This window comes from Eubacterium sp. An11, assembly GCF_002161065.1.
GTDB classification, from domain to species: Bacteria; Bacillota; Clostridia; order Lachnospirales; family Lachnospiraceae; genus Anaerobutyricum; species Anaerobutyricum faecale.
On sequence record NZ_NFLV01000008.1, the window covers coordinates 1 to 57,671 of the forward strand.

Genomic DNA, 57,671 nt, shown 5'->3' on the forward strand with positions numbered 1-57,671 from the left:
AATCGCCGGGTCTCCGTCTCCGGAATGCTGAAATATTTAGGCGTTTCACGGTCTGGATATCGTTCATGGCTAAACCGTACTCCTTCTGATACAGAAAAACGCAGGGAATACATAAAAGCCAAAATACAGGATATTTATGATCAATCGAAGCAAAACTACGGAGCCCCAAAAATCACCAGAAAGCTACGTCAGAAGGGGGAGACCATCTCAGAGCGTACTGTCGGAAAATATATGAAGGAAATGGGGATTAAAGCCCAATGGGTGAAACCATGGACGATCACTACCATAGATTCCGATTTCAGTAACGAACTTCAAAATATCCTGGATGAACAGTTTACTCCTGACCGCCCAAATGCGGTATGGTGCAGTGATATCACGTATATCTGGACGACAGATGGCTTTGTCTATCTGACAAGCATTATGGATCTATTTTCCCGTAAGATCATTGCCTGGACACTCAGCCAGACTTTAGAGGTATCCTGTGTGATTAATACCATCAATAAAGCGAAAGCCAGACGGAACACGAAGTTGCCGTTAATTATCCACAGTGGCAGAGGAAGGCAGTATGTATCCCAGGCATATTGGGAAGCCACTGCAAAAATGCAGCGCAGCTACTCGAAAAAGGCTTTCCCATGGGATAATGCATGTATCGAATCGTTTCATGCACTTATCAAACGGGAATGGCTGAACCGGTTTAAAATACGTGATTATCAGCAGGCATATCGTCTGATATTCGAGTATATTGAAGCCTTTTATAATACCAAACGTATTCATAGTCATTGCGATTACATGTCACCAAATGACTTTGAAAAACTATATGAGCAGACACAGACAAACGAACTGCTCTTAGTAAGTTAAGATGAGGATAAATTTCTCATTTTAACTTGCGCTAAATCTTGACATAGGACCACCATTTTGGAGATTTGACAGAAAGGAACACAGGTTCCACAAAATTGTTAAAGGCTTCGTGGTCAATATTTTCTTTCAGTATAATGAACTGTACAGCGCTGATATCTGGCATTCGGAAAGACTTACGGAATGGTTTCCAGCTTTCACGGTCTTCTTTCAGCCCTTCCGCAGCGCCAAGGATTTCCCGGCAGCCATCCTGACTGACACCAATGGCAACGAGGACAGAAACGTTCTGAATCTCGCCACTGCTACGTTTCGGGTAGACACCATCTACGTAAACATAAGGATCGGTTCCGGAGAGCAGACGGGTATGCTAGGTCTCGATATGTTTATAAGCCTTTTTGTTCGGGTTGCTGATGGTTTCAGGGAACACTTTTATTCCCCTATGAAACTTCAGTGATATCCTCCACACGTCGTACAGAAACATCGGCCAGATACATCTCAATAAAAACTCATTCCATGGAAGATTCCCTGCGGCGGTATCTTTCAATAATGGCAGTCTCAAAGTACACGCTCAATAGCGAGTACCTTGAAAAATTAAGAGCCGCCTCACGGCAGCCCTGGTTATCAGTTCTTTCGGATTCCGTCCGATAGATTTGGTGACCATGGTAACAGATCATCCAGAAAGGACCGGTCGGTATCATCCATATGTTTCGGTATCTCTTCTAAGAGATATACGAAGTAATCATACGGTTTTAGGTTGTTTGCCTTTGCTGTTTCCGCAATGCTGTAGATGATTGCGGATGAATGCGCACCATTGATGGTGTCGATCATCTGCCAGTTCTTTTTGCCAATGCAGAAACCTCGGATGGCACGTTCTGATGCGTTGTTGTCGATCGGAACTTCGCCATCTTCCAGAAATACCCGGAGGTATTTTTCCTGATTCAAGATATATGTGTATGCCTTTCGTAGCTGTCCGTTGGAGGGAACAGTTGGTTCCATTTTTTTGAGGTACACAAATAAGGCATCAACCAATGGTTTTATAACCAGTTGTCGCTGCATAAGTCTCTCATCAGGTGAGAGTTCTTGTAGTTTCCCCTCCTCGCGGTAGATTGCCTGGATCTGTTTCATTACCAGATAGGCGTTGGACTTCTTGCGCTGTTCTTTTGGAACAATGTTCATCGCCTCGTCAAACTTTCTTCTGGCATGAACCCAGCAGCCTGCGATCCGCAGATCCTCGCGTTCCTTTTCCACTTTGTGGTAGACCTGATATCCATCCGTTACACAAATTCCGGAATAGTCCTTCAGGAATTCCCTTGGATGGGAGCTGTTGCGAGTTTTATGATAATCGTACAGGACGATCTGTTTGTCTTTGTACAGATGTCCGGAGCGATATACCCACATATAGCTCTTGGATCCGGCAGGACGACCATCTCGATGTACCAAAACAGGCGTTTCATCTGCCTGAATCACATGGTAATCATACAGCTTTTGATGGAGATAATCGTACAGGATTGCCAGGTAGCTTTCACCCAGTCGGATCATCCAGTTGGCCATGTTTTGGCGTGTGATGTTAAGACCATAGCGGGAAAACTCCTGTTCCAGACGATAGAGCGGAACAGCATTCACATACTTGCCATTCATAATCGCTGCAGCAAGTGTTGGAGATACCAGACTTCCGTGAAGTAATGCCTGTGGATGGTCTGCTTTTATAATTCGTCCGTCTTTCTTGCTGGCATACACACCGACATGATGCTCATCTACTTCAACCTTTGCAGGAATAAAACGGTAGCGTTTGGAAATCGCATCTGGAAGCTGCTTCCAGCCATTTTTTCCAAATTCAGCCACCAATTCTTCCTCGGTCATGTAATGAGTGATAATGTTTACCGGAAGACCTGACAGATCAGCATTCTTCTTACCAACAGACTTTGGCTTACGAGCTGGTTTTGGTTCCAAAGTTTCAGGCTCTTTGGCATCCAGATCAGATACTGCTTCTGCTTCGTTGAAGAAAACAATGGTTCCATCTATTTCCATGAAACAGATCTGATTGGCATCAGTCATGTTCTCAGAAGATCTGCCGAATCTGTTCTTATTGGAAAGAGTGATCTGCTCAATGAGGAGTTCCATTTTTCTGTTTAGATCCTGGACTTCACCAGCAAGCTTATCGTTTTGTTCCTGAAGCTGGAGAAATAACCCTACGATAAAAGACTTATCCAATGTATTCAGTTGTTCTTCAGTGAATTTAAATGCCATCGTTCCGTCTCCCTTTTATTTCTGAAGTCATTATAGCAGAAAACAGGAGTTTGGGCGAATTCACCACGTATTGTTATTCGTCATTTTGACGGTGGATAACAATCATAAATATCTCAGAATTCATGAGATACCTATGACTGTTATCCACAGACTCTGCAAAGGATTTTTCTTTCGTGCAAGAATTACTTTAGCAGAAAATATTTTTGTGGATAACTATTCAAAAAATATTTTGTATCGTTTTCAAGTGTAAAAAACAGAAATTTTATTTTCTACGAATTGCACAATTACATTGTTTTGGGAGGATCTGTCAGTTCCTCAATTGGACGTTTGGCAACGATTTCCAGTCCCTGCATCAGCCTGTGATATTGTTCGGGAGTAACTTCCATGGCTTCTTCTTTGGTGCGTGGCCAACTGAATCCACCGATATTTAATCGCTTGTAAAGGAGCAGGAAGCCATCTCCTTCCCAGAGGAGTCCTTTAATTCTATCGGTGCGTTTACCACAGAAAAGAAACAGGATGTTTTTCTGGAAAGGATCCAGTTCGAATTGATATTTAATAGTGGATGCCAGGCCGTCAATTCCACGCCTTAAATCGGTGTAGCCTGTTGCGATAAAAATCTTGTCAAAACCGGTTGCATCATTCAGCATGAAAAAGGCCTCCGATCCTGCTTAGAAGTTCCGCAGAAGCAGTGTTTGAAATCTCTATCGAAAAGGAGTCCTTTCGAATGATCACATCTGGTCTGAATACAGCTGATGATCCAGCGGATTGTTCAGGTAACCTTAATTCAACAAAATCAACCGACGGCTCTGCAGGAATACTTACGGATTTGACTGCTGGCGGCGAAGAAGATTCTATTGTAGAGATATAAGCCTCTTCACGTAGCCGACGTTGCCAATAAAAGAATGACTTGTCAGAAATACCATGTTCTCTACACCAGGCGGTTTTATTCATTCCGCTAGCCAGGCATTCTTTTATGATCTTAGTCCATTGTTCGCAGCGGACTTTATGAGTAATTTTATCCATGAGTGCGATAACCCTCCCTGAAAAATCTTAGATTTTATAAAGGGATTATCTCATAAAAACTAGCATTTGACACGGTACTTGCTATTATGCGTTTACTTTTTATGAACATGTTAGTAAAGAAACAAATTTTAGGAGTGATAATATGCTAAAGAATACGCCAGATATACTCACTGTCAAAGATCTGATGCATGTGTTACACATTGGAAAAAATACTGCATTATCTCTTTTGAACGAAGGTCGAATCCAGGGGCATCGGATTTAAGGGAATTGCTGGAGGATTCTGAAAGAAGATGTTCTGGAATACCTTCTACGAGGCTGAAAATGGATTTTAGATTTTGGATATATAAAATGAAAAACATTATTTTTCCGCATAAATACTTATTTATTTATATATACCATACTAGCCAGCGCAAACAACATTTGTGAAAAAAAATTTGAAGAAATCATCATGAGTTATGGAGATGTAGCAGGTAAAATTAAATTTAATTTTAATGATAACGATATGTAAAGAAGGTTGTATGCAGTGACAAACAAAAAAGTGCTGCCGCCTATATGATTTACAAATCATTGCTGCGGCAGCACCAAAGTGCGATTACATGGAGATAATGATTTTAGCTGGGAGAATTACTTACATATTTATCATACAATTTCCGTGGAACAACGAGAACATTCGTTTTTGTGCCATTGATTATCCTGCTGTATGTAAATCCTCTGTATTCTCCTGTATTCGGACGTACTGGTGCATTTACCAGAGAGGCAGAACGACATTTGTTGAGGAAGGCCTTATAGTCTGTTCGAGCATAGTATTTTTGAAAAACCTTATAATCTATGTAAACGTCAGTCTCATTATAGACAATAGCATTGGGTTGGCTTTGGTATATTTTTGAAATTATGTTAAAAAAATCTTTTTTGATATTCTGTGATGGCTTACTAGTTTTTTTAGACGCAGTTTTTTGGGGACGGTTTTCACAATCTCTGGCGAGATCCTGGAGAAAAGCAATTTGATTTTCCAGGATATTATCAATTTTTGTTTTTAGTGCGGGATAATATATATCAATATATATCGTGAAACCATGTAATGCTGTCAGAATATCTCTGCAACATTTTGCCAATCCCTCATTAAAATCATCACTACAAAATATATTGCTGTATCTTTCAAAAGGCTTATGCTTCATATCAGAGTAAATATCATTTATACCATAATATTTTATATATTTACGAGGGTCATCAGGATAGTCTTTATTGAGAACTCTTTCAATAAATAGTATATAATCAGAAATCAGTATTTCGATACTAACCATTTCATCTGGTGAAGGAATAACTGGAATGGTAGAAATATCAATATTTAATACTTTATCTCTTCTGACAGCCGATTTTGATAAGAGGACCGGGAACCCTTTTATATAGTTTCTTTTTTGAAACAATTCCAATGTTTTTAATTGTCGTGCGGTTGATACAATATTTTCTACATTTCCTGAAGGTGAAATGATAATAGGACAGTCTGCAAATTTACAAATTTCTGCTATTTTATCAATAAACTGTTTTAATGTTGCGTGTGGTAAATGATTACACACTCTATTTGGATATTTATAGGTTGTTTTTGTGAAATCTAAAAACATAGAAGCAATTGCTTTGCGCGTTATGTTTCTATCTGGATTTTCTCCATAAATGCATAAGCTGAATGGCTCAATTATTTTAAATAATTCTGCTTCTTTATCCTCCGCGTAATTTAATTCTTGATTGACCATATTATTTTGGCAGGTATAATGTAGTCCAGCATTTAAACTAACGGATAGAAGGCTATATGAAAAAATGGTAGTAAGAGCATCGGAATCTTCTAACATGTTTAGAAAAAACTCCATTCCATCAGGTAAGAGAGCCGATTTACCAAGTTTGATAAGAGGAAAATATTTTTGTTTGCCGGTATATTTTTCCTGAAATCCATACATATATTTTTTTTGACTGCTGTCAGATTGAAATAATTCTTCATTATTGTATATGGAATTATTAATCCAGCCAAATGATTTATTTAATGATATATTTCTATTTCGGTTGTCACATAAGCTCTGAAAATAGTCGGCAAATAATGTGATAAGATGCGGATGAAGATTCTTGTGTGATTGATATAGTTGTTTTTTCCAATTTATTCTGGAAGATATATGATAGTCATCATCCTCAAAAATATAATCAATATCATATTGAAAATGCTGATTAACGAAAGTAGATTCAATACTTCGGATGGAAAAATCCGGGAAACATATGTATATTTGAGTTGATTTTGCCAAAGATTTGCGTTTTAATCCGGGTTCCGAATAAAAAATGTTGTGTCTTTTTATGCTAATTGAATTGTCCTGTTCATCAAATTTAAAAATATAAGCCTTTTCATATTCTTCAAAAAATTCTTCCAGTGTTAGATCTTTCATATTATTATCTCCATTTTCATTTCTAAATAATTCAGGTCTATAAAAAAATATTTTATCCATAACCATTCGGTAAATGAATATTTTATTCATGATATCACAATTTAAAGTTCAGAAAAAGAGAGGAGACCGTGAAAATGCTGAACAACTATCCAGATGTGCTCACAGTGAAACAGGTGTGCACAATTTTACAAGTATCTAAAAAAACGGTTTATAAATTGATACGAGATAAAGAACTGGGCGCAAAAAAGATTGCGTCACAATATAGAATTTCCAAAAAAACGTTAATGAATTTCATTGAACAACAGAATCAGTAAGTTTTTACAAAAGCCACAAAGGTATGCTATTATACAAATATATAGTAGTGTGCCTGAAAAGAAAGGAGACATGTTATATGACAGGCACGGTACAGAAAAAGAAAGGTGCATCAGGCAAGGAATATTTATATGTCATTTTATCATATAAAGACCCGATGGATTCCAAACGAAGACAAAAATCCATCTCAACAGGATTGAAAGCAAAAGGAAATAAACGTAAAGCGGAAGCTCTTATTCCAGAGTTGATTAAAAAGTTTGAATATCTGGAACATCCGATATCACCGGAAATTTCCCGTGACATCTCGCTGTGTGACTATATGGATGACTGGCTGAAGGGGAAAAAGAGAGATTTGAGAAAATCAACCTATGAAACTTATAAATTACGCATAAAATCCATGAAAAAATATTTTAAAATAGAAAATCCTTTACTTCGTGAAGTGACCCCGGCCATGTTAAACAAATTTTTCAAATATGCTCTTAATTATGGCAAAGAGAATCAAAAGACACATGAAAGGGAACCTTTGACAGTACGTTCCGTGAGAAGTTATCGCTCTATTCTTCATGCAGTATTTGATGAAGCTGTAATAGATGAGATAATTTCTGTAAACCCGGTGAACAGCGTCACGGTGAAAGGAAAGAAGAACAAGGAATATAGTGAAGAGTATTTATTTTTAACAGAAGAGGAAATCCTTGAATTATTGGAGTTTCTGTCGCGGAAATATCCCCGGATGCTGGGAATTGCTTTTATGGGAGCATATTACGGGCTGAGACGCTCAGAAATACTGGGACTAAAATGGTCTGCCGTAGACTGGAAGAAAGAGATTATAAACATTGAGCATACGGTAGTTCGTGTGAATCGCATTTTTGCAGAAGATGCCACAAAAACCTGTGCTGGTTCCAGAAGCCTGAATTTGTTTGATTCTGCAAAAGCCTGTTTGAAGAGCATACAGAGAGAGCAGAAAAAAGATGCGGAATTTTATGGAGATGCTTACCAAAATGATGAAGGATACGTCTTTACATGGGAAGATGGGAGACCGTATAGCCCTGATTATGTTACAAGAACATTTAAAAAGGCGATGAGTGCATTTGGAAGACCTGAGATCACTTTACATAAGCTGAGACATTCCTGCTGTTCCATGCTGATTGAGAAGGGATGGAATATCAAACAGTTACAATACTGGATGGGACATGCCGATGCAGAAACCACATTGAATATCTACTCCCATTATAACCGCCAGAAACTGAATCAAAACCGTAACGATCTGAATCAGATTTCTTCCAGAGCGGCACATTTTTTCAACGAGTGATTTTTGTTAGAACATTTGTTAGAACACGCCGATTTTTGATGATATTGAGAAAAGGAATCATTATTCTGAAAAATAAAAAAACACCGGATAACCACTGTTTAAGCGGTTATCCGGCTTCTGTTATCGTAGTCGAGGCGACGGGACTCGAACCCACGGCCTCTGTGTCCCGAATGCTGATGGAATCCCACAGGTAATCATGGAGCATATTCTGAATCATATCAACTTCTCCTGCAGGAAATGCTTTGCAGAATCGATGAATCTTTGCAGAATCTGAGAGAGTTTTTTCCTGAAACCATTCCTTCACCAGATCAGTGAATAATTCATGAACTTCTTTATTAGGAATTATGAGTTTCAGCTGTTTTCCGGGAAGGCGGCCACACTGCGTCAGATATCCGGTAGAATAAAGAACACTCCAGATATTATCGATGGAACTGTTGATATCTCTGTATGTCAGCTCCTGGCGGACAGATTTTACAATATATTTATTGTTTAACAGCTGCTCTACCTCATTTTTTGTGGTCTGATCTGCCTTTTTCAGCAAACGTCGCACGATATCATTTCCACTGGTATTTGCCCAGTAATTTTCCGGTTCCGCATCTTCATCCGATAACAGGGTATCACAATAATTGATTACGTCCCACGGGCAATATACATTGATTTTTCCAAAAAGATACCCATCGTACCAGTCTTTCATTATATCTTTATAAGACGACAGGCCATAGAAGTCCAGCAAATCTGACACATCCTCATCGGTAAATCCGAAATACTCATCATATCTGCTGTCTGAAACTGTGTGCACTTTCAGATTATTTAATCCTGTGAAGATACTTTCCTTCGAAATCCGCAGACACCCTGTAAGGACAGCGAAAAAAAGAGCGTCGTTTGTTTTGAGTACATTTCCAAGCATGTTTCGGATCAGGCTGACCATTCTGTCATAATATCCGGCCTGGAATGCTTTATCCAGAGGAACGTCATATTCATCAATCAAAAGAATTACTTTTTGGTCATAATGTTTTGAAAGGAGCTGAGAAAGTGTCAGCAGGCTGTCTACCAGTAATTCATCGTTCATGGCAAATACTCCCTGATCCACGCGGATCAATGCTTCATATCTTTCCCGTTCATTTTCAGACAATCTCGCACTTTCCCGTAAAAACTGAAATCTTGAGGCTTCTTTGCCGACGATATTCCGCAGAGCCGCGGATGCCGCCTCAAAACTCAACCCGTCCACGCTTTTCAGACTGACAGATATCACCGGAAACTGTCCCATATATTCCTCAATCAATTCTTTTTCCTGAGAAATTTTCAGTCCATTGAACAATTCTTTTCTGCCGCCAATTTCAAAAAAACATTTCAGCATGCTCAGGTTGAGAGTCTTTCCAAAGCGCCTTGGCCTGGTGAACAGATTCACTTCACCCCAATTCTGCAGCAACTCCGCAATGAACATTGACTTATCCACATAATAAAAATTATTTGTCCTTATCTTTTCAAATCCATCAATCCCGATGGGAAGTTTTTTTCGCATCTCCCCACGCCCCTTTCTCCGGCAAAAGCTTTATTTTACCAAACCGCCGCATCAACTTACAAGTAAGCCAAATATCACATTTTTCACTTTATCATGTAGCTTTCAGCTAGTCAATCCCCGTCCCGGGAAAAAGGACAACACAAAAGGCAGCTACTTTCTCAACATATTTCTTGCACTTTTCCCTCTTCTGTGCTATATTGAAAACAGAAAGAGGGAAGCCAGAAAAACGGCCTACCCTCACATACTTTATAACTTACATCAACATGATGTCAGCCGTCAGCTAGTGCTAGTAGTTGGCGGCTATTTCTCTTTATCCCTGAAAATCTTGTAAATAAGATCAATCCTTTTAATAAAATATATCCCATAAAGTAGTGCTTTCCTTTCTACTCTACTTTTCGTTTTTGATATTTATTATCTATTTTATCATAGGCTTCCAGGTTTATGTTATGTTGTTCAGGTGTTATTAATTGTCGTTCAGGTAGTTTTATGGCGTTTTCTCTGTTTCCGGGAAAACGAGAGGACATACAGGAAGCGGTTTCTTCCCTTTGTTGTGGATCATTTTTATCAGACCGAGAGCTGTCATGTCAATGACCTGGCAGTTGACCCGGTCTTTTTTACATTCTGTTGAGACTGAGCACGGACATTTTCTGTCCTCCAAACACAGAGGAAGAGGAACAGATACAAAACCCTTCTTTATTCTGCAGCTTTTTCTGCACAGATTTTTTTCGCGTCCCGCACCTGCTCATGAAGCGGTTTCTTCCCTTTGCTGCGGATCATTTCCACCAGACCGAGGGCTGTCATGTCAATGACCTGGCAGTTGACCCGGTCTTTTTTACATTCTTCTGCCAGAAAGGCGAGTAGTTTTTGCCGCTGTTCCTTTGTCTCCATATTGATGAAATCAATGAGGATGATGCCGGACAGATTCCGGAGGCGCAGCTGTCTGGCAATTTCCGCGGCTGCTTCCCGGTTCATCTCATAAAAGATTTTGTCCGCGTGTTTTTTCTTTTTGGTGACGCTGCCGCTGTTGACATCGATGACCACCATGGCTTCCGTGGGTTCGATGACCAGACTGCCGCCGGAAGGCAGCCAGACGGTTTTCTGAAGGGCGGTTTCATAAAAATGGTCGAGACGATACAGCTTTTCCAGGGGATATACGTCGGTATACAGCGTGATCCGGCAGATACTGTTTGACGATTTCTGCTGACTTGCCGCCGGATTTTTATTATGGGATGGCAGTGGCGTACTGCCGCTGGAATATTCAGCGCCATAATATTGCCGCAGCTCCTCGTAGATTTCCGGACTGTCCGTGACAATCTCATCAAGCTTTGCCGCCGGCAGTTCTTTTCCCAAAGTGATATAGTAAGGAGGTTCCCTGTATAAAAGACTCCTTGCCTCCGAGAACGCAGCTTTTTTCATCAGCGACTGGTATCGGGCTGTCAGCGCTGCCAGTTCTTTGTTAAGTTCTTCCTCCGGGGCACCTTCGGCGTTGGTGCGGACCACAATGCCGTATTCTTCTCTTTTGTAACCGGCAGCGATGGCGGAAAGCCGTTCTCTCTCTGCTGTACCGCGAATTTTTTTGGACACGCCGGAACGTTTGTCGCCCAGAGTCAGGACGAAATATTTTCCGGTGAGACTCACGTTGCCGTCCGCCACCGGAAGTTTGGTCTTCACGGCATCTTTGGTGATCTGCACCAGGATGATATCGCCGCCGTACAGTTTATCCTCGTGACCCGGAGACAGTTTCACCGGCTGCTGTCCGTTTTTCGGAAGCCGATAGTAACATTTGCCTTTCTGACCGATTTCCAGAAAAGCCCCGTCGATGCCATCGGCCACCCGCTCCACCCGGGCGGCATATATGTTTCCCACGAGACTCTCCTGCTTTTTTGTTTCACAGTAAAGTTCCACGGGAAGACCATCCCTGAAATATCCGTAGCGGATGACGCCGGAATTTTCGGCGATAATCAATTTATGGTTCATTTGGATTCTCCACTGGCGCCGGCACATCTCTTCCCACAGCCCCCAGCGGCAGCAGTTCTCCATCCTTTTTCAGATAAGTTTCCAGACGGTGATACTGGAAAGCAAATGGCTCGTAATCGTATCCCAGATAATTGCAGAAAGCCTCCATGACCAGCTGGGGCTTTAAATTCTCCGCGCTTCCTGTCACAAGGCGCATGAAAAGCTTCCCATCCTGCTCCCGGATGGCAAGGATCATCGGAGAGATATCCACCTCTTTCTCGCTGCGCTTGGTCTTTTTGAGAATCGGGATCTGCTCCTGGAAATAGAAAGGCTCCGTCCGTTTCAGGAAAGCGTCCGTGTAATAATAGCCTTTCCGGAAGTCTACGAGATAGTCCGCCGCGGCCGTGACCGCCATACAGTTTTTCTCTTTCTCATCAATCTGTTTAAATTCCAGCACGGAAATGCCCTCATTCATCACGGCGTTCATCCGGTCCATCATTTCCTGACCGGAATAACACCAGTCAAAGGAAATGTCCACATACTCTCCTTCGCTGGTCATGCCGATGCCCAGAGGAGCGGCAAAACTCATGATCTGGTGCGGGCTCATGCCTCTGGAAAAGGAAACCGGAAGCTCTGCCCGCATCATAGCTTTATGAAAGTATCGCTGTACATCCAGATGTCCGATAAATTTCAGGACTCCTGTTTTGCTCCATTTAATTCTTGCTTTCACGGCAGACACCTCCTCCAAAACGACTTGCGCCGCAGCCGGAGCATTTCTCCCGGCAGTTCGGCGTTACTTTTTCTTCCATGGCGTTATTCCACTCTCTCTTTAAGAATTCTTTGGTCACGCTGATATCAATGAAATCCCACGGAAAGATTTCGTCGAGATTCCGCTCTCTTGTTGTATAAAAATGGTAATCCAGTCCGTTTTCCTCCATGGCCTCCATCCAGCGGTCATAATGGAAGAACTCTGTCCAGGCGTCATACAGGCAGCCTTTCTGATAAGCCGAGTAAATCACGTCGGCAATGCGGCGGTCACCCCGGGCGAGAATACCTTCCAGCACCGTAGTCTTGGCGTCATGATATTTGAAAGAAAGGCTGCGGCGGTTATGCTGTGCCTTGAACTCGTCATTGACCAGATGAGCCCGGCGGTTATATTCCTCCACCTCGCACATGGACGCCCACTGGAACGGCGTAAATGGCTTCGGTACAAAGAAGGAACAGCTGGCCCCCACAGATACCCGGCCGTTTCTGTACTGGGAATCCAGTTTATAATAATGCATGGCGACTTTTTCGCACAGATGGGCGATGCCCTTCATATCTTCTTCTGTCTCCGTCGGCAGTCCCATCATGAAGTAAAGCTTCACTTTGTTCCAGCCGCCCTTGAAGGCTTCCTCGGCTCCGTGAAGGATATCTTCCTCTGTCAGTCCCTTGTTGATCACATCCCGCATCCGCTGAGTACCGGCCTCCGGGGCGAAGGTCAGGCTGCTTTTGCGCACATCCTGCACCTTGCTCATCACGTCCAGAGAGAAGGCGTCGATACGCAGAGACGGCAGGGCAATGTTGATATTTTTGCTGCGGAAATTGTCGATGAGATAATTGCACAGTTCCGGCAGCTCCCGGTAATCGCTGGAACTTAAGGAACTCAAAGAAATCTCATCATTGCCGGTGGCTTTTAAGGAATTCTCCGCCACCCGCTCCAGCATGGAGAGGCTTCTTTCCCGGAGAGGACGATATACCATGCCTGCCTGACAGAACCGGCATCCTCTCGTACATCCCCTCTGAATCTCCAGCACACAGCGGTCCTGCGTGACCTTGATGTACGGTACCAGCGGTTTTTCCGGATAGAAGGTGTTGTCCAGGTCCATCTGTACCTGGCGGAGTATCTTCACTGGCGCTTCCGGACAGTTTGGCTCCATGGAGGCGATGGTTCCGTCCTCATGATACTCTACATCATAAAGGGAAGGGACATAGATACCCGGCACCCGGGCCGCTTTTTTCAGGAACTCTTTCCGGCTGCCGCCCTGAGCCTTGTGTTCTTTATATAAATCCATGAGCTCGTAGTAGACGGTCTCGCTCTCTCCGATGTAAAACATATCAAAGAACGGCGCCAGCGGCTCCGGATTATAGGTACAAGGACCTCCGCCGATGACAAACGGCGCGTCCTCCCGGCGGTCTTTGGCAAAGATGCCGATCTGCGCCAGATCAAGAAGCTGTAAAATATTTGTATAACACATTTCATACTGAATGGTGATCAGAAGAAAATCAAACATAAACACCGGGTCCTGACTCTCCAGGGCAAACAGCGGGATCTTTTCTTCCCGCATTACTTTGTCAAGATCCACCCACGGAGAAAATACACGTTCGCACCAGATATCTTCCCGGCGATTCAGCTGCTCGTAGATGATCTTCATTCCAAGGTGGGACATGCCTATTTCATAAACGTCCGGGAATGCCATACCGACCCGGATATCCACTGCATCCGGGTCCTTTATAACACTGTTGATCTCGTGACCGATATAGCGAACCGGCTTTTCGATGCTCAATAAAATCTCATCTTTCAGAGCCAGATTATCGGTGGTATTCATCATTTCCATCATTATTATTCCTTATCTAAAATATATGCTGTATTAATAAAATTTCGTAAATATGTTCCGGCTGTATGATAATACATAATTATAAAAACTTTGTCAAATAAAAAACCGGACAGAAGAAAAACCCTCTGTCCGGATGTGGATTCAAGAAATCAATTAAATCTCTAATAAATCACTGTATGCTTTCAATGCGCCGTCCGTATCGTGAGCCAGCACCCGTTTTGCCAGTACTTTGCCTAACTGCACGCCTTCCTGGTCAAAGCTGTTTAAGTTCCATACAAATCCCTGGAACATAACTTTATTCTCATAATGTGCCAGCAGCGCGCCAAGGGACTGAGGAGTTACCTGCTCGCCGATGATGATGCTGGAAGGACGTCCGCCCTTGAAAGACTTGTTATTGTTCTCATCATCTTTACCGCAGGCGAAAGCAACAATCTGAGCGGCAACGTTTGCGCATAACTTCTGCTGACTGGTGGAGCCTTCAATGACGGCGTCCATGCCCATCTGGTTCTTCTTGTATCCGACAAACTGCAGTGGAATGATATCAGAACCCTGATGAAGCAGCTGATAGAAGGAATGCTGTCCGTTGGTTCCAGGTTCGCCAAAGATGACCGGACCGGTTACGTAGTTGACATATTCGCCAAAACGATTGACGGTCTTACCGTTGGACTCCATATCCATCTGCTGTAAATGTGCAGGGAAACGGCTCAATGCCTGGGAATACGGAAGAACAGCAGTAGCAGGATAACCCTGTACGTTACGTTCGTAAATACCAATCAGTGCGTCAAGCATATCCGGATTCTGTAATAAATCTTTGTTGGCAGCAAGCTTGTCTTCTTCTGCTGCGCCCTCTAAAACAGCCTCAAATACTTCCGGACCGAATGCCAGGGACAAAACAGCGCCGCCCACAGCAGAGCTGGAGGAGAAACGGCCGCCGATGTAATCATCCATAAAGAATGCAGCCAGATAATCATCGCCCTGTGCCAGAGGAGAAGTTTCGCTTGTTACGGCAAGCATATGGTCGGAAGGATTCAGTCCTGCCTTAACCAGAGCGTCTTTTACGAAAGCTTCGTTGGTCAGTGTCTCCAGTGTTGTTCCGGATTTGGAAACAACAATGAATAAGGAACGGGATACGTCGATGGAATTCAGTACAGCCGCCGCGTCATCCGGATCCACGTTGCTGATGAACTTCGCTTCCATCTTTAATGTATTGTTGGCCTTGGCCCAGTTCTCAAGAGCTAAGTATAAAGCACGAGGACCCAGGTCGCTTCCGCCGATACCGATCTGAACAACTGTTGTAAAGGTTTCGCCTGCTGCGTTGGTAATCTCACCTGCATGCACCTTATTTGCAAACTCGGCAACCTTAGCCTGTACGCCAGTGTAGAACTCGCGCTTATTCACACCGTTTTCCACTACATCGTTACCCAGCTGTCTGCGTGCCAGGTGATGAAGAACCATACGGTTCTCACCGGTGTTGATTCTTTCACCATTATAAAGAGCTTCAAACTTCTCAGAAAGCTGTGCCTCCTCTGCCAGTGCGGCAAGCTGTTCTAAAATTGTGTCATCGACTTCTTTGGCTGCATAATTATAGGAAAGTCCGGCAGCCATTGGAGTGGAATAACGGGCTACTCTCTCGGCACCGCTTTCTCCCTCCATCGCTTCGATGATGTTCACACGATTTTTCATTGTGGTCAGTTTCTGATAGGATTCCAGGGTATCCATATTCTTCCATGCAATCATAAAAAACGCTCCTTTTTGTTTTAATATTGTTAAGATGTCTTTTGAAATGGGGTCATACATCAAAACTTATAAACTATTATACTAAAAAACACACCTGATTTCAATGTATGATATTATATTGAACGAAAAAAAGCACAAAAAATGGAACATTTATCCCGAAAAAACACACGTCCTGTGGCTTGAGAATGCCCTTTCTTGACGAAGTGGAAAATGTCCTGTAACATAAGAAAAACAGAATTCATCTGAAAGAAAGGATCCACTATGACCAGACAGCAAGCCTGCCGGATTCTCGGCATACGCCCTGACGCATCCGGATCAGAGATCAAAAAAAGATACCGGAATCTTATGATGCAGGTGCACCCGGATGTCCATCATACTGTGCGAAAATCATATCCCTACAGCGCTAAGGACATCAACAGGGCCTACAGTTTCTTAAAAGACACTATGGGGGAAGCGCAAACTTTATCAAAGGGAGATTCCCGGCAAAAAACAGCGCAAACGTCCGGAACCCATGCATCCGGAAGTTCCTTTTCCGGCAGGGACAGTTCCAAAAGCGCGAAAAGATCAGCCGTCTGGGATGCCCCTGTGAATCCGCAGGCTTACACAGAGCGGGAGATATATCATTACGCAGAGGACTTTGACGGAACCATCATCGGCCATTTTACCATCGCCAGGGGAAAGTTTCTCTGGCAGCTGGAAGAAGACTTTCCTCTATTTTTGAGGAGTATTTACCAATGTGGCAAAAAGCTGCTGGACGACATCGACGATGCCCTGGGGCGCAGGGCCCCTTCAGCTTCCCGCATGGATATCCAGACAGAACTTACCTATCTGCTGGCCCAGCAGTTTATTCACAGCACAGCGCTTCTAAGAGAACTGGCAAAGAAACAGTGGACGGAGGAAGACGGCGCCGTCATCTTTCTGATTTCTTCTATGCTGGAAAGCCCTGCGCCCTCCCCTTTATCCGCGAAAGAAGTATTGTATCCTGCCGGCATCCGACAGCACCGGCTTTATCTGAAAGATCATGCAGGAAAGGAACTTGGCTATCTTTCTTTTCATGACGACCGCATGTATTATGTGGTGGTCCCTCTTCTTGAACAAAGAGGTGTGATGGTTCGGATCGAAGCGGCCGGCACGGCCCGAAAACTTCATCTGTGGCTGAAAGTACCGCCGGTGACGGCGGGACATATGCCGGAGAATCTGAATCTGAAAATTGAACATCTGTTGAATGAATATCGAAGATGGAAATAGATGATGATCTGGTTTGAGAAAAAATCTGCCATGATTAAGAAAGAATCCTGCAAAGCAGGATTCTCCCGGTATTTTACAATTCGTACTCTTCGATCTGACAGTTTTCCTTATAATAATGGAAAAATTCATCGTTGGTCATATCGGTAAAGTAACTGCGGATCACCCGGCAGACACCCCCGTGACAAACGACCAGCACATTTTTACCGGGATAATTTTTCTTCACATCCTCAATAAAACCATAGACCCGGTACGCCATCTGCATCATAGATTCTCCACCTTCCGGATACCGATAGGCAAACTGGCGCTTGTTTGCAAGGAACCCTTCGTCTTGCCGGTCTTTTCCTTCGTAGATGCCGTAATTCTGCTCGATCAGCCGCTCGTCAATCTGAAGAGGGATGCGGTATCTGTTTGCAACCGTCCGGGCTGTCTCAAAAGCCCTCTGCAGGGGAGAACTTATAATCAGGTCAATGTGATAGTCTTTCACACGCTCCGCCAGTTCTTCCGCCTGCGCGTACCCTTTCTCTGTCAGTTCCACATCCGTTCTTCCACAGATTTTATTATCTACATTCCAGACCGCCTCACCGTGGCGTGTTACATAAAATTTCATAATCCATTTTCGGCACAGAACTTCGTGCCGTTCCTCCTTCTCACATCTTAGGTATATTTATAAAAAATGTATCCACAAAAGCACCGTATCGCATTTATCAGTCTGCACTGCATTCCCGTTTATTTATTGGCACAGTTGGCCGCGTCAATAGAGATGACCAGCAAAAGTCCCATAAGTTCATCTTCCGGATTGGAAAAATCGATAACGTAAGTATCGCCCCAGTGCAGAATTTCCTTTCTGATATGTATGACGGAACTGCATCCGCAATACACATCATAATTCCATCCAAGAAAATCTCCTTCCACACGCCAGCCATTATAATCCACGTCATATTTTGGACGGAACAGCGTAAATCTTTTCTCAATTCTTCCCCGGGGAACTCCGCCAGTCTCGATTTCAAAGACCGGCAGCAGGTTCAATATTTTTTCTTTGATCAGTCCCACTTCATTGCCAGCCGCATCATAGACATGGAGCCTGTGCCCCAAAGACAGAATCTCGCCTTTTACAAAATATTTGGGATTCTCATTTTCATCATAAATATCGTAAGTATCGCTCCAGGAGAATACCCGCTGTTTGATCAATAGTTTCATCTTCCACCTCCTGAGAAAAAGTATTATCCCACTGTACGGGTCCCTGCCCCCTTTTCCTGTCTTTTATCATAACATTTTTTATCAGAAGATACAAGAAAGCCACCAAAGCGTTCTATTTATAAATATTTGCCAAAATAGGTATCCAGGCGTTCTTTGTTCAGGTTTTCTCCGATAACAATGAGAACTTCCTGTCCCTTTTTGATGGGCTCCAGGCGGATGTTCCGACGGGTGGCGTTGATTTCCAGCCATCCCAGTGCCGCATTTTCAGCCGCCGCAGAACTTTCCGCCGGTGAAGACGGCTCTGCACTGGAGCTGCGTTTTAAGAAACCCTTGATGCGGAAAATGTTGCCGCAGGAAGGATCATTCATAACCTGCCCGATGAGCTGTTTGGCAGCCTGCTCCGGCAGGTGGATATCCAGATAATACTGCGTGGAATACGCGCTGTCCTCTTCTGTCAGTTTTTTTACATATGACGCATGGACGTAGCCACTGTTGGCGATGTTCTTCCAGTCCTCGTCTGTCAGACTGTCCCAGTCTTTGCGAATCACATCGTCCTGAAACCGGCGTTCACACTGTACTTCTTCCATGGCCCGGTTCATATGACGGACGGTCTTTTCTATCTCCGCTTCTGCGCATTCCGATGTCTTGCTCAAAAGCACCTTTCCCGCCCCGGCAATCTGGGAGGCCAGCAGGAATTCCGACTGTTCAGACAGCTGCTCCTCCAGGCCGCCGTCGACAATGGCAATGACATTGCCGGTCTCATACCAGCGGCACAGAGGTTCTTCATAAAGCACATCATAAAATTCATCCACATCAAAAATGCCGGAAGGTTCAATGAGAACCCGGTCGTAACCGGACATTCCCATGGCGATGAGCTTTGTCTTAAAACGCCGGCGGTGACAGTCAGCGTCGCAGCCGCCGGCCACCATGGATAGATCGCAGCGCTCGCCCTGCAATTCCTGCAGAAGCATCATATCCACGTTGACAGCGCCGTAATCGTTCTCAAGGATTCCGATATTACAGCCCTGATCCATGAGATACTTTGCGTATTTTTTTATAAATGTGGTTTTCCCGGCTCCGAGGAAACCGGTAATCAAATCTACTTTAATCATGATATCTATTATCCTGTTTTGTCAAAGAAAATCCTTTGTTCTTCCAAGTATTTACGGACACGATCCTAAACTTCTGACACACGGGCCACGCCGCTCTTGATGGCTGCTTTTCTGGTGGCCTCTGCCACGGCGTCTTTCACCCGGGAATCAAAGGCAGCCGGAAGAATATAATCCGGATTCAGTTCCTCGTCGCTGACAAGTCCGGCAATGGCGTAAGCAGCGGCAATCTTCATCTCATCATTGATATCGGTGGCACGGACATCCAGAGCCCCCCGGAAAATGCCAGGGAAGCAGAGTACATTGTTGACCTGATTCGGGAAATCAGAACGTCCGGTGGAAACCACAGCGGCTCCGGCCTCTTTTGCCTCGTCCGGATAGATTTCCGGCACCGGATTTGCGCAGGCAAAGATTACCGGATCTTTTGCCATGGAACGAACCATATCTTTGGACAGGGTTCCCGGTGCGGACACGCCGATAAATACGTCAGCGCCCTTGATCACATCCGCCAGGCTGCCTTTTTCATGATTCTGATTGGTGATCCTGGCCATCTCTTCTTTTACGGCGTTGAGATTATCTCTTCCTTCATAGATAGCGCCATGCCGGTCTGTCATGATGACATTCTTAAGTCCCATGGAAATGAGCAGCTTGATGATGGCAATTCCTGCGGCACCTGCGCCGGAAGTAACGATCTTTACATCAGAAAGCTGTTTGCCCACGATTTTTAATGCATTGATGAGTCCTGCCAGAGTGATGACAGCTGTACCATGCTGGTCATCGTGGAAGATCGGAATATCGCAGCACTCTTTTAATTTCTTCTCTATCTCAAAACAGCGCGGCGCAGCAATATCTTCCAGATTGACACCGCCAAAACTGCCGGCCAGCAGGCGGACAGTGTTGACAATCTCATCCACATCGTGACTTCTCACACAGAGCGGGATGGCGTCCACATCGCCAAACTCTTTAAACAGCACGCATTTTCCTTCCATGACCGGCATGCCGGCCTCCGGTCCGATGTCTCCAAGGCCCAGAACAGCGGAACCGTCTGTGACTACAGCGACCGTATTCCAGCGCCGGGTCAGTTCGAAACTCTTATTGACATCTTTTTGAATCTCCAGGCATGGAGCGGCAACACCCGGTGTATAAGCAAGACTTAAAGCCTCGCTGGAATCCACCTTTGCCCGGGATACCACTTCAATTTTACCCTTTAAGTCATAATGCATTTTTAATGATTCTTTTGCATAATCCATGGATATCAATCCTCCTTCATTCAAATCCGTCGTGGGCGGTTTTTCTGCCCACTATCCTCATATACAATACAGCAAAATGCAGAGAAAATCCAGAAGACTTTTTATCATTTGCGTTTTTTTATAGTAATTGATTGGCATTCCTAATATTCCTATATATTTAATATAATTTCAAAAAACGTTTTGAAATTCTGACCATTTTTTGTTATTATATTTTAATATGAATCCTTAAATGAAGACCCAGCGTGCCGGATCAAAGGATCTTTCGGCACTCCATTGCACTGAATAGATAGACCTGAGGAGGGGATTTTTTGTCAGATTCCAATATCACCAAACGTGCGCTGGCCCAGTCTTTAAAGCAGCTGATGGAGACACAGCCCATCGAAAAAATCAGCGTAGGGAGTATCTGCAGTCAATGCGGACTGAGCCGTAAAAGCTTTTATTATCATTTTAAAGACAAGTATGAACTGATCAACTGGATTTATTATACGGAATTTGTAGAGAAAGTAATGGAAAAGCAGTTTGACTCTTCCTGGAGCCTTTTTGAAGAAATGTGCAATTATTTTTATGAAAATCGCGATTTTTACAACAAGACATTCCGGGTAGAAGGCCAGAATTCTTTTTCGGAATATTTCTTTTCTCTGATCTTTTCAATCATGAAAGCTCATCTGGCAGATCTTTTTGATGATGAGCCTTCTGTGGATCCCTATGCAGAATTTTTTACAGATGCACTGGTGTGCGCCATCAAAAAATGGCTTTCCCGGAAGGACTCCATGCTTCCTGATGACTTTTGCCGCTTCGTAAGAAAAGCCATTCAGCGCGCTTCCCGTGAGGCCAATGAAAATTCTGCATTTATGTTATGACATATTTTTATTGTCTCCGCGGGACAGCGGATCTTAAAATATCTTCCACACTGCAGTCAAAAATATTTTTGTCAGTGATTTCTTTCTTTTCCACTGTTGATGATTCTCCGTCCGCCGTATTTTTATCTTTTCCTGTATCATCATGACTGTTTTCTACACAATTGGCTTCTGCCCTGCCGCAGTCCTTATGATATATCCGGGTACTTCCGTCCATGTTGAAACCGATATCGCAGCTGTCTTCCGATATCATCTCGTTGATTTTCCAGGAATCCTGAAGCAGATCCATGGCGATCACTGCCTCTTTCTGCTCGTTTCGCACAGAGAGAATATAATCGTACACTTTATGGCAGGTCTCCTTTTTACAGGACGGAGAAGGAATCAAAAGTGCAAAATACGGACGAAGAGGCAGCTGTTCTGCCAGCCACTGTCCATTGAGGATATCGTCTTCATTCTCCTCAGAATAGTAGGAATATACCGCATACAAAAGATTTTCCTCCCGGAGTTTCGGACAAAGGGTCACTGCCTTATCGTCAGCACATACGGAAATCATCACATTTTTACTTCGATGCACGCCGGCAAGAAATGCCGGTGAAAGATCCGTGTCTTTAACAAAAAGGACAAAGGCACAGTCCCGGTTTTTTTTGAGCAGAGGCAGCAGAGCTTCCGGCTGTCCCTTCTCCAGTTTGAGCAAATATACATAGATTCCCAGTGCTTTTCCCTGCCGGATGATTTTCTGATAAATGGAATCTTCTTCCGTCAGTTTTTCTCCATCCAGTCTCATCGAGAGGGACAGAGGAACACTGAAGTTCTCGAGATTCTCCACCTCACGGATACGTTTTACACCTTTGGTGCAGCCATTATATCCCAGATTCATTCCAAACGTAGAAATGATCCCCTTATCCACATGATCTGTCACATCCTTTATCAGATCATAGTAAGCACTGTTCTGATTTTGTAAAAGCTCCTGAACGTAGGACAAAAAAACCTTCTGTAAATGTCCTTTCGAGAAATTAACCCCCATATCAATCAGGTTTCTGGCCGTTCTGCGGGGAGATTTATTAATTTCTTTCAATGCTTTATTTAGTACAGACTCAATAAATATTCCGCTGATATCTTTTTGCATAGTAATCTCCATTCCGCCTCCATTTTCTGTCGGCACAAATTGCTGTAAAAATCATAAAGACTTTTACACCCTGTCTCTTTTATGTTTTTTAAATTTATTTTTGATCTTCCTGTATAAATACTGGACACCCTCAATGATTTTTGTCAGATACCGGAATATCGGTTCCGCCGAAATCACAAACAACACCAGGATCAGGATACAGTTTTCCGATACCGGCTGCAGAGCAAACAGATGCGGACAAAGCACCGCCGCTCCCAGTATACCGACGATGCATCCCATCCAGACACAGACCCGAAAAACATTAAAGGGTGAACAGACTTTAAACAGTATCATAAATCCCACCACGGCCAGCAGTACTGTCGCCGCCGTGGATATAGAATCTGTTCCTCTGAGAAATACTCCTCCATAAAGAGTCAGCGCTGCCACCAGCAGGGCGTCAGTAATTCCACCCGGAAGAGCCTTGACAAAGACGTTGGAAAGAAAATTACCTTCAATCCGCTTTCGGTTTGGCTGCTGGGAAAGAAAGAAGCCCGGAATTCCTATGGTGAACATGCTGATCAATGACATCTGTGACGGTTCCAGAGGATAGGTGAACACAAAACAGATGGAAATCAGAGATAAAAGCAGGGAAAAAATATTTTTCACCAGAAACAGACTGGCCGACTGCTGAATATTGTTGACGACCCGCCGTCCTTCTCCCACCACATCCGGCATCTTTGAGAAGTCCGATTCCAGCAATACCACCTGGGCCGCCTGCATGGCGGCTTCGCTGCCGGAAGCCATGGCAATACTGCAGTCCGCCTCTTTTAATGCAAGCACATCATTGACGCCGTCTCCGGTCATGGCTACAGTCCGCCCCTGCTTTTTCAGTGCTTTCACAAACTGACTTTTCTGTTCCGGCAGTACTCTGCCAAAAACAGTATAGGTTTTCACCGCATTCTCAATGTCATTTTCTGTTTTCAACGTGCGGGCGTCCACATACCGCTGCGCATGGGGGATACCCGCTGCCTCTGCCGTCTTGGAGACGGTCAGAGGATTGTCCCCGGAAATCACCTTGACTTCCACACCCTGCTCTTTAAAATAAGCAAAAGTCTGCGGTGCTTCCTCTCTGATTCTGTTCATGAGAAGGATTGCCGCCAGAGGCGTAATCCCCTCTTTTAAAGGTTTGCCATCGGGAACGTCCCTGCTGGTGCCAAAAACAAGAACCCGGTATCCCTCTTCTGTATACCGGGACAATCGTTCCTGATAGCTGTCATATTTATCTAAAAGGACAAATTCCGGTGCACCCAGCACCCAGGCGTCGTCCTCAAACACAATTCCACTGTATTTACTGGCAGAAGAAAAAGGAATCTTCTTTACGACCTTCCGTTTTTTCCCGCCGGTCAGTGACGATTTCAACGCCTTCATGGTATCGTTGTCATCATCCATGGCCAGCACAAAATCCGCCAGTGTATCTTTTGTCTCATGTAATGGCCGTGTCTCATCCATGGAGACCACATCATGAAGAGACATTTCATTTTCTGTGATGGTGCCTGTTTTATCCACACAGAGCACATCGACCCGGGCCAGGGTCTCCACGCTCTTCATATCGTGGAGGAGAACCTTTTTGCCGGCAAGACGGACACAGCTTACCGTCAAAGCCACCGTGGCAAGAAGATATAAACCTTCCGGTATCATACCGATAACGGCGGCGACCATGGCGGTCACACTCTCCCGGAAGGTCTCCTGATTCAGATAGTATCCCTGCGCAAACAGGGCAATACCGATGGGGATAATGGCGATACCTGCAAACTTCACCAGTTTATTCAGAGAACGGATCATCTCCGACTGTTCCCCTTCCCGCATGGTTTTCGCCTTCAGGGTCAGTTTGGAAATGTAGGAATCCTCACCCACCTGCTCCAGTCTGGCATAGCATCTGCCCGCCGTGACAAAACTTCCGGAGAGAAGATCATCTCCCTCTCCTTTGTTGATTTCCTCCGATTCTCCGGTCAAAAGGGATTCATTGACCTGCACTTCCCCTGCACAAACCCGGGCGTCCGCAATGATCTGGCTGCCGCTTTGAAAAACGACAATATCATCCACCACCACTTCTTCCGCAGGAACAGACTGCTGCTGCCCGTCCCGGATCACTTCCGCCCGGGGTGCGTGCAGCATTGTCATCTTATCCAGTACATTTTTTGCGCGGACTTCCTGCACGATTCCCACGACGGTGTTGAGAATGACCACAGGAAGAAAGGTAAGATCTCTGAAAGAACCGACCAGGCAGAGAAGCACTGCCAGCACCGCAAAAATCAGATTGAAATAGGTACAGACATTTTTCTTTATGATATCAGGGACACTTAAAAGAGAAGCGTCCACCTCCCGGTTATTCCACCCGGCTTCCTGACGCTCCCTCACCTGAGAACTGGTCAGACCGGTCCGGTAGTCAGGGTTTACCCGGTTAATCTCTTTTCTCTCCGATATATTTATTGGTACTACTTTTTTCTTTTTTGACAATCAAGTCCACTCCTGTCGGTATTTTCACATTGATCTGCTGTCCACGCCTGCGCATTTTCACAAATCGCTTCTTCGTGGACAGCTTTTCTGTCTGGTTTTATGTATTATTATTTGCCGCTGGCTGCCCACATTTCTTCAGCCTGTGGTTTCCAATTCTCCGCATATGGTTTGCAGCGGTCACAAAGCTGATCGACTTCTTCCGGTGATTCATAGTCTGTGGATTTCGCACCGGATTCTTTGACCATCTTAGGCAGAAGTTCCGAATTCTCCAGCATCGGACATGGACGGAGCATATTTTTATTGAATGGCTGTCCGTCATGATAAGCCATAAAGATCGGGCTCTTTAATGCCTCAAGCAATGTGCACTCCCGGATATTCGCGTTGGAATAATGAATAAATACGCAAGGCTCTACATCGCCCTTTGCGTTGATATGCAGATATCTTCTTCCGCCGGCGATACATCCTCCTACGTACTCGGCATCGTTCTGGAAATCCATGGAGAAAATAGCCTTTGTACTTCTGTATGCCCGGATTCTGTCATAAATCATCTTTCTCTGCTCCGGTGTAGGCAGAAGTTCCGGCGCTGCGCCGTTTCCAACCGGCATATAGTGGAAGAACCAGATGAACAGAGCACCGGCTTCCATGATCATATCGAAGAACTTCTCGCTGCTGATATCTTCACAGTTCTTGCTGGTGTAGCAGGCGGAGATACCAAATGGCAGTTTATTCTCTTTTAAGAGCTTCATAGCGTGCATCACTTTTTCATAGGAGCCCTCTCCTCTTCTGCCATCGTTGGCCATCTCAAAACCTTCCAGGCTGATAGCCGGAACAAAGTTCTTTACACGAAGCATTTCCTGGCAGAACTCTTCATCAATCAGTGTTCCATTTGTGAAGCTCAAAAATTCACAATCCGGATGTGTTTCACAAAGTTTAATGATATCTTTCTTTCTTACCAGTGGCTCACCGCCGGTGAAGATGTACATATATGTACCCATTTCTTTTCCCTGAGATACGATGGAATCCAGCTCCTCGAAGGAAAGGTTCAGACGGTTGCCGTATTCTGCAGCCCAGCATCCGGTACAATGCATATTGCAGGCGGAAGTCGGGTCAAGAAGAATGGCCCACGGCACGTTGCAGTTCTCTTTCTCTGCAACTTCTTCCTGTTTTGCACTGCCGATCAGGCTGGCGTTGACGATAAAGTTTTTAAAAAATGTATTCCGGACGCCCTCATCCAGATTCCATACTTTCATGATCAGCTCATACCAGTTGCTCTTTTCCGCGATTGCTTTTCTGAAAGCGCTTCTCTGGGACTCATACCATCCGGCCGGCGCAACTTTGTCAACCAGATTCATGATCTTTGGTATATTTTCCTCCGGATTCTTTCCAAGATATTCCCATGCTTTTGTCAGTGATTTGGACATGGCCGCAATCTTTGCTTTCTCTACCAGTTTACTCATTCTATATCTTCTCCTTTTGTTCAAATTTTTGCATTCCGTGAAAATATTGTTATTATTTTCACATTGCATTTTTATGATAAATCGCAAATAAAAAAAAGTCATTGGGCAAAACTTTTTTTCTGTCTCAAAATGGGACACTCCCGCAAAAAGTGTTACTTTTTCGGACATGAATACGAAAAATGTTACTTTTTGGGACAAAATGAAGAAATTGTCCAAATGACTTTTTTATTATTTATTTTATTTCTCCTGCGTCAGGATTCCTGTCTGTTTCAACACATCCGATACCCAGTGTACCGGAACGATATGCAGGGATTGTCTGGTTTCCTCCGGCACATCCATCAGATCATCCTGATTTTCTTCTTTTACTGCCGAGGAACGGCACAGCGAATCCAGACGATTTTTCAATTTTCAAAATATTCTGATAAAAAATATATATTTCATCTTTTAACTTTAAAATTATCAGAAATATTTGACCTCCAGTCAGAGTCTCTATACTACAATTTCCACCCGGCCGCCGTCTCTCTGGCGTTCACAAAGCGCCGGTAAATGCCGTCTTCCTGCAGCAATTCCTCATGACGTCCCTGCTGGACGATCCGCCCCTGATCCACGACAAGGATCTGATCAGCATTTCTGACGGTTTTCAGCCGATGGGCGATCATGAGAATGGTCTTTTCACTGGTGAGTGCTTCGATGGCGGTCACCAGATCCTTTTCATTCTCGGGGTCAACGTTTGCGGTCGCCTCGTCCAAGATGATGATTGGAGAATCTTTCATGATGGCTCTGGCGATGGAGAGACGCTGCTTTTCTCCGCCGGAGAGGGATGCGCCGCCCTCACCGATGACGGTATCGTACCCGTCGGGCAAGCGCATGATAAAATCATGGCAGCAGGCTTTTTTTGCCGCCTCGATGACCTTTTCCATGGGAGCGTCCTCCTGGCCGAAACGGATATTGTTGGCGACGGTATCCTGAAAGAGATACACATCCTGAAAGACAAAGCTGAAGTTTCGCATGAGGCTGTCCATGCTGTACTCCCGCACATCGGTGCCGCCCAGACGCACCTGACCGCTGTCCACGTCCCAGAATCTGGATATCAGATGGCAAAGTGTGGTCTTTCCGCCTCCGCTGGGACCCACAATGGCTGTGGTGGTCCGTTTCGGGATATGCAGGGTGATGCCGTCGATGATTTTTCTTTTATCGTAGGAAAAATCTATATTTTCCACATCGATGGAATCATCGGCGGGAACAATGTCCTTTCCACTGATATCCATCGGTTCCAGGTCAAGGATCTCCTGAGCCTTATCCACGCTGACATCCACGGTGCGGAGCAGCGCCGAATAATTTCCGGCGGAATCCAGACTGGAATAAACGATAAAGGAACAGATCATCATGGCGATGCACACCATCAGCTCCATGGTCCCCTGCAGATAAAACCAGAGGGACAGCAGGCACATGACAACGCCGGTCATTTTGGTCACAAAGTTCTGCAGTCCCATGTACGGGATAAATGTTTTCTCCAGGAGGAAATTCGTATCCACATTTTCATTGATGGCTGCGTTTAATTTCCTGCTCTGGGTGCCGGACAGATTGTAAGCGCGCACTTCCATGATGCCCTGGATGTATTCCAGAAGCTGTTCCACCAGAGTGCTGTCAGCGGCAATCTTTTTCGGGGATATCTTTTCTGACCTTTTCTGCATCCGGCTGTTGACCAGGAAAAAAAGCAGGAGGCCCACCAGCACCACGATACCGATCCGGTAATCATAGAACAAAAGCATGACGGCAATGATCAGCGTGGTGAGCACCCCCTGGGTCGTCAGCATGACCACCCGGGTGGCCACATCCCCGAGAGACTCCATGGTGTTGGTGGTCACGGAGGTGATATACCCCATGCTGTTCTTATTAAAATAGCCCATGGGCAGGTAGCGCAGATGCTCCGCGATCTCAATGCGTTTGCCCGCCGTGGTATCATAGCCGGCCTCGCACTGGATGATCGTGTTAAAATACCGGACCACAGAACCTCCGATGACGCTCACAAGACAGATGCCCAGGCACTGCCAGATGACCATTGGCGTAACCCGTCCGCCGATGACCGCGTCGAGCATCCACACGATGGCGGGAATCTTTAAGGCGTCAAAGAGAGCCATAAAGATACCGAATACGATGGACTGATAGAATTTCCGCTTGTTTTTCCCGCCGCAGAAATCAAAGAATTTCGACAGAATTTTAAGCATTTGCGGCACCTCCTTTTTCCGGATCTTTTTTGTTCTTTCCACAGTTTTCTGTGTTCACCGTGTCTTTCACAGAAATGTGCGCCTCCCACATATTTTTATATAATCCATTTTTTTGCAGCAGTTCCCTGTGGGTGCCGGAAGAATCCACACGGCCGTCGTTTATGACATAAATCCGGTCCGCATCGGCGATGGTGGAAAGCCGGTGGGCAATGACGATCAAAGTCTTTCCCTGCACCAGTTTTGCCACGGACGCCTGGATCACCGCCTCATTTTCCGGGTCCATATAGGCACTGGCCTCATCCAGGATCACGACAGGCGCGTCCTTCAACATGGCCCGGGCGATGGCAATCCGCTGCCGCTCGCCGCCGGAGAGATGTCCGCCAGAACCGCCGGCAATGGTGTCATAGCCATCTTCCAGCTGCATGATAAAATCGTGGCATCCACTCTTCTTTGCCACGGCGATCACTTCCTCATCCGTGGCTCCGGCCCGCCCCATGCGGATATTTTCCATGATGGTATCATTAAAAAGATAATTATCCTGGGACACATAGGCCACTCTCCGGTTGTACTCCTCCAGAGAAAGTCTCCGGATATCCACGCCGCCGATACAGATGCTGCCCTCCTGCACATCCCAGAGAGACGCGATCAGTTTGGCAATGGTGGACTTGCCGCTGCCGGAAGGCCCCACCAGGGCGGTGACCGTGCCGGACAGCATCTCCATATCGATACCGTGAAGCACTTCTTTGTCTCCATAACCAAAATGTACATTTTTAAGGCTCACGGAATAATCGGCCGGTTTTTGTTCATCCTGACCCGGCCGGGACAGCTCTTCTGCCATCAGTATTCCGGTGATCTCGCCAAAAACCGTTTTCATCTTTCCGATATCATCGGAATAAGACATACAGGTGATCAGCGGCTGAATCAGCCCCACCGACAGCAGGATGATCATAATAAAATCCGCCGGAACGAGACTTCCATTCATGGCAAACAGTCCGCCGAAAGGCAGCACCGTGAGTGCTGTGCAGGGCGTCAGCACCATGGCAAGAGAAAACGGAATGTCACATTTGCGCATCCACTCCACATAACAGGAAGCGCCTTCTTTTGCCGCTGTGACAAAACGCTCATAAGAACTTTTTGCTTTTCCAAATGCTTTTATCACTTCAATGCCATTGATGTATTCCACTGCCGTATCGTTTAACGTCTTGGTTTAACCAGAACATTTCTATAATTCTCTTCATAGCCGATCATCATGAGCATATAGCAGAGAAGGCCCAGCGGCAGAGTGATCAGGGAAAGGAGCGCCATGCGCCAGTCAATGGTCAGCATATAAACGAACACAAGGAGCGGTGCCAGCAGATTGGCGGTAAATTCCGGCAGAATATGCGCCAGAGTGGTCTCGATACTGTCTGTCCTCTCCATCATGATATTTTTCAGAGAACCGGACGGCATATCTTTTACGTACCCCAGGGGCACCCGGGACAGCTTATCGCACATCTGACGCCGGAGCCCGCCCAGCACATGGAAGGTGGCCTTATGGGAGCAGGTGGTAGAGATGCTGTGGCAAAAAACCCTTCCGGCCCAGAAGACCGCCATCCAAAGTCCTTCCATGAGATATCCCTGCCAGTTCCTGTCTCCCTCCACCAGCCGGTGTATCATATCTCCCATGATAAAATAAGGGATCACTCCAAAGACCACGCCCAGCACCGCCACCGATACACTGGTGACATACAGATTCCTGTGGCTGCCGGCAAAAGTCAGTACCCAGGAAATGGTTGATTTTTTCTTTTCGTTCAAAATGAAATCCTCCCTTCTGAACATTCAATGTTATGCTTTGTTATACTTTTATCCAGGTTAGGTAATTTTATCTTTGATAAGTTTTATCTAACTTCAATCAGAAAGAAAAAGGAATTCCTCAAATGCCCCAGCCTCATAAACTCAGCTCAACCTTTCTGTTTCTTTCATCTGGCTGCATCAAAATTCCTGTTTCTTTATTCTGTAGTTTCTTTATCACTGTGTAATCCGTCGATATTTTATAGTCAGTCAAACTTCACTCCGAGAATCCGTTCCCATCCCCCGATGTGAAACTCTTTCAGATACTGAATTCTCTTTACAGCCTCCTCCTTATTCATGTCCTGGACGACCATCTCGAAAACACCAGAAAACATGCCGCTGGAAATCATCTGACAGAGTCTCCGGTCCAGCTCAGGCACCGGATGTCCCAGAGAACGCAGGACATCCAGATATCTTTCGGTGGCATCCACTTCCTGTTCCACGATTTCCTGCACAAAATTCTCATAGGATGTGCCGGCTGCACAGCATAAAAGCAGCTTCGCAGCGTCATAGTGCCCGGCATAAATGTAATCAAGAATCTGATCCAGGGAATCCGACGACACATGGAGCATTTCTTCCGTCTGCTTTTCCGGCGGCGTCTCCCGGATTTCCCGGAGTCCTCTGGCAAAACACCCCCTAATCGCATCGGCCGCCGGTTTTACCAGCGCATCAAAGAGAGCTTCTTTTGTGGGATAATACCGGTAAAAGGCCCCTGTCGTCACTCCCGCCTTCTTCACAATGCTGCGAAGAGAGGCTCCCTGAAATCCTTTTGCCAGAAATTCTTCCCGGGCTGTCTGTAAGATCAACGTTAACGTTGTGTTTTCCTCTTCCATTCTGCCTCCTTTATAAATGTCCCGTTATCGAAAAGATAACAGTGTTAGCTAACACTGTTATCAGGATAACATAAGACAAAATCCCGTACAAGAGTCTTAGTGAGAAAGAGTTTCATTTGCAAATGTGCTGATAATTTTTTTCAGTTATTCTGTTTTTTGTGCAAAAATACCTTTGAAAATATAGAAAAGCTGGGGAAACCGCATCGGCGCAGCCTTCGCGGCCAGACACAGCGATCCTGAAAAAGATAATCCTTACATATGCCAGCTTCTGCGGCAGGCCGGAACCGTCGCCATCATGTGCCCGACCATGAGCCTTGTGGCTTCCATCCTGTTTAACGTGATCCTGGCGGGAGATCCCGTCACACAGCTCCCGGCTATCTGGGTCGGAACTTTCCTCAAAAACTTCCCGATGGCATTTTTCTGGAATATGTTCGCCGCCGCGCCGTTTACCCACTGGGTGTTCGGGAAGATATTCCGGGAGGAATGAGAAAAAACAGATCAACCACACAAAAAGAGGGTACCCCCAAAATCATTTAATGACTTTTGGAATACCCTACAGACAGTTTATTTACCTGAAAACCGCTTTCCGGCTTATGATTCATTTTTATATAGCAGAATATTTTTATTCATGTACTTTCATGCCGTGCAGCATTTTTGTGAAAGCAGGATCATCGTGATCGACGATCTCGCTGTGCCCCAGATCAAGTTTGGCGATCTCTGCCATATCTTCCTCGCTTAACTTGAAGTTCCAGATATTCATATTCTGTTCTATACGTTCTTTATGCACAGATTTCGGGATAACTACCACGCCGCGCTGTACATTCCAGCGAAGGGCAACCTGCGCGGCTGTCTTTCCGTATTTCTCTCCGATTTTTGTGAGAACCGGATGGGTAAAGATGCCATGATTGCCTTCTGCAAATGGTCCCCATGCTTCCGGACGCACGCCGTATTCTTTCATGACTGCCAGAGCGTTTTCCTGCTGAAAGAACGGATGCAGTTCCACCTGATTGACTGCCGGGATCACTTCCACTGTCTCGCAGAGGTCGGCAAGGCGGGCCGGGTAGAAGTTGCAGACGCCGATGGCGCGGATGGTTCCATCTTTATATGCTTCTTCCATGGCCCGGTACGCGCCGATATAGTCTCCCATCGGCTGATGAATCAGATAGAGATCCAGATAATCAAGTCCCAGATTATCCAGGGATCTCCGGATGGCTTTTTTTGCTTCCTCATAGCCGGCATCCTGCACCCAGAGCTTTGTGGTGATGAAAAGCTCTTCTCTCGGTACACCGCATTTTTTGATGGCTGCGCCCACAGCCTGCTCATTCATGTAAGCGGCCGCCGTATCAATGAGACGGTATCCGCTGCCGATGGCGTCAAGCACTGCCTGCTCACACTGTGCGGCGTCCGGCACCTGAAATACTCCAAAACCTTCCAAAGGCATTTCCACTCCGTTATTCAATGTTACATATTCCATTTTACATTCCTCCTGTTTATTGTTCTATCTGCGTCATTCATTCATGAGACGACATATGTTTTTCACATCTGCAATTTTCATTTCTTCCTTTGACAGTTCTCATTGTACTTTCTTTCCCAAAAAATGTACAATGCCGATTCCGCAGAACTTTATAACTAAAACGCATAGTGAATTCGAAAATATACTCGATAATTAAATGGAATATCCTAAATGAAATGCATAGTAAACTTGTGGCTCTGGTGAAGACATGTTAAAATATAAAGATATAACTCAAAAAGAAAGGACGCAAAATATGTTTGAATTGCACCAGCTGGAACAACTGATCGCTGTGGCGGAGTGTAAAACTCTGTCGGCGGCAGCGGAGAAACTTCACCTGTCTCAGCCGGCACTGAGCCGTTCCATGCAGAAACTGGAAGCTGAACTGCAGGTGCCTCTGTTTACCCGTCATAAAAATAAAATTGAACTCAATGAGAACGCCAAAATGGCTGTGGATTATGCCAGAAAAATTCTTTGGCAATCCCGGGATATGATGGAGCATCTCAGAGCTTTTGATCTGAGCCGGCGGACCATCCGTGTAGGCTCCTGTGCTCCGATGCCCATGTGGGATGTGCTGCCCGTCCTGTCCAGCCTTTATCCGGCCATGACGATTTCCTCCGAGATAAAAGAGGAAGAAGCGTTGCTTCAGGGTCTTTTGGACGGAACTTATCAATTTGTTTTTCTCCCTTACGAGATCACGGAAAATGGAATACAATGCAAAAAATATATGGAAGAACATTTATTCTTCTCTCTGCCGCCGGGACACGCCCTGTCCGGCAGAAAAGTGCTTCACCTGCGGGATTTAAACGGAGAGACCATGCTTTTGTACTCTGACATTGGTTTTTGGAAAAAGGCATTGGAAAAAGAAATGCCGGAGACTCACTTCCTCGTCCAGACAGAATTTTCCACCTTCCATGAACTGGTAAAGGCCTCCGTCCTGCCTTCCTTCATCACAAATCTTGCTATAAAGAAAGAGGAGGAGACCTCAAATCGAATCAATATCCCCATTGATGATCCGGAGGCCAGCGCCACATTTTATCTGGCCTGTTCATCGGAAACTGCAAAAACCTACCGAAAATTCCTTCAATATTGTTTTTCGGATTGAAGGAACATCATATTCATGACAGGTGTGAGCAGGATCAAAATAACGAAACCGGCCGGTTGACCACCCGGAGCAGAGGCTTGCCATCAGAGAGCCTCTCCAGGTTCTCCCAGATCATCGCGTATCCCCGGCGGAAACTGGAGGCGGTGATTCCTCCGATGTGCGGAGTGAAAATGATCTTCCCGGTCACCTCCTCCGGCTGCTGTAACAGGGGATGCTCTTTTTGTACCGGCTCATTATCCAGAGTATCCAGTCCTGCCATGGCAAGTTTTCCGCTCTGTAAAGCCTCTGCCAATGCCTCATCGTCCACCAGCTCTCCCCGGGAAGTGTTGACAAAATAAGAGTCCGGTTTCATTTTCTCAAAAAATGTCCGGCCGCACATATTTTCTGTTTCTTTTGTGACCGGCAGATGCAGGCTCACGATATCGCAGAGCACCAGCAGATCATCCAGGGGAAGATACATAGCGTGATACTTCACTTCTTCCTCCGCTTCCAGGCGATGACGTTTATAATAATAGACTTCTGCCCCGTATGCCGCCAAAAGCTGTGCCGTGGCTTTCCCGATATCTCCAAGACCGATCAGCCCAACTCTGCAGTCTGCCAGTTCTCTGAGACTCCCCTCAGCCATGTACTGTTCTTTTACCATAATCTGTCGGCCATCCCGCACTGCCCGGTCATTGACGATAATGTTTTTGATCATTCCCTGCATGAGCAGAATGGTCTGCTCCGCCACGGCGGACGCATTCATACCGGCACAGTTGCACACCGATACCTGGTGCGCTGACGCGGCGTCCAGATCAATCTTATTATAGGCAACCCCTTCTGAATGAATCATCCTGAGGGCAGGAAGACGCCCGATGAGATCTCCTGATATCTCAGCGATGGCATCCGCCACGATCACTTCTGCGTCCGGCATGGCCGCCGCATATTCTTCCGGCGTATGCCCCATGGTCATCTCGGCCGTCTCCACGGTCTGCGCAAACTCCGTATCCGGTTTGTAGCGTTCCATGTTCTCTGCTTTCCCAATATGCAATACTTTCATCACTGCTGTTCTCCTTCTCTTTCTCAGTGTCGTTTATATAAAAACGGCCCCAAATCACTGCTTTTCTTTCCCGCAGGAAACATTTTATCGAAAATACAGCGATTCAGGACCGTTTTGTTCCGTTTTACCGTGATAACAGGCTGCCCTGCTATCTGCTATAAGTTATATTTCACGATATCCATGGTCACAGCGCCGTCTGCCACAAAGGAAATACCGTCGGCAGACAGATCGGTATGTACCGTCGCGGCCATCACATGCTCGCCGTCATTTACAAACACTTCCATGCTGAAGTTGTCCAGGATAATCCGCAGCTTGATCTGTCCCTTATCACTGCGGACAAGACTTCTCCGCTGATGAATGATGGCTCTCCGGGAACCGGAGAACTTCCGGTCTACCTTCAAAAGGGATTCATGCGGCCGGAAACTTAAGGATGTAAAATATTTCTCATCCTGAGCAAATCTGACCCAGAACTTCTGGTATAACTTCTCCTCATCGCCCGGCCGAAGTGTAAGCTCCATGTCCACCCGGCGTCCTTTGATTCCGTCCAGACGGATGGTCGTATCTTTCAGAGTCACATTTTCATAGACTACTTTATCATGGCGGAGCTCTTCCAGCTCACGGATCGGTTTCTGGATCAGCCGGCCGTTCTTTACGGATAATTCCCTCGGCAGGCTCATCTGACCAAACCATGGTTCTTTAAAGGTATACAGGTTGCAGGTATCCCAGTTCTGCATCCAGCCGATCATGATCCTTCTTCCGTCCGGAGTCAGAACCGTCTGCGGAGCGTAAAAGTCAATGCCGTAGTCAATGGCCTGGTTGTGCTCCTCATGGAAAGTATCCGTCTCTTCATCATAAGTACCGATAAAGCACACTGTACCATTGCCGTTGTGGTATTCAAATCCCTGCGGCAGCATATCCTGCGGACTGGTGAGAAGAACCTGTTTTCCATCCAGTTCAAAGAAATCCGGACATTCCCACATCTTTCCGAAACGGTCATGATTGCGGAGAAGGATCTTCTCAAAATTCCAGTGCAGGGCGTCCTTGCTGCTGTAAAGGAGAATCTGTCCGTCTCTGTCTCCATCGCAGTTTCCTGCTACGCAGCGGTACGTCCCGTCCTCCGCCTTCCATATCCTGGGGTCACGGAATTCAAACCGGTCTCCGCCCTCCGGCAGCTGACTCTCATCGATAACCGGATTCCCTTCGTACTTCTCATAGTTCACTCCATCTCCGATGGCAACGCACTGGGTCTGCACTCCCTTTTTGGTTCCATCCGGCAACTCCTCTTCCACAACGCCGGTGTACATTAAGAGATGTCTTCCGTCATCCATCTCCACGGCGCTGCCGGAAAAACAGCCGTCCTTATCGTAGCTCTCATCGGGAGCCAGCGCTGCCGGAAGATATCTCCAGTGCAGCAAATCCTTACTGACTGCATGTCCCCAGTGCATCGGTCCCCAGTAAGACGCATATGGATGATACTGATAAAACAAATGATATTCGCCGTTATAATAAGAAAAACCGTTGGGATCGTTCATCCATCCCACCTGTACGGAAAGATGGAATCCAGGCCGCTTCGCCTCTTCCACTTTTTTTGTGTTTTCCCGTTCAAATGTTCTGGCTTTTTCTAACAATTCACTGCCCATATTTACTCTCCTCCGCTGTCATCATATTGTGTGGTTAAGTGGATTATTTATTTGGTTAGTTCTTGAAAAACTTGTTGCATCGTATCACTTCTGCCATGGTTTGTCAATGGATATTCCGCCATAACCTGAAAGAAAAAATCACTGCTCTTTTTTCTCATTCTGCTGAATCAGTTTCCGGAGAATTCCGGCAAATTCTTCTATATAATAATTACTTCGTTCCTTAAGCCAGAACATACAGTAATTACGTCTCAACGGTTCCCCGTTCTGAACAATGGACAAACGGCGGATGGCGGGGCCGGCCGGAGGAAGTGTTCCCACGCTCTCAACAGGAAGAAATCCCCGGTTTCCCGTCACCATCAGCCTGCCTTCTTCCAGATTCTCCGCAAACAGAAATTTACCGCCAAAACCCAGCGTATTTTTAAAATAATTCTCTTCTGTATTCTGCTGTTCTCTGAAAGAGATCAGGATACAGGTCATTCTTTTGAGTTCATCAAGTTCCACAGCCGTCCGGCCGCTTAAAGAACTGCGGACAGAGACTTCCGCAAAACAACGGCACTGAAGCAGCTGATAATTGACATATTGATCAGAAAATGCTCTGCGCTGGTCATTGAGGATCAGATCCGCGCCGCCAAACCGGAGCAGATCGTACAGCTCCTCATGGGTTCCGTTGACAATGCTGATGGAGACTTCCGGATACAGCCGGGAAAACTCCGCCACCGCCTGATAAAGTTCCTGACCGCTGTAACACCGCAGATACCCGATGCGCAGCTGCAGCTCCTGATCCTGGCCCAGGCGGATGGTTTCTTTCCGAATGGTCTCCACTTCCTCCAGAATTCCTTTGCTCTGATTGTAAAAATACTCTCCGGCGGCAGTGAGAGAAAACTTGCGGTTCTCTCTGTGAATCAGTTCCACGCCCAGTTCATTTTCCAGAGCCCGGATCTGCTGAGAGATAGCCGACTGGGAAATATAACATTGTTCCGCTGCTTCCGTGAAACTGTTGCAGTCCACCACAGCTGTAAAATATCGCATCTGCCGAAACAGCAAGATCATCATCCTTCCATTTTTTTCTCTTTTCGAAGGGACCAGGCCGCTACCACCATTCCCACCAGGAACGGGAACAGAGACACCACAACCCGGTAAAGGATTACCAGCGACACTACTTTTGCATCTCCCAGTAACGGATGAAACAGGAGAATAAGCATGGCGTCCAGAGATCCGTAACCGCTCGGCGTCGGAATCACACCGGCTGCCATTGTCGCCAGAGCCATCAGCACCAGAGAAACAAGAAGTGTCAGACGTTCCTCATCCCCGTACAGCACATACGGCGTCAGGAACCAGAAAAAATATTTGGCGAGATTCAGAAAAAACGCCAGAAACAGGCAGTGTTTCTTATGGTAGAGCTTCTTTGCCCCATCCTGCAGGATATCCGCCTGTTCCTCGACCTTTTTCACCCTCTGGTTCCAGTTTGCTTTCCTCTCCGTCGCCTTTTTGAGATAGAAAAACAGCAGATTCTTTCCCTTTTCAAAAACGGTTATGAGAAGAATGCCCGCTCCGATCGCCATCGTAATCAGAACCGCCAGAGCAATGTATCTCTGATATTCTCCGATATACTGTTCCACATACCGGAAACATACAAAAAAGCTGACGGCGCCCATGACACAGATGGTGATCTTCTGAATCAGATACTGCACCAGACTCATCCCTGTGGCTTCCGCCGCCTTCATGCCCTTTTTGTTCAGATAATATACCTCCGCAACGCCGGAACCGCTTCCGAAGGTCACCAGACGAAAAAAGCTGCAGTACAGCGCACAGGCAAATCCGCTCCGAAAAGAGACTCTGCCCTCGCATGACTGCGCCATGACGGTGATTACGCCTCCCTCAGCGAGGAAATATCCCATGGACAGGCACAAGAGCAGTACGACCGTCTTTCCGGGAACTTTTGCGATTTCCTGAAACCCTTCCAGGAAACTGTCCCGGAAAAACACAACAAGTATCACAAGAATCAACACTACTATCGCAATCTTCAACCATGTTTTCTTCTTTATTGTCAATACTTTTCACCTTACTTTATAAAATGTCCATCCTGTTTAGTCTGTTCTATCAGCCTAAAACGGTTGTCTATCTTATACTATCAGACAAATCTTACGATTTGTCAATATTTTTTGTAAAAGAATCTTTTTACGGATGACATCTTCCGCAAGGTTCATATCCATCGCTGATCAATTCGTCTCTCGTACCTGTATATTCCTGGCGGTTTTTCTCCTTGATATCCGCAGCTCCCGCACAGTCCGGCAGGTGGAATTTATGGGTGCTGGTATTTAAAATGTATGTTATCTCTTCATCTTTGGCGCCGGTGTTGTCTCCGGAAGATTCCCAGTTATCTCCGGTGGCATAGTCAATGGTGATATCCGGCTGCACATTATAGACATAGACATTAAAACTGATACCCTCGCCTTCATCTTCCACGGACTCCGCTTCCATCTGCACGCCGGAAGCCACCAGGTCATCCCCCTCAAAAACCGGCGTTACCCGGTACATTACATGATTGTCTGTCTCATGGACATAATCCGCTACCATATCTTCAAAAGGCAGCATTCCTTCCACATTCATATGCCGGGTGCCGGTGATCAGATTCTCCTCATTGGCGTTCTCTCCGGAAAGCTGATAACCGATCAGATGACAGCGGTTATAAAGATATCCGCCGTCCACATTCTCGTATTTCTCATTCTTCCATCCGGTGGGTTTGACTTCACTGATACTCTCCCTCTCCTCTGTGGGCATCAGCTCCTCGCCGATGCAGGCTTCCGCTTCCCCGCATCTGCCCAGAGAATCCAGCTCGCTGTATGTTTCATAGGCTTCTGTGGTCAATTCTGCCTCCGTAAAATCCGGCGTGTTGCCATTAATCTCCACATAAGGCTCGCCTTCGTACTCCGGCACATCCAGAACACTGGAATATTCCACCGTCCTTCCGCTGTCCGGCAGCTCACTGCCCGTCAATCCTGAGCAGGCCGTCAATGTCAGCAGGCAGGCTGTCATCAAGACTGCCGTCATCTTTTTCTTCTGTTTTTTCATGTGTTCTCTCCTTTACGATCAAAGATAAAAGTATTGAAGTATCTTCTCATATATTTTCCGGTAAGAAAGAATCCTGCAAAGCAGGATTCTCCGCCTGCGGCGGGTCGCGAAAGCGGCATCTTCCTATCCGCCGCAGTGCGATCCTCGCGGAGCGTTTTTTATTTCATAGGAATACAATTTCCTATGAAACAAAAAACTGCCCGGCAAAATGCCGGGCAGAAACGGTCGCTGATACAATCTTCATGCATCTTCACAATTACTGCGACTCACCTTTAGTTCGTGGTGCTTGTGCTTGTACTAGGAGCATCAAATGCCTTGTTCACGATGACATAGGAAGGAACGGTAGCCTTCATCATCTTCTTGATGTTCTTTGTCGCAACATTGATCACGAGATTTGTGTTGGTATTTTTAAACGCGTTGGATTTGACATCTTCTAACACACCAGATTTGATATTGACAACTCTGAGCGCTTTACATCCCTTGAACGCACATTTACGGATCACTTTCGCACCGGTCTTGATATTTACTGTTTTCAGATTCGTACACTGGAAGAATGCTCTTCTTCCGATATCTGTCACGTTCTTGCGAATAAGAACCTTTGTGATAGAACTTTCTTTCATGAATGCTTTTGTGTCAATCCGTGTTACATCATAGGTTACTCCGTCATATGTAATGCGGTTCTTTACTTTTACATATGTCTCCTCAGCATTTCCGGCAAATCCCATAAGAGATACCGTGTTGGTACTGGTTACCTTATATTCGTAACTTCCCTGGGTGATCAGAGTTCCGACCGGCTTCGGCTCTGCAGCCGGAGTAGTTGTCGTGGCAGCTTCTGTTGTGGTTGTGGTGGCAGAAGTGTCCTCCGTAGTGGCGGTAGTAGTAGTAGCGGTTTCTTCAGTGGTGGCAGTTGTCGTTATTTCGGATGGCACATCTGTTCCCTCTTCCCCCGCTGCAAACAGCTGCACCGTTGAGAAGGAGAATGCCATCGTTGCGGCCAGAGCCATGGCAAAAAGTCTCTTTGCGATTGATAATTTCTTAAACTTAGTCATAATCTTTCTTCCTCCGTTTCATTTTTATGTGTTGTCCATGTGTTGTGTCGCCTTTATGGCTGTGTTTCTTGAAAACAACTGTTGAATTGTGTTTTGATTCACACAAAAGCAACAATTAATTAATATTAATTTAACATTTAATTATGTGAAAAATAAGGACAATTATATAAAACTGCTAAAAAACTTCGAAAATACCCTCTGATTACAGTGATTTATCCACATATATCAAGATTTCTAAAGTTTTCATGTTTATCATAACACACCATGTTTATTCCTTCAATATAGTTTTCAGTTTTCTTTACTGTATCTTTGCCAATTATGTATATTTCTTCACAATTAAACAGAGTTTTATTGCAAAAAATCATCAACAGGAGCATTGACAGCATATACCCCATAGGGTATATTATACCTATACCCCTATAGGTATAATCGTTTGTTGATTCTACATAAAAATGCATATTTTTAACAGGAAAGAAGGCTGTATATTTATGAAATTGATCGAAAAACTGGAACAGCTGCTGGACTTTGGCGGTATCAAAAGAGAGATTGCCTTCCTCGTCCTCTCCGGCCTGGCGCTGCTGGTCAGCATTTTTCATCTGTTTCCGCTTCCGTTTGACGCGGCTTGGATTGCCATCATCCTGTGCGGCATCCCGATTATTCTGGAGGCTGTCATCGGACTGATCACCGCTTTTGATATCAAAGCCGATGTGCTTGTCTCTCTGGCTCTGCTTGCCTCCGTATTTATCGGGGAAGATTTTGCTGCCGGAGAGGTTGCTTTTATCATGCAGCTGGGCGGACTTCTGGAAGAACTGACAGTAGCCAGGGCAAGGGCAGGAATCGAAAAGCTCGTCCACCTGACTCCGAGGACGGCCCGGGTCGTCACCGGGGAAACTGAGCAGATTCTCCCGGCGGAAGCAGTAAAGATCGGCGACATGCTCCGGGTGCTTCCCGGGGAAACTATCCCGGTGGACGGCGTCATCCTGTCCGGACAGACTTCCATCAATCAGGCAGTCATGACCGGCGAATCCCTTCCCGTCGATAAATCTGAGGGTGATGCAGTATTCAGCGGTACGGTAAATCAGTTCGGCGCTTTTTTGATGCGGGCGGTGAAAGTGGGCGAGGACAGCTCCATCCAGCGGATGATCCGTCTGGTCCAGTCCGCCGACGCCGGAAAGGCAAAGATTGTCGGTCTCGCCGACCGGTGGGCCACCTGGATCGTGGTCATTGCGCTGACCGCTTCCGTACTCACCTGGCTGATTTCCGGCGAGATCATCCGGGCAGTCACCATTCTCGTCGTCTTCTGCCCCTGCGCTCTGGTTCTTGCCACTCCCACCGCCATTATGGCGGCCATCGGCAACGCCACCAAACATGGTTTTCTGGTGCGGGAGGGCGACGCTCTGGAACGACTGGCAAAGGTATCAAAAATTTCCTTTGATAAAACCGGAACTCTGACCTTCGGGACGCCGGAGGTAATCGCTGTGAAAAGCGTAAGCGGCGCAGATACTGTTCTTTACGCTCTGGCTGCCGCAGCGGAGAGTCTGTCGGAACATCCGCTGGGAAAAGCGGTCGTCCGCTGTTACAAAAACGACACAGGACATGTTCCGGAAACTGCGGACGACTTTCAGATGGTGCCTGGTCAGGGCGTCTGCGCCAAAGTACAGCAAAGATCCGTACTGGCCGGAAGCGCAAACATGATGACCCAGCGGCAGATTTCCATTCCGGAAGACATAAAAAAAGAGACAAAACAATATCTGTCCCAGGGATGTACCATCATCTACATGGCCGTCGATTCTTCCCTCGCCGGCTATCTGGTTCTCTCCGACACCATTCGGCCGGAAACGGCGCCGATGCTCCGCCATCTTCACGAGCTCCACGTTCAGCCGGTGCTTCTGACCGGCGACAATGAGAATGCGGCAGCAGCCATCGCCGGTCAGCTTGATATCCGGGAAGTGCATGCCGGCTGCCATCCGGAGGATAAACTGCGCTGGATTGATTCCTATCAGCAAAAACAGGAATCCGTCTGTATGATCGGTGACGGCATCAATGACGCTCCGGCGCTGAAAAAAGCCGATGTGGGCATCGCCATGGGCGGTATCGGCAGCGACATCGCCGTGGACGCCGCAGATATCGCCCTGGTGGATGATGAAGTAAAAGAACTGCCGCATTTGTTTGCCCTGTCCAGACAGATGATGACCACCATCAAACTGAACCTGACTTTTTCCATGTCCCTTAATTTTATTGCCATCATCCTTGCCATCACGGGTATTTTAAACCCTGTGGTCGGAGCTCTGGTCCACAACGCCGGTTCCGTACTGGTGATCGTGAATTCAGCGTTGTTATTAAAATGGAAGATAAAAAACTGATATTATACAGAATCGCCGCGCAGAAAACATCTGCGCGGCAGTTTTTCTCTATTTTATTATTCTCACGCCCGCTCGCCGCCGCTCTTACTGTTCATATCATGCCTGCTCCTCAGCGTTCTTGCTGTTCATAATGAGCATCTGCAGACGGTTCTCAATATTGGCAAAGCTCACATCCGGATCATAGTCCAGAGGGAGAATCTGGGCGTCCGGATACATTTCTTTTAATTTCTTTGAAATCCCCCGTCCCACCACATGGTTCGGCAGGCAGCCAAACGGCTGCAGGATCACAAAGGCACGGCATCCATGTTTGGCATGATGGATGATCTCGCCCGGAATGAGCACGCCTTCCCCGGCATCAAAGGTATGGTGGATGATGGAGTCGCTGTCCTTCACCATATCCTGCATCCGGCAGGCTGGCGTATACAGCGGATGCTCCTTCGCAATGGCGTCAGTCATATCATGGGCCAGATTAAATACATGGTCTGCGATATACAGCCACGCCCGTTTGCCCAACGGCACATCCAGCTTATATTCCTGTACCTGGGCATCCTGATAGAAATATGTCTTCCGGATAACGTCCGTCATACGTGCCTCGATAATCTCAAACCCGTTCCGTTCCAGATAATCTTCGATATCGTGGTTGGCCCCCGGATGGAAATTCAGCAAATATTCACCCACAATGAGCACCTGTTTTCTTGGATGCGACCGGTCGTACGGTATCTCTTTCATGATGGCGACAGCCTTTTTAAAGCCTTTTTTCGCACCGCGGATCCCGTGATTCTGGAGACCGTAAACCACCTCGTCCATGGCTTTCTCGAAAGCTTCGTTGGCGCTGCCCTTCACCAGCTCGTAAGGACGGATCTTCCGCAAAAGCTCTTCCAGCACATCAATCATCGGCAGTGCGAAGGCAATCCGCATGGCGGAGAGAAGATTCATCTTAAAGCCCGGATGCATGTTGTGGTAATCCACATCATCATTGGTGATGATCGGCACGTCGGCAAAACCTGCATCATCAAGAGCTTTTCGAAGCAGAGCGCTGTAATGGGTCAGACGGCAGTCTCCGATGTATTTTCCCATGCCGATGGCCACTTCTTTGTCATCGTACTTTCCGCTTTTTAAAGCCGACAGCGCCTCCCCGATGACGATCTGTGCCGGGAAACAGATGTCGTTATGCACATACATCTTTCCAAAACGGATGGCGTCCTCTCTTCCAATGGCGAGAGGTACCGCCCGGATCCCCTGACCGACCAGGGCTGCCGACATGATACGGCTGAATGCATGTGAGGTATTTGGCACCAGCACGATCTTCTCCTTCCGGTTCTTTTTTGTAAACTTTACCGGATACGGATCTGTCATCGGATGTGTTTCCAAATGTTTTTTTCGCTCATGGCGCATGGATACCGTCTCCACGAAGGAGCGGACACGGATACGCAGCGGTCCCTGAATATCACTCTCGTCCAATTTGAGGATCAGCGGCGTCTTCCCGGAGATTTCTTTCATCAGGCGGATGATCTCATCGGACAGATAAGCGTCATGGCCACAGCCGAAACTTACGATCTGCACATATTCCAGATGATCATTCTGCGCCGCCAAAACCGCTGTGGACAGCATCCTCGCATGGAAATTGTTGACCACATCCAGACGACTCATGGAAAGATCCACCTGGGAAGCCTCCTCCAGAGAATCCGCCGTCAGTACCGGAATGCCGAGGCTGGTGAACATCTCCGGCAGATCATGATTGACCAGGGCGTCATTCTGATACGGACGGGAAGCAAGCACAACGGCGTAAGTACCCTTTCGCCGAAGCTCCTCACAGACATTTTTTCCGGCCTGCTGCAGCTCGTTCTTAAACGCCTCCTGAGCGGCATCCGCCTGGGCGATGGCATGTTTTACGACCTCTTCATCCAGCTGGAAGGTCTCTTCCATGTAACGGGTCAGCTGACGGTCACGGTCCGCCGGCGTATACCAATGAAACAGCGGTGCGTCAAAAGGAATTCCCCAGCGTTTTTCCGGATTGTCCGAATTGCGGATGACAATGGGATATCCTTTTACGATGGCACACATGGACTGGCTGGTCTCCTCCGTGTTCTCGGAAGAGACTGTGGTGATGGACGGCATGAAAATCCGGTCCACCCCGCTTTTGGCCAGCGCCCGGATATGTCCGTGAACCAGCTTTGCCGGGAAACATACCGTATCCGAAGTGACCGCGGAAAGCCCGTCCTCATAAATCTTTCTCGTGCTGTCCGGCGATACCTTAATGGAGAAACCAAGGGCCCGCCAGAAGGTGCGCCAGAAAGGCATAGTCTCCCAGTAAAACAGTACTTTCGGCAGACCGATGGTCACATTTTTGGGTTCTTCCAGCACCTCATACAGGTAATCCTTCATCAGAAGCTTCTCTCTCAGCTCAAACAGATTCGGCACCCGTTCCTTTTCTTTCTGTTTTTCCTGCAGCATCCGGCGGACATTTCCGTCCTTCGGATCGCCGAGGATCTCTCCCCGCTCACAGCGGTTGTTGGTGATCCACGAATTACCGTTAGAAAAACAGATGATCGTACGTTTACAGTGGTTGCCGCAGAACGGACACGGGGAATTGGACTCCTGCGTATATGTAAAATCATCCAGCAGACCAAGCCCCATAAAAGTTCTCCGGCCGCTGCCCGCCCGGAATCTCTCCTTTGTCAGAAGAGCGGTTCCGATAGCGCCCATAATGCCCGGATACGGCGCGCGGACCACTTCTCTGCCGATATACTGTTCCATGGCACGAAGCACAGCGTCATTGAGGAAGGTACCGCCCTGCACCACGATCTTGTCTCCGAGACTCTTTACGTTTTCGATGCGGATCACCTTTGTAAATACATTTTCTATGATGGAACGGCAAAGTCCGGCCATGATATCCGCCGGCTGCTTGCCGTTTCTCTGTTCTGTGATAATGCTGCTGTTCATAAACACTGTACAGCGGCTTCCGAGAACCGCCGGATTCTTTGAGGAAAAGGCGGCACCGGCAATCTCTTTTACCGGGATATGCAGGGAAGACGCAAAATTCTCCAGAAAAGAACCGCAGCCGGAAGAACAGGCCTCATTGACCACGATATTGGTGATGATGCCGTTATCCAGCCAGATGGCCTTCATATCCTGTCCGCCGATATCCAGAATAAAGGAAGCATCTGACACATACTTCTCCGCCGCCCGGGCGTGGGCCACAGTCTCCACCACATGGCATTCCAGATTGAAGGCCTTGGTAAACAGAAACTCTCCGTATCCGGTGGCGCCGGCAGCGATGATGTCCAGCTTTACCCCCGCCTTCCGGTAGCGTTCCCGCATGGCAATCAGCGCATTCTTAGCCACCAGCAGCGGATCTCCCTCGTTAGCGGCATAGAAAGAATCCAGAATATTCTCCTCTTCATCCATGAGCACAAACTTTGTGGTGGTGCTTCCGGAATCAATGCCCAGATAAGCGTGTATGGTTTCTCCCGGATGGAGCTGCGCCGGTCTGGTCTCCGGCAGTTTATGACGTTCCTCAAATTGCCGGCGTTCTTCCGGAGAATTAAAAAACGGGACTCCCGATGCTTCCTGTCCCGGAAGATCCCCGCCCCGGTGTTCATCCAGCGTCCGCATCAGCTCATCTGCTGTAAAACACTGCTTGTTATCAGCAAACATGCTGTCAAGCGACAGCGCCGCACCGTAAGCAATGATGATTTCCGGGCGCTCCGGATGGATAATATCTTCCTCAGAAAGCTGTAATCTCTCGGCAAACACCTTCACCAGCATCGGATGAAAGGTCAGTGGTCCTCCCTCAAATGCCACGGGCTTCTCGATATCCAGTCCCTGGGCAAGGCCGCCGATGGTCTGTTTGGCAATGGCATGGAAAGAGGAAAGCGCCAGATCCGACTTGGCCACTCCCTGATTCAGGAGCGGCTGAATGTCAGTCTTTGCATACACGCCGCAGCGTCCGGATATATCATAGACACAGCTTCCCTGCTCCGCAAGCGCGTTAAACTCCTCCACCGGAACTTTCAGTATGGAGGCAATCTCATCGATAAAAGCGCCGGTTCCGCCGGCACAGCTGCCGTTCATCCGCATATCAGATACATTCAGCGAACCGTCAGTCTCATCCCGGTGAAAGAAAATAATCTTCGCATCCTGTCCGCCCAGCTCAATGGCCGTGCGCACATGAGGGTAATTCTTCCTGAGCGCAATGGAATTGGCCACCACTTCCTGAATAAAAGGCACCTGCAGCACTTCCGCGATGGGTTTTGCCCCGGAACCGGTCAGAATCAGCCGAAGCGGTGTATCCGCAAAAGCCTCTCTGAACCGCTTCAATGCCTGATAGACACTCTCCAGCTGCTTGGCGTTATGGCGCCGGTAATCAGAATATATGATCTCTTTCTCTGCCGCATCAATGGCAGCAATCTTTGTGGTTGTTGACCCGATATCTATGCCAACAAGAAGGGGATGATTTTGTTTGTTTTCTCCTGCTGTCATGTTTCACCTCAATATCCTGTGTATTTTTTACGGAGCAGACGTTTTCGTCTCCGGTATTCTGCCGGAACAGACCTGCTCCTCGTTTTACCTGATGTCTTCGCGTAAATAAGGGGGCTGTATACATTGACGTCAGTCAATTGTAAACAGCCCCAATTTGTTCTAGTGACACTATAACATCTAAAGTTAGTCCCGTCAACCGGTGACTTTTATTTTTTTTAATATTCACCGGTTTCCCTGCGTCGTCAACAGAAAAATTTCACATATTTATACAAAAATTTTTTTATTCCCCACTGACGGGCGGACACGCTGTCTCTTACTTTCCGGCAGAAATCCCGCACAAAGGCTTCATCGTCCGGACTCGCTTCCCTGTTGCCAAACGCTTCCCGGCGGACCACATCGACCACTCTTATGATATCTTCCGGAGATTCTTCCGGAAATACATCCGAAAATCTTTTTGCAAAACCCTCTTCACTGCCGTCATATTCCGGAAGCTCACCGGCATAATGCAGCGCCTCCAGCATCCGGCCGAAAGCCTGCCGTACATTCATCCTCCGGTCTGCCGCTTTCTGCATTTCCCGGTACACATAATAGAAGGCTCCGGCAAGCAGCGCAAACAAAAGCAGAAGGATTCCTGGCGACACTTCCTGCACCCCACTGGGTGCCGATGGGGAAGGATCTGCTGGTTCCACGGCAGTCTCCGCAGGTTCTTCCGTATTGTCTTCTTGCTGCGGCACATCTTCCAGCAGACTGTCGGGATTCCATTGCTGCTTCCCGGCTATCTCCTCCAGTGCCGGGATATCCATCCCCGCTTCATAACCGGCATAGTTATTGCCGGACGGCGTCACTTCCACCGGCGTCCAGCCCAGATCTTCGATAAAAATCTCCGGCCAGGCATGGGCAGAAACATCGGTCACCTCAGCTATATAGCCGCCCGCTATCTCGATAAAGGCAGAGGGATCCACCGCGTATCCGGTCACATATCGGGCCGGGATCCCGTACAGCCGGTACATGAGCACGGCAGCCGACGCAAAATGCTGACAATATCCTTCCTGGTTCTCAAAAAGAAAGTATTCCACCGGATCTGCATGCAGCGGCGTGACGCCCGGCGTCGTGGAATAGGACGCCATATGCTGAAGGGTATCGATAATAAACGCCGTGATATGTTCCAGATCACTCTGGGGATTGGCTTCGCAGAGTTTCACCAGCCGCGGAATCTCTTCCCGGGGAACTCTCGTGTACGTTTCCTGTGCTTCCTTCTGATATGCCTCCTGAATATCACGATACCAGGAAGCGCCGGATTCCATGGAAGGATCCATGTGGTCCCAGTCAATGGACATTTCTCCCTGCTCGTAATACCGGAACATAGATCCAAAACGTCCCCGGCGGCTCTGAATACCATAATAAGGGGCATATTCTGTCGATTGTCCGCGAGTTGTTTCCATATTCCGGATGACAAGCGTATGCTCTCGCAGTGTGAAACCACGGTCGGTATTCTGATTCATCTGATAATATAAATTAGAAAACATGCTGCCAATACTGTCCTCCCAGTACCGCCAGTGCAGCGTATTTTCATTCATCCGTAAAAAAATTTCATCATCCATGGCAGGCTCCCACTGCCCATTCCCATAGTCTCCGCCATGAAATCCCTGAAGATACAGGGTCTCCGCCGGCAGATCGCTGACCCTGACTTCCAGCTGGTCCACATTTCCCGGATAAAGATTGCCCCGGTTAATATTTCCTCCATCGGGCTGATTGTTCCAGCCGCTGACACGTTTGACGGTCTGCTGCACCATTCCTTCTGCCTGATAGGCCGTTTCGTAAAACCACTGGGGATTTCGTTCCACCACAAAAAGAGAGCCGCCAAAGATGACGGCAGCCATGGCCATCATGAGAACGCCGATCTTCATGGCGGAAAATACGTTTCTTCTCTCCCTCTTTCTCTTCCGGCTGCTCTTTTTTATGAGCGTATGCACCGTCCAGAAAGTGATCTGAAAGATTCCGATGCAGAGCACCGCACCGTTTCCAGGCACGATTCCAAACAAGGGAGCCGCCAGTAAAAGCGCGCTCATGAGAAGATAAATCAGCCAGTGAGCATGAAAAATAAATTCCCACAAAAACAAAATATAGGCCACGATCCACAAAAGAAACAGCACTCCTGCTGTCACATCACTTTCTCCGGCTTCCGCAAAACCGGCCAGCTGAAGAATGGCCGCGGCAATTTCCCGCGCAATCTGAAAATGAAAGAACAGATACAGCTCCGCCAGGGCGGGAATACCGAGAAGACCGGCCAACAGCAGAAGCCGCCGGTATTTTCCCTGTCTTTCATTCAGATACCAGAGCACAATGCCCGGCAGCGGCGCCAGCAGAAAAACTGCCGGCCGGTTCCAGCGCATCTGCGGTACTGCGGACAGCAAAAGAGCAACGCCGTAAATACCACATAATAAAAACAACAGAGAAAAAAGAGCAGATTTTCCCTCCCCTCTCTCTTTCCATCCGAAAAATATCACCGGTTCCACCTCCCGAACATTACAACACCGTTACATCAAACGTATCCAGTTCTTTTTCAAAATGATCTGCCGTAAACTGACAAATCTCTTTTCCAAAGAAAGTCAGACGCAGTCCGCCGTCCAAACAAAGACCCGGTCCAGGAACAGACGGCATGGCTGCCGCTTCTTCTTCCTCCCGATAAAGAAAGATCAGAAACTCGTCACAATCCTGTTCTCTCCATAAGGTCCGGACTGCGACAGAGCCATCTTTTTTCTCAAAAAATACTTTGACCCCGCGGCCTCTGTCCAGAATTCCCAGAAGGAGGGCCGACAACACCTCATAAAATGCATCTTTTTCCACGGCCGTTTTGTTCTTCCAGCTGCCGGGACAGACGGAAAGAGCAAAGGACTCCTCTTCTGACTGATAATATTCCTTTATCAATAGCTTATCCAGCCGCGCGCTCTGTTTCCAGTGAATAAACCGATACGGCTCTCCCCGGACATGTTCCCGGAGCTGTCGGATTTCATCCATATTTGCACCGGGTCTGCCATGATCATCCTGACCGGAAAGCTGCATTTCCTGCCAGGGATCCGACGCCAGAAAAAGGCGCAGATGCCGCTTTGCGGGCAGCACGGCAATTTTCAGCTCTTCCTGTTGTTTCTTCTTTCTGCGAAACAAGGTCAGATAATCATACACATAGAGTTTTTCCATTTTAAAAAGAAGCAGGCCGCAGTGCGGTTTTTCTATGGGAAATGTTATCTTCCGACTGATTCGTTTTCCCGAACCTGCAAGCAGCGAAATGCTCGTCTTCTTCTTCATATCCGGATCACAGATCCTAAGCCGCAGGCGGACGACTCCTGCCGGAAAAATCCCCCGGTTTTCCACTAAAATATTTCCGAAAGGTTCTTCCCCTTTCCGGCAGACAAGCATCTCCCTCTCAAATCCTGCTCGGATGCAGTATTTCAAATAAAAAGACAGCAGCCACATGCTTACAAAAAGTACAAGTTCTGTGAGCGTCAGAGCCATGAGCGGAACCGACCGGTACATGGCGGAAAGATACCAAGTGATACTGGTCACAATGAGATAAATAATCTTTTTCATCGCCGCATCCCCATGGATGGGCGCCTGATCTGTCCGAGAATCTCCCGGATAACCGCTTCCCTTTTCTGTCCGTTCATCCGAGCCGTGCCGGCCAGTGAAACTCTGTGCCGGATGCAGTATGGGAACTGTTCTTCCACATCAGAAGGAAGTACATAATCCCGGCCGTTCATCCACGCCGCTGCCCGGGCCATGCGTACCAGCGCGATGGAGGCCCGTGGACTGCCGCCGCAGTAAAGATCCGGATGTTCTCTGGTGGCCCGGACCAGCCGGACAATATACTCTCCCACAGTTTCTTTGAGATAAACCCGGTCCACATCTTCCTGCATCTTTTGCAACGTTCCAGCATCAAACACCGGCTGGATCTCTTCCACCCGGCTTTGCTCCCGGACTCCCATCACCATGGCAAGCTCACTGTCAAAATCCGGATATCCCACCGAAAGGCTGACCATAAACCGGTCCACCTGCGCCTCCGGCAGCAGCTGTGTTCCGGCGCTGCCCTGGGGATTCTGCGTGGCTATGACAAGAAAAGGTTCCGGTACCGCTCTGGTGACGCCTTCCACCGTCACTTTCCGCTCCTCCATTACTTCCAGAAGGGCCGACTGGGTTTTTGGCGAAGTCCGGTTGATCTCGTCGGCCAGAAGCAGATTACAAAATACGCTTCCTTCCTGATAGACAAATCGTTCTTCCTCCCGGCGGTAAATGGAAAATCCCGTCAGATCCGATGGCAGAACATCGGGTGTAAACTGTATTCTTTTATAGTCAAGCTGCATTGCTCTTGAAAAAGCCAGAGCCAGCGTCGTCTTTCCCACTCCCGGAATGTCTTCCAGAAGAACATGCCCGTTCGCCAGAAAGGCAAGCATGATTTCACAGATTTCTTTTTCTTTTCCCAAAATAACCTGGCCGACCTGTTTTGTCACAGCCTTAGCCAGATCAAGCCGTTGTTCCAAATAGGTTCCTCCTTTTTATGATCTGTTGATTCTCCTTTTCTGCAACAGTATTGTAATATAGTAAGCGATACATGTCCACAATCCCATCATAGCGATGTATTCTGCAAACAATAAAAACAGGGGCTGCTCAAAATCAAAAAATACAAACTGGCTGCGCAGAAACAGATAATCCGCGATATGCTGGTGCACAAAACCATAGATTCCATACACAGAAACAGCCGCCGCCAGAAGGCGAAGTACGATCCTTCGGGACCTCGGGGACTGTTCTCTTCCGTTTGCCCCCAGAAACTTCCGGATCATTCCCATGACCATCCCCCAGTGCATGCCCAGATGAACGCTCATGAGGATAAACCCCCAGTAAGAAGCCAGCATATGAACCACCCTTGCAAGCGCCATCCCCCCCTGCAGAGGAAGAAATGCAAAGACAACTCTTGACATGACAATTCCGCTGACCATCAGGGCGGCCATGGAAACGAGCAAAAGAATATTTATCAGAATCTGCATAATCCGATATGGCGTATACCTGCCTCTTTGCAGACCGCCGTACCACCGGCGGTTTAAAATGTGATGCACAATGAACAGAAGGAACATGGCGGTTCCCACCCACTCATGAAGTGTTTCTCCCACCAGCATATATCCCATCTGACAAAGAAGCATCACCGTCATTATAAGATCAATCATCATTTTTCCCTTTTGTTTCATGAGTAGTTCTCCTCTCTGTCGGAATACCCTTCCGGATATCCTGCTATCTCTATCCGCTTTCTTGCCCTTTCCTGTCATTTTTTTATTGTATAATCAATGACTGCTGTCTGATTTCCTATGAAATAAAAAACAGGTGTTTTCTGCCATTCTTTCGCAGGAAACACCTTTATTATAAAAAAAACTTTATTTTGTGTCTAATACTTGTATTAAATGCTTAAAAATGCACAAAATGCATAATAAGCCGCAGAAATACCCTCTCTGGTTCGTTGCTTTGTAATCTTTTACCATCTTTACCAAAAATAGTTATGGAATCAACCACACAGGCTGATGCCATAACCATTTTCAATGTTCCTGTCTGCCCTGGCTCAAGCCGTTTCATCAAAAGCGATGATCGTCACGTAATGCTTGTCCTTTGCCAATAAGGCCTGATCAATCTTTTCTTTCAGTTCTTTATGTTTCTGGCGCATGGAATACGGCACCGCCAGATCAAACATAAGCTTCGTCTGTTTGGAGCTTCGCACCACCCGGAAATCATGCATGGAAAGCTGCGGATCCAGATCCTTTATGATCTCTTCCACGATTCCCTTCATCTCATTCCATTCGGCGTCATCCAGAACCACCGGATCATAATGGATGACCAGATGAACATTCATCTGTTCCAGAGCGTCTCTCTCGATATCGTCAATAATGTCATGACACACAAGCGGATCCTCCTCCGCGCTGAGCTCCGCATGGAGGGTGGCAAAGCACTGGCCCGGACCATAGTCATGAACCAACAGATCGTGAATTCCGAGAATCTTCTCATGGGACAATACCAGATTCGTAATCTTCTCCACAAGCCCCGGGTCCGCCTGTTTGCCAAGGAGAGGAGAAATGGTCTCCCGGGCAATGTCCACGCCGGAGTATAAGATAAAAATCGCCACGGCCAGACCAACGATACCGTCTATATTTATATCGAAGAAATATCCCACCGCGCAGCCGAGCAGTACCGCTGATGAAGTGATAACGTCATTGCGGCTGTCCACGGAAGTGGCTTCCAGAGTGGTGGAACGGATTCTTTTCCCCAGAGAGCGGAAAAAACCTGCCATCCATAACTTCACACCGATGGAAAGCAGCAGTACCACGAAAGTGGCGATGGAAAACTCCACGGCCTCCGGATGAATGATCTTCTGCAGAGAAGATTTAGCCAGATCAAAACCGATGATCAAAATCAATGCCGCTACCACCAGCCCGGACAGATATTCATACCGGGCGTGGCCGTATGGATGCTCTTCGTCCGCCGGCTGCTGTGCCATCTTAAATCCCAGAAGCGTCACCACAGAAGACGACGCATCCGACAAGTTGTTGACAGCATCAGCGATGATAGAAACAGAGTTGGCCAGCCAGCCCACCATGAGCTTCCCGAAAAACAAAAGCAGATTGCACACGATTCCGGTGCCGCCCGCCAGCTTGCCGATGGCAGAATGCACGGCGGCCGACTCTTCATTTTCATAATCTTTTACAAACAGTTTCAGCAAAAATTGAGTCATAATAATCATCCCCGTCTTTTTATTCCTGATTCTTTTCTTTATACTAAAAGCCGGAGAAAATGTCAATAGTTTACCAGCCTTTCTTCCTTGCTGTCTTTCCTGCTGTTTTTCTCTTACTGCTTTCCGTTTCCTTTTCGGGTATCCTTCTTCGGCGGGCGAAAACTGCCAGAATCAATATAGCCAGCAAAAAGCAGATGCCCAATACAAGGGCCGCTGGCGCTGCCTGATATGTGAAATCCCCCAGATCATAACCGCTGCCACAGAGAGGATCTGTGAGAATCATTGCGGCTTTGACCGGGTACCAGTTCATGATCCGTCCCTCGAAGGTACCCAGATAGCCGTACACAAAGGCGATGGCCGCGCCGAACACGCTGCTTTTCAGCAAAAATGTGTTGAGAACGATCAGCGGAAGTACCGAAATATAAATCAATACATTTGACAGAAGAATCTGTCCGGCGGCCGCGGCCACTGTCAGCACCGTCATATCCGGCAGACCCAGAAATCCATTGACGATTACGGCAAAAAACACATTGCAGATACTGAACATGACCGTCAGAAACAGCAGGAACACCAGTTTGCCAGCCAGCAGACTGTCATAGGAAACCGGAACCGTCAAAACGGACTTCAACGTATCATCTGTATTCTCGCGGGAAATCACAAAGACTGCCATCAGAGTAATGATCACCGGAAAGAAATACGTTCCGTTGGTAATGATGATCTCATGAATATAATAAGAAAAATCCCATCCCACGGAGGTATTGGCCGTCGAGTAAAAAAAGCTCATGAGCACAGAGAGAACCATCATGGCAACCCCCGCCTTGATCACCGAATACCGTTTCATTTTCCAGAATTCTGTTACAATGCACTCTCTCATCTCGTCCACCTCCTGTAAAAACGAAAAATTAACCACAGACTCACTGCCAGGGTGATTCCCAATATAAGCGCCGCCTCCGGATTAGACGGCACCAGATCATAGGCTTCCGGCGCCAGATTCCGCTGGGGCATCTGCCGTATCATCACGCCGCTGCTCCAGTTGAGCATGCACAGCACCGGGAAATAGTTAATAATTTTTATCAGGGACTCATTCATGGATACCACCACCAGAGCTGCCCAGGACAATACCGAATAGAAAAAGGACAGCAGCATGGAAATCAGATAGGTCTTATTAAAGTACACGATGAAAACGACCACCGGAAGGGTGGCTATGGTAATACCGACGCTGAACATGCAGGCAAAGCCAAACTTGAATACCAGTCCGTATACTGTTCCGGCGTCGAAAATCCAGGTAAAAATCACGGTAAAACATACATTTGCCAGGGTGTAGATAAGACTGTAGATCAAAAGCACCAGCAGTTTTGTCACCACCAGTTTCGTGGCAGCGACCGGAATGGCCCGGATATTTTTAAAAGTATCGTTATCCCTCTCCTGAAAAAACAACAGCGACGCCAGAACGCCCAGCAGACAGGGTTCCAGCAGCACAAGACCATAGGACAACATCAGGGTATAAGAATAATCAAACCGTCCCTGCAGATAAGAGAGACTGCCGTCGCCGTTCATCCCGGACCTGGTGACGAACACCACCAGCAGCGGAAACAGCAAGGCCAGCGCAACCACCGCCGGAAGGATTTTTCTTCTTTTCAGTTTCAGAAATTCACATGCAATCAATTCAGGCAATCCCCTCACCCCCTGTCACCTTCTTAAAATAGTCTTCCAGGGTATCCTCGCAGATCTTCGCGCAGGAAACAGAGAAATCATTCTGGATCAGAACCGGAAGGATATCCTGGATCTGCACCTGCATCTTATAAATGCACAGGCCCTTCCCGCCGTCCGTCTCACAGTCCGCGCCCGAGAGCGCAAATTTCTCTGCCAGCAGCTTCGCCGCCCGCTCCGGCTCCGACACTTCCAGGTAAATGTACCGGCGGTTCTTCTGCTCCAGTTCATGAAGGCTCTCCTCCTCCAGCAGTCTCCCGTGATCGATGATTCCGATATCGTCCGCCAGCAGGGCAATCTCCGATAATATATGACTGGAAATCATGATAGTCTTCCCCCTTTTATCACAGAGCTCCCGGATAAACCGCCGCACCTCCGCAATGCCGATGGGGTCCAGACCGTTGATGGGCTCGTCAAGGATCAACAGGTCCGGGTCATGCATGACAGTCAGAGCGATTGCAAGCCTCTGTTTCATCCCCAGAGAATACTGAGAAAACAGCTTCTTATCTTTATAAGGAAGATTCACGAGAGCGAGCGCCTCCGGAATGGCTTCTGGATTTTTGATCCGCCGCAACTTTGCGAAAATCCTTAAATTCTCCGTTCCGGTGAGGTTGGGATAAAATCCCGGCGACTCAATAAGACTGCCCACATGGGGAAGAATCCTCCTCTCATTGCCATGGAGCGGTTTCCCGAATATCTGTATCTGCCCCGCCGTGGGCTCCGTCAATCCCAGCAGCATCCGCATGATAGTGGTCTTTCCCGCTCCGTTCCTCCCGAGAAGCCCGTAAATCCGCCCGGGTCTTACGTGCAGGGACGCCTCGAAAACTCCGGCCTGCTCCCCGTATTTTTTGGTGAGGTTGTTGGTTTCTATCATATACTGACTCATGGCACTGCCTCCTTTTCGTGAATACATTCTTTTTGTCATAAGAATTCTTTTTGCATTATGAATTTGCTTTGTTCGTAAATTCTCTCTGCTTCTGAAAAAAGAATAGCATGCGCCCCTTAAAAGAGAGATAAGGCAGCCTTAATTTATCCTTAAATGTATATACGGTTTCATTCTCTTTTCCCCTTGCTCCTTCAAAGATATTCTTGTTATATCATACCGACGCGCAATGAAACACAGAGATAATCCAAAAAGTATCAATCTATTAAAATTCAGTGCAATACAATATTTTGAAGAATATCTATAAAAATCCGTCCCTGCTTGGGAAGGAAAAAGAATTCTCTATTTGAATAAAAATAATCTCTGACTAGAAAGAAAAAAAGCACGAGAATGAATAGCCAAATCGTTCATTCTCGTGCTCTTTTCTTTCCAAATGTCCG

Annotated in this window: 46 protein-coding genes and 1 pseudogene; 8 read left to right on the forward strand and 39 right to left on the reverse strand. The window is 46.9% G+C overall.

Annotated elements, in window-relative coordinates; genetic code table 11:
• On the forward strand, positions 1 to 858 hold an 858-nt coding region (locus tag B5E53_RS07965), incomplete at its 5' end, for an IS3 family transposase (protein WP_204245509.1).
• 131 nt (positions 859 to 989) lie between these two features.
• Here B5E53_RS07965 and B5E53_RS19710 read toward each other — a convergent pair.
• The 5 genes and pseudogenes from B5E53_RS19710 to B5E53_RS07990 form a co-directional block, all read right to left on the reverse strand.
• A pseudogene (locus B5E53_RS19710) lies at positions 990 to 1,421 on the reverse strand (transposase); the annotation flags it as partial.
• 55 nt (positions 1,422 to 1,476) lie between these two features.
• Entirely contained in the window at positions 1,477 to 3,102 is a 1,626-nt protein-coding gene (locus tag B5E53_RS07975) for an IS66 family transposase (protein ID WP_087313890.1), read from the reverse strand.
• A 284-nt stretch (positions 3,103 to 3,386) separates the two neighbouring features.
• Positions 3,387 to 3,749 (reverse strand): IS66 family insertion sequence element accessory protein TnpB, encoded by a 363-nt coding sequence (tnpB, locus tag B5E53_RS07980; RefSeq protein ID WP_087283815.1) that lies wholly within the window; start codon positions 3,747 to 3,749, stop codon positions 3,387 to 3,389.
• Positions 3,739 to 4,125, reverse strand: coding sequence for a transposase (locus tag B5E53_RS07985; protein ID WP_087283818.1), 387 nt, complete (start codon positions 4,123 to 4,125; stop codon positions 3,739 to 3,741). The genes tnpB and B5E53_RS07985 overlap by 11 nt, the downstream gene beginning before the upstream one ends.
• A 611-nt stretch (positions 4,126 to 4,736) precedes the next feature.
• Positions 4,737 to 6,608, reverse strand: a complete 1,872-nt coding sequence (locus B5E53_RS07990; RefSeq protein ID WP_162611847.1) for a hypothetical protein — start codon at positions 6,606 to 6,608, stop codon at positions 4,737 to 4,739.
• Between the two features lie 74 nt (positions 6,609 to 6,682).
• On the opposite strand from B5E53_RS07990, the gene B5E53_RS07995 reads away from it, so the two are divergent.
• On the forward strand, positions 6,683 to 6,862 hold the full coding sequence (locus tag B5E53_RS07995; RefSeq protein ID WP_087313894.1) for a helix-turn-helix domain-containing protein: 180 nt from the start codon (positions 6,683 to 6,685) through the stop codon (positions 6,860 to 6,862).
• A 77-nt stretch (positions 6,863 to 6,939) separates the two neighbouring features.
• Positions 6,940 to 8,169: a site-specific integrase gene (locus B5E53_RS08000; protein ID WP_162611848.1), complete on the forward strand. Its 1,230-nt coding sequence runs from the start codon at positions 6,940 to 6,942 to the stop codon at positions 8,167 to 8,169.
• 106 nt (positions 8,170 to 8,275) lie between these two features.
• Here the strand turns inward: B5E53_RS08000 and B5E53_RS08005 are convergent, their stop codons facing one another.
• From B5E53_RS08005 to B5E53_RS08025, 5 genes are all read right to left on the reverse strand, one after another.
• Positions 8,276 to 9,691 carry an AAA family ATPase gene (locus tag B5E53_RS08005; RefSeq protein ID WP_087313899.1) on the reverse strand — a complete coding sequence of 472 codons (1,416 nt, stop codon included), beginning with the start codon at positions 9,689 to 9,691 and terminating at the stop codon, positions 8,276 to 8,278.
• Between the two features lie 693 nt (positions 9,692 to 10,384).
• On the reverse strand, positions 10,385 to 11,668 hold the full coding sequence (locus tag B5E53_RS08010) for a ribonuclease E/G (protein ID WP_162611849.1): 1,284 nt from the start codon (positions 11,666 to 11,668) through the stop codon (positions 10,385 to 10,387).
• Positions 11,658 to 12,377: a TIGR03936 family radical SAM-associated protein gene (locus B5E53_RS08015; RefSeq protein WP_087313903.1), complete on the reverse strand. Its 720-nt coding sequence runs from the start codon at positions 12,375 to 12,377 to the stop codon at positions 11,658 to 11,660. The genes B5E53_RS08010 and B5E53_RS08015 overlap by 11 nt, the downstream gene beginning before the upstream one ends.
• Positions 12,361 to 14,247, reverse strand: a complete 1,887-nt coding sequence (locus B5E53_RS08020; protein ID WP_242963581.1) for a TIGR03960 family B12-binding radical SAM protein — start codon at positions 14,245 to 14,247, stop codon at positions 12,361 to 12,363. The genes B5E53_RS08015 and B5E53_RS08020 overlap by 17 nt, the downstream gene beginning before the upstream one ends.
• Before the next feature lie 150 nt (positions 14,248 to 14,397).
• Positions 14,398 to 15,981 (reverse strand): glucose-6-phosphate isomerase, encoded by a 1,584-nt coding sequence (locus B5E53_RS08025; protein ID WP_087313905.1) that lies wholly within the window; start codon positions 15,979 to 15,981, stop codon positions 14,398 to 14,400.
• Between the two features lie 261 nt (positions 15,982 to 16,242).
• Between B5E53_RS08025 and B5E53_RS08030 the strand changes: the two genes are divergently transcribed.
• Complete coding sequence (locus B5E53_RS08030; protein WP_087313907.1) at positions 16,243 to 17,229, forward strand: J domain-containing protein; 987 nt, start codon at positions 16,243 to 16,245, stop codon at positions 17,227 to 17,229.
• A 73-nt stretch (positions 17,230 to 17,302) separates the two neighbouring features.
• Here the strand turns inward: B5E53_RS08030 and B5E53_RS08035 are convergent, their stop codons facing one another.
• The 4 genes from B5E53_RS08035 to B5E53_RS08050 all read right to left on the reverse strand — a co-directional run bounded on the left by B5E53_RS08035 (position 17,303) and on the right by B5E53_RS08050 (position 20,785).
• The gene (locus B5E53_RS08035; RefSeq protein WP_087313909.1) at positions 17,303 to 17,836 is read right to left on the reverse strand and encodes a histidine phosphatase family protein; all 534 of its coding nucleotides are present in this window, start codon (positions 17,834 to 17,836) and stop codon (positions 17,303 to 17,305) included.
• 119 nt (positions 17,837 to 17,955) lie between these two features.
• Positions 17,956 to 18,453 carry an LURP-one-related family protein gene (locus B5E53_RS08040; RefSeq protein ID WP_343215621.1) on the reverse strand — a complete coding sequence of 166 codons (498 nt, stop codon included), beginning with the start codon at positions 18,451 to 18,453 and terminating at the stop codon, positions 17,956 to 17,958.
• Positions 18,454 to 18,542: 89 nt separating this feature from the next.
• A complete protein-coding gene (locus B5E53_RS08045; protein WP_087313913.1) occupies positions 18,543 to 19,538 on the reverse strand; it encodes a GTP-binding protein in 996 nt (331 codons plus the stop codon).
• A gap of 65 nt (positions 19,539 to 19,603) precedes the next feature.
• Positions 19,604 to 20,785: a malic enzyme-like NAD(P)-binding protein gene (locus tag B5E53_RS08050; RefSeq protein ID WP_087313915.1), complete on the reverse strand. Its 1,182-nt coding sequence runs from the start codon at positions 20,783 to 20,785 to the stop codon at positions 19,604 to 19,606.
• 308 nt (positions 20,786 to 21,093) lie between these two features.
• Here B5E53_RS08050 and B5E53_RS08055 point away from each other — a divergent pair, with 308 nt between their 5' ends.
• Positions 21,094 to 21,645, forward strand: a complete 552-nt coding sequence (locus tag B5E53_RS08055; RefSeq protein ID WP_087313917.1) for a TetR/AcrR family transcriptional regulator C-terminal domain-containing protein — start codon at positions 21,094 to 21,096, stop codon at positions 21,643 to 21,645.
• 7 nt (positions 21,646 to 21,652) lie between these two features.
• Here B5E53_RS08055 and B5E53_RS08060 read toward each other — a convergent pair whose 3' ends face one another.
• The 8 genes from B5E53_RS08060 to B5E53_RS08085 all read right to left on the reverse strand — a co-directional run bounded on the left by B5E53_RS08060 (position 21,653) and on the right by B5E53_RS08085 (position 31,612).
• Positions 21,653 to 22,768: a hypothetical protein gene (locus B5E53_RS08060; protein WP_162611850.1), complete on the reverse strand. Its 1,116-nt coding sequence runs from the start codon at positions 22,766 to 22,768 to the stop codon at positions 21,653 to 21,655.
• A 63-nt stretch (positions 22,769 to 22,831) separates the two neighbouring features.
• Positions 22,832 to 25,264 (reverse strand): cation-translocating P-type ATPase, encoded by a 2,433-nt coding sequence (locus tag B5E53_RS08065; RefSeq protein ID WP_087313921.1) that lies wholly within the window; start codon positions 25,262 to 25,264, stop codon positions 22,832 to 22,834.
• A gap of 107 nt (positions 25,265 to 25,371) precedes the next feature.
• The gene (locus B5E53_RS08070) at positions 25,372 to 26,721 is read right to left on the reverse strand and encodes a radical SAM protein (protein ID WP_087313924.1); all 1,350 of its coding nucleotides are present in this window, start codon (positions 26,719 to 26,721) and stop codon (positions 25,372 to 25,374) included.
• Positions 26,722 to 26,958: 237 nt separating this feature from the next.
• Positions 26,959 to 27,126: a S16 family serine protease gene (locus tag B5E53_RS19505; protein WP_204245510.1), complete on the reverse strand. Its 168-nt coding sequence runs from the start codon at positions 27,124 to 27,126 to the stop codon at positions 26,959 to 26,961.
• An 89-nt stretch (positions 27,127 to 27,215) separates the two neighbouring features.
• Positions 27,216 to 28,949, reverse strand: a complete 1,734-nt coding sequence (locus tag B5E53_RS08075; protein WP_087313926.1) for an ABC transporter ATP-binding protein — start codon at positions 28,947 to 28,949, stop codon at positions 27,216 to 27,218.
• Positions 28,942 to 30,132 (reverse strand): ABC transporter ATP-binding protein, encoded by a 1,191-nt coding sequence (locus tag B5E53_RS08080; protein ID WP_343215613.1) that lies wholly within the window; start codon positions 30,130 to 30,132, stop codon positions 28,942 to 28,944. Before B5E53_RS08080 ends, B5E53_RS08075 begins: the two co-directional genes overlap by 8 nt.
• A gap of 11 nt (positions 30,133 to 30,143) precedes the next feature.
• On the reverse strand, positions 30,144 to 30,743 hold the full coding sequence (locus tag B5E53_RS20090) for an ABC transporter transmembrane domain-containing protein (RefSeq protein WP_343215614.1): 600 nt from the start codon (positions 30,741 to 30,743) through the stop codon (positions 30,144 to 30,146).
• 242 nt (positions 30,744 to 30,985) lie between these two features.
• Entirely contained in the window at positions 30,986 to 31,612 is a 627-nt protein-coding gene (locus B5E53_RS08085; protein WP_087313928.1) for a TetR/AcrR family transcriptional regulator, read from the reverse strand.
• Positions 31,613 to 31,919: 307 nt separating this feature from the next.
• Here B5E53_RS08085 and B5E53_RS08090 point away from each other — a divergent pair, with 307 nt between their 5' ends.
• Positions 31,920 to 32,099 (forward strand): hypothetical protein, encoded by a 180-nt coding sequence (locus B5E53_RS08090; RefSeq protein ID WP_162611851.1) that lies wholly within the window; start codon positions 31,920 to 31,922, stop codon positions 32,097 to 32,099.
• Between the two features lie 135 nt (positions 32,100 to 32,234).
• Here B5E53_RS08090 and B5E53_RS08095 read toward each other — a convergent pair whose 3' ends face one another.
• Complete coding sequence (locus tag B5E53_RS08095; protein ID WP_087313932.1) at positions 32,235 to 33,086, reverse strand: aldo/keto reductase; 852 nt, start codon at positions 33,084 to 33,086, stop codon at positions 32,235 to 32,237.
• A gap of 292 nt (positions 33,087 to 33,378) precedes the next feature.
• Here B5E53_RS08095 and B5E53_RS08100 point away from each other — a divergent pair, with 292 nt between their 5' ends.
• Positions 33,379 to 34,227 carry a LysR family transcriptional regulator gene (locus B5E53_RS08100; RefSeq protein ID WP_162611852.1) on the forward strand — a complete coding sequence of 283 codons (849 nt, stop codon included), beginning with the start codon at positions 33,379 to 33,381 and terminating at the stop codon, positions 34,225 to 34,227.
• Positions 34,228 to 34,261: 34 nt separating this feature from the next.
• Here B5E53_RS08100 and B5E53_RS08105 read toward each other — a convergent pair whose 3' ends face one another.
• From B5E53_RS08105 to B5E53_RS08130, 6 genes are all read right to left on the reverse strand, one after another.
• Positions 34,262 to 35,266, reverse strand: coding sequence for a 2-hydroxyacid dehydrogenase (locus B5E53_RS08105; protein ID WP_087313936.1), 1,005 nt, complete (start codon positions 35,264 to 35,266; stop codon positions 34,262 to 34,264).
• A 155-nt stretch (positions 35,267 to 35,421) separates the two neighbouring features.
• Positions 35,422 to 36,906, reverse strand: a complete 1,485-nt coding sequence (locus tag B5E53_RS08110) for a glycoside hydrolase family 32 protein (protein ID WP_087313938.1) — start codon at positions 36,904 to 36,906, stop codon at positions 35,422 to 35,424.
• 138 nt (positions 36,907 to 37,044) lie between these two features.
• Entirely contained in the window at positions 37,045 to 37,935 is an 891-nt protein-coding gene (locus B5E53_RS08115; protein ID WP_242963582.1) for a LysR family transcriptional regulator, read from the reverse strand.
• 20 nt (positions 37,936 to 37,955) lie between these two features.
• Positions 37,956 to 38,933 carry a lysylphosphatidylglycerol synthase transmembrane domain-containing protein gene (locus B5E53_RS08120; protein WP_162611853.1) on the reverse strand — a complete coding sequence of 326 codons (978 nt, stop codon included), beginning with the start codon at positions 38,931 to 38,933 and terminating at the stop codon, positions 37,956 to 37,958.
• A 151-nt stretch (positions 38,934 to 39,084) separates the two neighbouring features.
• Positions 39,085 to 39,978 (reverse strand): DNA/RNA non-specific endonuclease, encoded by an 894-nt coding sequence (locus tag B5E53_RS08125; protein ID WP_087313942.1) that lies wholly within the window; start codon positions 39,976 to 39,978, stop codon positions 39,085 to 39,087.
• 272 nt (positions 39,979 to 40,250) lie between these two features.
• A complete protein-coding gene (locus B5E53_RS08130) occupies positions 40,251 to 41,027 on the reverse strand; it encodes a leucine-rich repeat domain-containing protein (protein ID WP_087313944.1) in 777 nt (258 codons plus the stop codon).
• Positions 41,028 to 41,515: 488 nt separating this feature from the next.
• Between B5E53_RS08130 and B5E53_RS08135 the strand changes: the two genes are divergently transcribed.
• The gene (locus B5E53_RS08135; RefSeq protein WP_087313946.1) at positions 41,516 to 43,390 is read left to right on the forward strand and encodes a cation-translocating P-type ATPase; all 1,875 of its coding nucleotides are present in this window, start codon (positions 41,516 to 41,518) and stop codon (positions 43,388 to 43,390) included.
• Positions 43,391 to 43,486: 96 nt separating this feature from the next.
• Here B5E53_RS08135 and B5E53_RS08140 read toward each other — a convergent pair whose 3' ends face one another.
• From B5E53_RS08140 to B5E53_RS08180, 10 genes are all read right to left on the reverse strand, one after another.
• Entirely contained in the window at positions 43,487 to 47,872 is a 4,386-nt protein-coding gene (locus tag B5E53_RS08140; RefSeq protein WP_087313948.1) for an acyl-CoA dehydratase activase, read from the reverse strand.
• Between the two features lie 242 nt (positions 47,873 to 48,114).
• Positions 48,115 to 50,379: a transglutaminase domain-containing protein gene (locus B5E53_RS08145; protein WP_140401464.1), complete on the reverse strand. Its 2,265-nt coding sequence runs from the start codon at positions 50,377 to 50,379 to the stop codon at positions 48,115 to 48,117.
• A 19-nt stretch (positions 50,380 to 50,398) separates the two neighbouring features.
• Entirely contained in the window at positions 50,399 to 51,460 is a 1,062-nt protein-coding gene (locus tag B5E53_RS08150) for a DUF58 domain-containing protein (RefSeq protein WP_087313950.1), read from the reverse strand.
• A complete protein-coding gene (locus B5E53_RS08155; RefSeq protein ID WP_242963583.1) occupies positions 51,457 to 52,407 on the reverse strand; it encodes a MoxR family ATPase in 951 nt (316 codons plus the stop codon). The genes B5E53_RS08150 and B5E53_RS08155 overlap by 4 nt, the downstream gene beginning before the upstream one ends.
• 15 nt (positions 52,408 to 52,422) lie before the next feature.
• A complete protein-coding gene (locus B5E53_RS08160; protein ID WP_087313952.1) occupies positions 52,423 to 53,109 on the reverse strand; it encodes a DUF4405 domain-containing protein in 687 nt (228 codons plus the stop codon).
• A 214-nt stretch (positions 53,110 to 53,323) separates the two neighbouring features.
• The gene (locus tag B5E53_RS19205) at positions 53,324 to 53,488 is read right to left on the reverse strand and encodes a hypothetical protein (RefSeq protein ID WP_162611854.1); all 165 of its coding nucleotides are present in this window, start codon (positions 53,486 to 53,488) and stop codon (positions 53,324 to 53,326) included.
• Positions 53,475 to 54,638, reverse strand: a complete 1,164-nt coding sequence (locus B5E53_RS08165; protein WP_087314075.1) for a cation diffusion facilitator family transporter — start codon at positions 54,636 to 54,638, stop codon at positions 53,475 to 53,477. Before B5E53_RS08165 ends, B5E53_RS19205 begins: the two co-directional genes overlap by 14 nt.
• Before the next feature lie 70 nt (positions 54,639 to 54,708).
• Complete coding sequence (locus B5E53_RS08170) at positions 54,709 to 55,512, reverse strand: ABC transporter permease (RefSeq protein WP_087313954.1); 804 nt, start codon at positions 55,510 to 55,512, stop codon at positions 54,709 to 54,711.
• Entirely contained in the window at positions 55,509 to 56,312 is an 804-nt protein-coding gene (locus B5E53_RS08175) for an ABC transporter permease (protein ID WP_162611855.1), read from the reverse strand. Before B5E53_RS08175 ends, B5E53_RS08170 begins: the two co-directional genes overlap by 4 nt.
• Positions 56,305 to 57,234 carry an ATP-binding cassette domain-containing protein gene (locus tag B5E53_RS08180; RefSeq protein WP_087313958.1) on the reverse strand — a complete coding sequence of 310 codons (930 nt, stop codon included), beginning with the start codon at positions 57,232 to 57,234 and terminating at the stop codon, positions 56,305 to 56,307. Before B5E53_RS08180 ends, B5E53_RS08175 begins: the two co-directional genes overlap by 8 nt.
• Positions 57,235 to 57,671 lie beyond the last annotated feature (437 nt).

What these genes read in the sequence shown, in the direction of transcription:
- B5E53_RS07975 (WP_087313890.1), bottom strand. Translation starts at nt 3,102, where the DNA reads ATGGCATTTAAATTCACTGAAGAACAACTGAATACATTGGATAAGTCT.
- tnpB (WP_087283815.1), bottom strand. Translation starts at nt 3,749, where the DNA reads ATGCTGAATGATGCAACCGGTTTTGACAAGATTTTTATCGCAACAGGC.
- B5E53_RS07985 (WP_087283818.1), bottom strand. Translation starts at nt 4,125, where the DNA reads ATGGATAAAATTACTCATAAAGTCCGCTGCGAACAATGGACTAAGATC.
- B5E53_RS07990 (WP_162611847.1), bottom strand. Translation starts at nt 6,608, where the DNA reads ATGGATAAAATATTTTTTTATAGACCTGAATTATTTAGAAATGAAAAT.
- B5E53_RS07995 (WP_087313894.1), top strand. Translation starts at nt 6,683, where the DNA reads ATGCTGAACAACTATCCAGATGTGCTCACAGTGAAACAGGTGTGCACA.
- B5E53_RS08000 (WP_162611848.1), top strand. Translation starts at nt 6,940, where the DNA reads ATGACAGGCACGGTACAGAAAAAGAAAGGTGCATCAGGCAAGGAATAT.
- B5E53_RS08005 (WP_087313899.1), bottom strand. Translation starts at nt 9,691, where the DNA reads ATGCGAAAAAAACTTCCCATCGGGATTGATGGATTTGAAAAGATAAGG.
- B5E53_RS08010 (WP_162611849.1), bottom strand. Translation starts at nt 11,668, where the DNA reads ATGAACCATAAATTGATTATCGCCGAAAATTCCGGCGTCATCCGCTAC.
- B5E53_RS08020 (WP_242963581.1), bottom strand. Translation starts at nt 14,247, where the DNA reads ATGATGGAAATGATGAATACCACCGATAATCTGGCTCTGAAAGATGAG.
- B5E53_RS08025 (WP_087313905.1), bottom strand. Translation starts at nt 15,981, where the DNA reads ATGATTGCATGGAAGAATATGGATACCCTGGAATCCTATCAGAAACTG.
- B5E53_RS08030 (WP_087313907.1), top strand. Translation starts at nt 16,243, where the DNA reads ATGACCAGACAGCAAGCCTGCCGGATTCTCGGCATACGCCCTGACGCA.
- B5E53_RS08035 (WP_087313909.1), bottom strand. Translation starts at nt 17,836, where the DNA reads ATGAAATTTTATGTAACACGCCACGGTGAGGCGGTCTGGAATGTAGAT.
- B5E53_RS08045 (WP_087313913.1), bottom strand. Translation starts at nt 19,538, where the DNA reads ATGATTAAAGTAGATTTGATTACCGGTTTCCTCGGAGCCGGGAAAACC.
- B5E53_RS08050 (WP_087313915.1), bottom strand. Translation starts at nt 20,785, where the DNA reads ATGGATTATGCAAAAGAATCATTAAAAATGCATTATGACTTAAAGGGT.
- B5E53_RS08060 (WP_162611850.1), bottom strand. Translation starts at nt 22,768, where the DNA reads ATGCAAAAAGATATCAGCGGAATATTTATTGAGTCTGTACTAAATAAA.
- B5E53_RS08070 (WP_087313924.1), bottom strand. Translation starts at nt 26,721, where the DNA reads ATGAGTAAACTGGTAGAGAAAGCAAAGATTGCGGCCATGTCCAAATCA.
- B5E53_RS08075 (WP_087313926.1), bottom strand. Translation starts at nt 28,949, where the DNA reads ATGCTTAAAATTCTGTCGAAATTCTTTGATTTCTGCGGCGGGAAAAAC.
- B5E53_RS08085 (WP_087313928.1), bottom strand. Translation starts at nt 31,612, where the DNA reads ATGGAAGAGGAAAACACAACGTTAACGTTGATCTTACAGACAGCCCGG.
- B5E53_RS08090 (WP_162611851.1), top strand. Translation starts at nt 31,920, where the DNA reads ATGAGCCTTGTGGCTTCCATCCTGTTTAACGTGATCCTGGCGGGAGAT.
- B5E53_RS08095 (WP_087313932.1), bottom strand. Translation starts at nt 33,086, where the DNA reads ATGGAATATGTAACATTGAATAACGGAGTGGAAATGCCTTTGGAAGGT.
- B5E53_RS08100 (WP_162611852.1), top strand. Translation starts at nt 33,379, where the DNA reads ATGTTTGAATTGCACCAGCTGGAACAACTGATCGCTGTGGCGGAGTGT.
- B5E53_RS08105 (WP_087313936.1), bottom strand. Translation starts at nt 35,266, where the DNA reads ATGAAAGTATTGCATATTGGGAAAGCAGAGAACATGGAACGCTACAAA.
- B5E53_RS08110 (WP_087313938.1), bottom strand. Translation starts at nt 36,906, where the DNA reads ATGGGCAGTGAATTGTTAGAAAAAGCCAGAACATTTGAACGGGAAAAC.
- B5E53_RS08115 (WP_242963582.1), bottom strand. Translation starts at nt 37,935, where the DNA reads ATGCGATATTTTACAGCTGTGGTGGACTGCAACAGTTTCACGGAAGCA.
- B5E53_RS08125 (WP_087313942.1), bottom strand. Translation starts at nt 39,978, where the DNA reads ATGAAAAAACAGAAGAAAAAGATGACGGCAGTCTTGATGACAGCCTGC.
- B5E53_RS08130 (WP_087313944.1), bottom strand. Translation starts at nt 41,027, where the DNA reads ATGACTAAGTTTAAGAAATTATCAATCGCAAAGAGACTTTTTGCCATG.
- B5E53_RS08135 (WP_087313946.1), top strand. Translation starts at nt 41,516, where the DNA reads ATGAAATTGATCGAAAAACTGGAACAGCTGCTGGACTTTGGCGGTATC.
- B5E53_RS08140 (WP_087313948.1), bottom strand. Translation starts at nt 47,872, where the DNA reads ATGACAGCAGGAGAAAACAAACAAAATCATCCCCTTCTTGTTGGCATA.
- B5E53_RS08150 (WP_087313950.1), bottom strand. Translation starts at nt 51,460, where the DNA reads ATGAAAAAGATTATTTATCTCATTGTGACCAGTATCACTTGGTATCTT.
- B5E53_RS08160 (WP_087313952.1), bottom strand. Translation starts at nt 53,109, where the DNA reads ATGAAACAAAAGGGAAAAATGATGATTGATCTTATAATGACGGTGATG.
- B5E53_RS19205 (WP_162611854.1), bottom strand. Translation starts at nt 53,488, where the DNA reads ATGAAACGGCTTGAGCCAGGGCAGACAGGAACATTGAAAATGGTTATG.
- B5E53_RS08165 (WP_087314075.1), bottom strand. Translation starts at nt 54,638, where the DNA reads ATGACTCAATTTTTGCTGAAACTGTTTGTAAAAGATTATGAAAATGAA.
- B5E53_RS08170 (WP_087313954.1), bottom strand. Translation starts at nt 55,512, where the DNA reads ATGAGAGAGTGCATTGTAACAGAATTCTGGAAAATGAAACGGTATTCG.
- B5E53_RS08180 (WP_087313958.1), bottom strand. Translation starts at nt 57,234, where the DNA reads ATGAGTCAGTATATGATAGAAACCAACAACCTCACCAAAAAATACGGG.